General features: G+C 59.8%; 49 protein-coding genes, 1 tRNA gene and 1 other RNA gene. 19 read left to right on the top strand and 32 right to left on the bottom strand.

All coding sequences use genetic code 11. The annotated features are described in order from the left end of the window. Positions 1-177 precede the first annotated feature (177 nt). Positions 178-586: RNase P RNA component class A (rnpB, locus tag SFU85_07320), an RNA gene on the top strand. A 115-nt stretch (positions 587-701) separates the two neighbouring features. On the opposite strand, the gene SFU85_07315 is transcribed toward rnpB, so the two are convergent. After that, positions 702-1,892: a YncE family protein gene (locus SFU85_07315; GenBank protein MDX6766583.1), complete on the bottom strand. Its 1,191-nt coding sequence runs from the start codon at positions 1,890-1,892 to the stop codon at positions 702-704. A gap of 646 nt (positions 1,893-2,538) precedes the next feature. Further along, on the bottom strand, positions 2,539-3,945 hold the full coding sequence (locus SFU85_07310; protein MDX6766582.1) for a hypothetical protein: 1,407 nt from the start codon (positions 3,943-3,945) through the stop codon (positions 2,539-2,541). 139 nt (positions 3,946-4,084) lie between these two features. Between SFU85_07310 and plsY the strand changes: the two genes are divergently transcribed. The 7 genes from plsY (at position 4,085) to SFU85_07275 (ending at position 12,685) form a co-directional block, all read left to right on the top strand. After that, entirely contained in the window at positions 4,085-4,735 is a 651-nt protein-coding gene (gene plsY, locus SFU85_07305) for a glycerol-3-phosphate 1-O-acyltransferase PlsY (protein MDX6766581.1), read from the top strand. Beyond that, positions 4,732-5,622, top strand: a complete 891-nt coding sequence (locus tag SFU85_07300) for an NAD(P)H-dependent glycerol-3-phosphate dehydrogenase (GenBank protein MDX6766580.1) — start codon at positions 4,732-4,734, stop codon at positions 5,620-5,622. The genes plsY and SFU85_07300 overlap by 4 nt, the downstream gene beginning before the upstream one ends. A 61-nt stretch (positions 5,623-5,683) precedes the next feature. Beyond that, complete coding sequence (locus SFU85_07295) at positions 5,684-6,067, top strand: VOC family protein (GenBank protein MDX6766579.1); 384 nt, start codon at positions 5,684-5,686, stop codon at positions 6,065-6,067. 6 nt (positions 6,068-6,073) lie between these two features. Then, positions 6,074-6,757 (top strand): ribulose-phosphate 3-epimerase, encoded by a 684-nt coding sequence (gene rpe, locus SFU85_07290; protein MDX6766578.1) that lies wholly within the window; start codon positions 6,074-6,076, stop codon positions 6,755-6,757. Between the two features lie 50 nt (positions 6,758-6,807). Further along, positions 6,808-8,604, top strand: coding sequence for a translation elongation factor 4 (gene lepA / locus SFU85_07285; protein ID MDX6766577.1), 1,797 nt, complete (start codon positions 6,808-6,810; stop codon positions 8,602-8,604). Between the two features lie 38 nt (positions 8,605-8,642). Continuing rightward, positions 8,643-9,770, top strand: coding sequence for a signal peptidase I (lepB, locus tag SFU85_07280; protein MDX6766576.1), 1,128 nt, complete (start codon positions 8,643-8,645; stop codon positions 9,768-9,770). Between the two features lie 275 nt (positions 9,771-10,045). Next, positions 10,046-12,685: a glycoside hydrolase N-terminal domain-containing protein gene (locus SFU85_07275; GenBank protein MDX6766575.1), complete on the top strand. Its 2,640-nt coding sequence runs from the start codon at positions 10,046-10,048 to the stop codon at positions 12,683-12,685. A gap of 300 nt (positions 12,686-12,985) precedes the next feature. Here the strand turns inward: SFU85_07275 and SFU85_07270 are convergent, their stop codons facing one another. The 3 genes from SFU85_07270 to SFU85_07260 all read right to left on the bottom strand — a co-directional run bounded on the left by SFU85_07270 (position 12,986) and on the right by SFU85_07260 (position 17,844). Continuing rightward, a complete protein-coding gene (locus SFU85_07270; GenBank protein MDX6766574.1) occupies positions 12,986-15,304 on the bottom strand; it encodes a DUF5703 domain-containing protein in 2,319 nt (772 codons plus the stop codon). Between the two features lie 598 nt (positions 15,305-15,902). Beyond that, on the bottom strand, positions 15,903-16,862 hold the full coding sequence (locus tag SFU85_07265) for an autotransporter-associated beta strand repeat-containing protein (protein MDX6766573.1): 960 nt from the start codon (positions 16,860-16,862) through the stop codon (positions 15,903-15,905). Between the two features lie 280 nt (positions 16,863-17,142). Continuing rightward, positions 17,143-17,844: a type 1 glutamine amidotransferase gene (locus SFU85_07260; protein ID MDX6766572.1), complete on the bottom strand. Its 702-nt coding sequence runs from the start codon at positions 17,842-17,844 to the stop codon at positions 17,143-17,145. 198 nt (positions 17,845-18,042) lie between these two features. Between SFU85_07260 and SFU85_07255 the strand changes: the two genes are divergently transcribed. Continuing rightward, positions 18,043-19,509: a B12-binding domain-containing radical SAM protein gene (locus SFU85_07255; GenBank protein ID MDX6766571.1), complete on the top strand. Its 1,467-nt coding sequence runs from the start codon at positions 18,043-18,045 to the stop codon at positions 19,507-19,509. 35 nt (positions 19,510-19,544) lie between these two features. Here the strand turns inward: SFU85_07255 and SFU85_07250 are convergent, their stop codons facing one another. Then, a complete protein-coding gene (locus SFU85_07250; protein ID MDX6766570.1) occupies positions 19,545-20,009 on the bottom strand; it encodes a hypothetical protein in 465 nt (154 codons plus the stop codon). 246 nt (positions 20,010-20,255) lie between these two features. Between SFU85_07250 and SFU85_07245 the strand changes: the two genes are divergently transcribed. After that, complete coding sequence (locus SFU85_07245; protein ID MDX6766569.1) at positions 20,256-20,816, top strand: DUF4256 domain-containing protein; 561 nt, start codon at positions 20,256-20,258, stop codon at positions 20,814-20,816. A 26-nt stretch (positions 20,817-20,842) separates the two neighbouring features. On the opposite strand, the gene SFU85_07240 is transcribed toward SFU85_07245, so the two are convergent. The 3 genes from SFU85_07240 to SFU85_07230 are packed head-to-tail and all read right to left on the bottom strand — an operon-like array spanning position 20,843 to position 23,765. Continuing rightward, entirely contained in the window at positions 20,843-21,757 is a 915-nt protein-coding gene (locus SFU85_07240; protein ID MDX6766568.1) for a class I SAM-dependent methyltransferase, read from the bottom strand. 32 nt (positions 21,758-21,789) lie between these two features. Then, entirely contained in the window at positions 21,790-23,169 is a 1,380-nt protein-coding gene (locus SFU85_07235; protein ID MDX6766567.1) for an MATE family efflux transporter, read from the bottom strand. Next, positions 23,166-23,765 carry a hypothetical protein gene (locus SFU85_07230; GenBank protein ID MDX6766566.1) on the bottom strand — a complete coding sequence of 200 codons (600 nt, stop codon included), beginning with the start codon at positions 23,763-23,765 and terminating at the stop codon, positions 23,166-23,168. Before SFU85_07230 ends, SFU85_07235 begins: the two co-directional genes overlap by 4 nt. Positions 23,766-23,847: 82 nt before the next feature. Here SFU85_07230 and SFU85_07225 point away from each other — a divergent pair, with 82 nt between their 5' ends. After that, complete coding sequence (locus SFU85_07225; protein MDX6766565.1) at positions 23,848-24,231, top strand: helix-turn-helix domain-containing protein; 384 nt, start codon at positions 23,848-23,850, stop codon at positions 24,229-24,231. Between the two features lie 19 nt (positions 24,232-24,250). On the opposite strand, the gene SFU85_07220 is transcribed toward SFU85_07225, so the two are convergent. The 6 genes from SFU85_07220 to SFU85_07195 form a co-directional block, all read right to left on the bottom strand. Continuing rightward, the gene (locus SFU85_07220) at positions 24,251-24,487 is read right to left on the bottom strand and encodes a hypothetical protein (GenBank protein MDX6766564.1); all 237 of its coding nucleotides are present in this window, start codon (positions 24,485-24,487) and stop codon (positions 24,251-24,253) included. Further along, positions 24,484-25,095: a sigma-70 family RNA polymerase sigma factor gene (locus tag SFU85_07215; protein ID MDX6766563.1), complete on the bottom strand. Its 612-nt coding sequence runs from the start codon at positions 25,093-25,095 to the stop codon at positions 24,484-24,486. The genes SFU85_07220 and SFU85_07215 overlap by 4 nt, the downstream gene beginning before the upstream one ends. A gap of 55 nt (positions 25,096-25,150) precedes the next feature. Next, positions 25,151-25,582 carry a nuclear transport factor 2 family protein gene (locus SFU85_07210; GenBank protein MDX6766562.1) on the bottom strand — a complete coding sequence of 144 codons (432 nt, stop codon included), beginning with the start codon at positions 25,580-25,582 and terminating at the stop codon, positions 25,151-25,153. 81 nt (positions 25,583-25,663) lie between these two features. After that, complete coding sequence (locus SFU85_07205; GenBank protein MDX6766561.1) at positions 25,664-26,605, bottom strand: alpha/beta hydrolase; 942 nt, start codon at positions 26,603-26,605, stop codon at positions 25,664-25,666. Between the two features lie 71 nt (positions 26,606-26,676). Continuing rightward, positions 26,677-27,129 carry a YHS domain-containing (seleno)protein gene (locus tag SFU85_07200; GenBank protein MDX6766560.1) on the bottom strand — a complete coding sequence of 151 codons (453 nt, stop codon included), beginning with the start codon at positions 27,127-27,129 and terminating at the stop codon, positions 26,677-26,679. 392 nt (positions 27,130-27,521) lie between these two features. Continuing rightward, positions 27,522-29,222 carry a hypothetical protein gene (locus tag SFU85_07195; protein ID MDX6766559.1) on the bottom strand — a complete coding sequence of 567 codons (1,701 nt, stop codon included), beginning with the start codon at positions 29,220-29,222 and terminating at the stop codon, positions 27,522-27,524. Between the two features lie 297 nt (positions 29,223-29,519). Between SFU85_07195 and SFU85_07190 the strand changes: the two genes are divergently transcribed. Together SFU85_07190 and SFU85_07185 are read left to right on the top strand one after the other, a co-directional pair. After that, complete coding sequence (locus SFU85_07190) at positions 29,520-30,512, top strand: VPGUxxT family thioredoxin-like (seleno)protein, type 2 (GenBank protein MDX6766558.1); 993 nt, start codon at positions 29,520-29,522, stop codon at positions 30,510-30,512. A 54-nt stretch (positions 30,513-30,566) separates the two neighbouring features. Continuing rightward, positions 30,567-31,301, top strand: coding sequence for a TerC family protein (locus tag SFU85_07185; GenBank protein MDX6766557.1), 735 nt, complete (start codon positions 30,567-30,569; stop codon positions 31,299-31,301). A 51-nt stretch (positions 31,302-31,352) separates the two neighbouring features. On the opposite strand, the gene SFU85_07180 is transcribed toward SFU85_07185, so the two are convergent. From SFU85_07180 to SFU85_07130, 11 genes are all read right to left on the bottom strand, one after another. After that, positions 31,353-32,717: an FAD-linked oxidase C-terminal domain-containing protein gene (locus SFU85_07180; GenBank protein ID MDX6766556.1), complete on the bottom strand. Its 1,365-nt coding sequence runs from the start codon at positions 32,715-32,717 to the stop codon at positions 31,353-31,355. Positions 32,718-32,840: 123 nt separating this feature from the next. Then, positions 32,841-33,293 carry an SsrA-binding protein SmpB gene (gene smpB / locus SFU85_07175; GenBank protein MDX6766555.1) on the bottom strand — a complete coding sequence of 151 codons (453 nt, stop codon included), beginning with the start codon at positions 33,291-33,293 and terminating at the stop codon, positions 32,841-32,843. Positions 33,294-33,330: 37 nt separating this feature from the next. Continuing rightward, a complete protein-coding gene (locus SFU85_07170) occupies positions 33,331-33,549 on the bottom strand; it encodes a DNA-directed RNA polymerase subunit omega (GenBank protein ID MDX6766554.1) in 219 nt (72 codons plus the stop codon). Positions 33,550-33,963: 414 nt separating this feature from the next. Beyond that, positions 33,964-34,037 (bottom strand) — tRNA-Pro (locus SFU85_07165). Positions 34,038-34,109: 72 nt separating this feature from the next. After that, entirely contained in the window at positions 34,110-34,838 is a 729-nt protein-coding gene (locus SFU85_07160; GenBank protein ID MDX6766553.1) for a hypothetical protein, read from the bottom strand. A 13-nt stretch (positions 34,839-34,851) separates the two neighbouring features. Then, positions 34,852-36,441, bottom strand: coding sequence for a cryptochrome/photolyase family protein (locus SFU85_07155; protein ID MDX6766552.1), 1,590 nt, complete (start codon positions 36,439-36,441; stop codon positions 34,852-34,854). A 39-nt stretch (positions 36,442-36,480) separates the two neighbouring features. Further along, the gene (locus tag SFU85_07150) at positions 36,481-36,990 is read right to left on the bottom strand and encodes a DUF192 domain-containing protein (protein ID MDX6766551.1); all 510 of its coding nucleotides are present in this window, start codon (positions 36,988-36,990) and stop codon (positions 36,481-36,483) included. A gap of 11 nt (positions 36,991-37,001) precedes the next feature. After that, positions 37,002-37,466 (bottom strand): OsmC family protein, encoded by a 465-nt coding sequence (locus SFU85_07145; GenBank protein MDX6766550.1) that lies wholly within the window; start codon positions 37,464-37,466, stop codon positions 37,002-37,004. A gap of 43 nt (positions 37,467-37,509) precedes the next feature. Further along, positions 37,510-38,565 (bottom strand): sugar phosphate nucleotidyltransferase, encoded by a 1,056-nt coding sequence (locus SFU85_07140; protein MDX6766549.1) that lies wholly within the window; start codon positions 38,563-38,565, stop codon positions 37,510-37,512. A gap of 58 nt (positions 38,566-38,623) precedes the next feature. Then, positions 38,624-39,553 (bottom strand): hypothetical protein, encoded by a 930-nt coding sequence (locus SFU85_07135; GenBank protein MDX6766548.1) that lies wholly within the window; start codon positions 39,551-39,553, stop codon positions 38,624-38,626. A 20-nt stretch (positions 39,554-39,573) separates the two neighbouring features. Then, positions 39,574-39,696, bottom strand: a complete 123-nt coding sequence (locus tag SFU85_07130; GenBank protein MDX6766547.1) for a hypothetical protein — start codon at positions 39,694-39,696, stop codon at positions 39,574-39,576. 61 nt (positions 39,697-39,757) lie between these two features. Between SFU85_07130 and SFU85_07125 the strand changes: the two genes are divergently transcribed. Next, positions 39,758-40,774: an SAM-dependent methyltransferase gene (locus tag SFU85_07125; protein MDX6766546.1), complete on the top strand. Its 1,017-nt coding sequence runs from the start codon at positions 39,758-39,760 to the stop codon at positions 40,772-40,774. A gap of 70 nt (positions 40,775-40,844) precedes the next feature. On the opposite strand, the gene SFU85_07120 is transcribed toward SFU85_07125, so the two are convergent. The 5 genes from SFU85_07120 to SFU85_07100 form a co-directional block, all read right to left on the bottom strand. Next, positions 40,845-42,581, bottom strand: a complete 1,737-nt coding sequence (locus SFU85_07120; GenBank protein MDX6766545.1) for an NADPH-dependent assimilatory sulfite reductase hemoprotein subunit — start codon at positions 42,579-42,581, stop codon at positions 40,845-40,847. Between the two features lie 92 nt (positions 42,582-42,673). Continuing rightward, positions 42,674-42,940 carry a YhbY family RNA-binding protein gene (locus tag SFU85_07115; protein ID MDX6766544.1) on the bottom strand — a complete coding sequence of 89 codons (267 nt, stop codon included), beginning with the start codon at positions 42,938-42,940 and terminating at the stop codon, positions 42,674-42,676. Between the two features lie 57 nt (positions 42,941-42,997). Continuing rightward, positions 42,998-43,933, bottom strand: coding sequence for a DUF1460 domain-containing protein (locus tag SFU85_07110; GenBank protein MDX6766543.1), 936 nt, complete (start codon positions 43,931-43,933; stop codon positions 42,998-43,000). A gap of 59 nt (positions 43,934-43,992) precedes the next feature. Then, a complete protein-coding gene (locus SFU85_07105) occupies positions 43,993-44,187 on the bottom strand; it encodes a hypothetical protein (GenBank protein ID MDX6766542.1) in 195 nt (64 codons plus the stop codon). Between the two features lie 15 nt (positions 44,188-44,202). Further along, positions 44,203-45,948 carry a sodium:solute symporter family protein gene (locus SFU85_07100; GenBank protein MDX6766541.1) on the bottom strand — a complete coding sequence of 582 codons (1,746 nt, stop codon included), beginning with the start codon at positions 45,946-45,948 and terminating at the stop codon, positions 44,203-44,205. A 108-nt stretch (positions 45,949-46,056) separates the two neighbouring features. Here SFU85_07100 and SFU85_07095 point away from each other — a divergent pair, with 108 nt between their 5' ends. Further along, positions 46,057-46,812 (top strand): inositol monophosphatase family protein, encoded by a 756-nt coding sequence (locus SFU85_07095; protein ID MDX6766540.1) that lies wholly within the window; start codon positions 46,057-46,059, stop codon positions 46,810-46,812. 40 nt (positions 46,813-46,852) lie between these two features. Here the strand turns inward: SFU85_07095 and mscL are convergent, their stop codons facing one another. Continuing rightward, on the bottom strand, positions 46,853-47,314 hold the full coding sequence (gene mscL / locus SFU85_07090) for a large conductance mechanosensitive channel protein MscL (GenBank protein MDX6766539.1): 462 nt from the start codon (positions 47,312-47,314) through the stop codon (positions 46,853-46,855). A 113-nt stretch (positions 47,315-47,427) separates the two neighbouring features. Here mscL and SFU85_07085 point away from each other — a divergent pair, with 113 nt between their 5' ends. The 4 genes from SFU85_07085 (at position 47,428) to SFU85_07070 (ending at position 55,210) form a co-directional block, all read left to right on the top strand. Further along, positions 47,428-49,050 (top strand): PAS domain S-box protein, encoded by a 1,623-nt coding sequence (locus tag SFU85_07085; protein ID MDX6766538.1) that lies wholly within the window; start codon positions 47,428-47,430, stop codon positions 49,048-49,050. A gap of 352 nt (positions 49,051-49,402) precedes the next feature. Beyond that, a complete protein-coding gene (locus SFU85_07080; protein MDX6766537.1) occupies positions 49,403-51,214 on the top strand; it encodes a SulP family inorganic anion transporter in 1,812 nt (603 codons plus the stop codon). Positions 51,215-51,466: 252 nt separating this feature from the next. Then, positions 51,467-53,371, top strand: a complete 1,905-nt coding sequence (locus tag SFU85_07075) for a response regulator (GenBank protein ID MDX6766536.1) — start codon at positions 51,467-51,469, stop codon at positions 53,369-53,371. A gap of 129 nt (positions 53,372-53,500) precedes the next feature. Then, complete coding sequence (locus tag SFU85_07070) at positions 53,501-55,210, top strand: hypothetical protein (GenBank protein MDX6766535.1); 1,710 nt, start codon at positions 53,501-53,503, stop codon at positions 55,208-55,210. Positions 55,211-55,460: the final 250 nt, after the last annotated feature.

Here is a 55,460-nt window from a genome sequence, read left to right as displayed (position 1 = left end):
CCTCTGGGCTGGGGCCAAAAAGCCGCCCCGCTTTGTTGCTCGTCGGTCACGGGTATATTTCATACCTGCTCCCTCCTCGCGCCTCGCCGGACGGCTTTTTGATCCCCAGCGCGGGTCACGCGGGTTATCCGGATAGGCTCTAAGAGCTTGTCCCGGGGCAGGGATGTGATAGCGTCAACCTTGAGGCAGATGATCGCTGCGGCGACCGCAAGGAAGCCGGAGAGGAAAGTCCGAACACCCTCAGGCAGTCCACCGTGGAGAACACACGGGACGCCATCGGGTAACCGGTGGTGGACGGAGAGTGTCACAGAAAACAAACCGCCCATCCCACAAGGATGGGTAAGGGTGAAAAGGCGGGGTAAGAGCCCACCGCCCTCCGGGAGACCGGGGGGGCACGAAAAACCCTGGATGGTGCAAGGCCGAACAGGGGGGAGGTTGCCTGACCTTCCGCGCAAGCGGAATCCCCCCGGGTAGGCTGCACCCCGCGCAGGCGGGGTCCCGCCGGGCAACCGGCGGGGAGAGAAATGATCATCGAACCGCGTGTGAAACCGCGGGGAACAAAATTCGGCTTATCGCCTCAGTCCACGAAGGGCGGCCCGGAAACGGGCCGCCCTTCTCCGTTTGGGAACGGGGGGATATCCTCTTCCCGATCAAAAGGACTTTAATTTAGGGTTCGGCTAGGCTTAATTAATAGAAATAGGTCAGGGACTGACCTTGGTCACGCGGTAGAATTTGGCGCGGAAATCGCGAGGCTTGTCAAAGACGCTCATGCGCAATCCATTGCCGAGGATGGGAGAGCCCAAGTCCTGCCAACTAAGCGTGTCGTTAGCCAATTGTCTCCACTGAACTTGATAAAGCTGGCCGACCTCCGAATCCCAAGTGATTTCAACGGCCCTGAGTATTTCTGTGTTGAGTGGCACATCATTTTCGGACTGACCAATAAAAAATGCGCGAAGCAAATTCGGCGATTGGAACCTGATGTCGCCTGCAAAAAGAACACGGCTTTTCCGATCGGTTAAGAGACTGTATGCTTCACCCGTCAGTATGATGTTGGCTTTGAGGACATAAGTTGCCGCATCCCAAGCATCAATATGGCCGGATGTGTGGGTGGCAAAAAGAGTGGAGCCGTCGGCGCTATACGTAACAGATCTCGGATAGGCTCCTGTATTGAATGTGCCGAAGCTGGAGGTTGGATTTGTGGAGCTAAGTTTGTCTACGCTATAAGGCGCGCCCGAGGCAAATGTGATGAATTGGCCGTCGGCGCTGAGTGCAAAATCGGAGCCGTTGGAACCATAGGTGCCAGAACTTGAAACCGTTGCGGGCCATTGGGTGACGTCCAGTTTGTACCAAGTGGAGGGACTGAGGCCGCTTTGGTAATAGAAAAGTGTTTTTCGGTCAGGACTGAGGGCAATTTTACCTGAGTAGATAAATACTCCGGATGGTGCCCCACTGAGGACCGCTCCCGTTTCAGTGTTGTATGCCCTGATTTGATTTTCGCGTGTATAAACTATTTTATCTGAGCCGGCTGCCACATCATAACAATTTTGGGTGGTTGCGATGTAACCGAGTAGTGTGAATGTCTGTAGATCAATTTTGGCGATGCCTTGGGTGGTGGATCCTGAATTGGCTACAAAGAGCAAATTTCCATCTTGGGTGACATCCAGGGCAGCTGGATTGCTTCCGCAATAAATGGTGGCGATTACTTCAAGTGTATTTGTGTCAATTGCTGCCACACTGTTAGTTTCGGGAACCGTGCAATACATAATGTCTCGAATCGGATCCCGGACCATATCGCCGGCGGCAAAGTTGTAAGTTTTAAGCAAGGTGCCGTAAGAAGCTAATGCATGGAACAAAGGCAGGACGAGTAAAGCACACAGGATTGTTGGCCTCATGGACCGACGTTGCAGAAGCTTCCCGGATTTTCAAGTTGAAACAGGTGGAGGTGTTAGAAAAATCTTCATGCGGAATATGTTCATATCTGAATACAAAAATTCTCGGGATCCAATCTTCAAGCCGTATTTGTTTAGTCGCCCATTTGCTTCTGCATATTTTTGCATTTTCAGTGATATTCTCAAGTGATTGATCGACAAAAAGGTAATCAAAAAAAACAATTGCGTGTAATACAATCAAGGCATGGAATAGTAGTTCAATAGTTGAGTTCCAGCAGCGGAGCGCTGGGTGCCGCTTGGAGGGTTGTCCTCTCATAGTTTTATCGACCGGTGATTGATCGGGCCGGGGCGTGTAAGGATAAACTGAAAGCGGACAGCTGATGGCCGACAGCAAGGAAGAAGGATTTCTCTGTCTAATATGGAGGAAAGTGGAAAGCTGTAATTTCAAACCTCCCCGTGAGGGCGTTGCCCGACGGGGCCTTCGGGAAACTTGAACGGGGATGGAGAGAACGAGCACGAGAGCGAGTAAGAGGACGAGAGGAAATGGGGGAGGCGGTGGACGGACGACTGATTACGGTGGCCGAAAAGCTGAAAGCTGACGGCCGATAGCTGATAGCTAAAACCGACCGTTGATGACACGAGAGGGCTCTTACTCTTCTTGCCCGTAGGAACGCTCGACGCGTTCGGCGACGTCTTTGAACTGGGAGTCGACTTCGTAGATTTCCTTGAACTGCTCCAGGCCCTCGTCCTTCTTGCCGGATTCCTCCAGCACGCACCCGAGGTTGTAGACGATTTCTTTCTTGAGCCCGTCCATGCCGAGGATTTCCGACTTGGCGGTCTGGAACTGGCGGACGGCGAAGTCGAGCATTTTGCGCTTCCAGAAGGAGATACCGAGGAGGTTGTAGGCCTGGTGGCGGACGTTGGGTTGTTTGAGCGCGAGTTGGAGTTCGGGCTGGGCCTCTTTGTATTGCCCGGCGTGGACGAGGGCCCGGCCGAGTTCGAAGCGGAGGTTGAGGTCGTTGGGGTAGCGCTTGACCCGTTCCTGGGCGCTTTCCAACTCGAAGCCGGCACGTTGTTGCCGGAGGGCGTCCAATTCGGCCTGGATGGCGGGTTTCTCTTCCTCCTCGGCGGTGAGCAGACGGGCTTCCAGTTCCTTGACGACGACTTCCTGCTGGCGGACCCGGATCTTGTGGATGCGTTTTTCCAGTTCGGGGTCGGCCTGGTTGGAAAGGTGGAAGGCCCACTCGAAGAAGGTGAGGGCGTTGGCCAGGTCCTCGCGCCGGTCATAGAGATCGCCAATCTGTTTGACGATGTTCAGGTTGTTGGGGTTCTCGTTGTATTGGGGAATGAGCTCGGCCAGTTGGGCGTCGATGGCCTCGTCCGACTTGACCACGCGGGATTGTTGTTCGAGAAGTTTGGCCTGGTCGGCATCCTTGAGTTGGTTGCGGAAATCGCTTTCCTGGTCCCATCCGCCCTTGGAGGAGGCCTGCATGGCGCTGCAATCCTTGAGGCCTTTGAGGGCCTCGCCGTCGGTGGGGGCGATTTCGTTGGCCTTTTGATAGGTCACGAGGGCGCGGTCGATCATGCCGGCGCGGATGTAGGCCTGGCCGAGTTGTTTCAGGGCGGCCACGTCGTCGGGCTTGGCGTCGCGCAGGGTTTCGAAGGCCAGGATGGCGATGCCCGGGAAGCCCGCGGCATCGCCGGCTTCGGCCAGCAGCTGGTTGGCCTGGCCGTTGGTGGGTTCGATGGCGAGGGCTTCCTCGGCCACTTCGAGGGCCTCGAGGGGATTTTTTTTCAGGGCGTTGCGGCCCTTGATGAGCAGGGGTTGCATCTTGACCGCGCTCATGCCGCGGGCGAGGGAAGAGGCGCCGCGGAACTTGACCAAGGTGTTGGCGCGGAGCAGGCGGCGGACCTCGAGGTTGCCGGGGACGTCATGGACGAGCTGGCCAAGGAGGGAAATGGCGTAGTCGTGGTTGTTGCGATCGGAGGCCTCCTTGGCCTTGAGGAAAAGGGAGCGCTGTTCGGGAGAAAGAGTCTGGGCCGTTCCGGAAGACATGGAGGGGAAGGATAAAGAGGGCCGGGAAGGTGCAAAGTACATTTTTGTGGGAGGCAAGGAGCGAGAAAGAACAGGAAAGACCGATCTGTGGAACGAAAGTGCTTGCCCGGGCCGGGGGGGCTCCTTAAACCGGGTCGTCATGAACGCTTGGCTGACGTTGTTGGGAACGGGGATCGCTTCGTTCCTGGTGGGAGGCATTCCATTCGGCTATCTGGCGGGGAGGATGCGGGGGATTGATTTGCGGGTGGCCGGAAGTGGCAACATCGGCGCGACCAACGCCATCCGGGTGCTGGGCAAGGCCTGGGGCATTCCGGTGTTTCTCCTGGATGTGCTCAAGGCCTTCGTGCCGCTGGTGCTGGTACAGCATTGGGCCGGGAACCATCCCGACCTTTACCCGCTGGAGGCGCAGGTTGTGTTGATCATCGTGGCGATGGGTGCGGTGCTGGGACACAATTTTTGTCCCTATCTGGGTTTCAAAGGCGGGAAGGGGATGGCGACTTCGGCGGGCGTGTTGCTGGCCTTGCTTCCGTGGAGTTGTCTGGCCTGTTTCATCATGTTCTGGATTTTTTTCGGTCTGACGCGGTACGTTTCAGTGGCCTCGATCGCGGCCTCGGTGACCCTGCCCATCTCGGCCTTTCTCTTTTATCCGCACAAGGGTTGGTTCTGTGCCATGGCCCTGATTTTGGGAGTGATGGCGGTTTGGCGGCACCGGTCGAATATCCAGCGCCTGCGAAACGGGACGGAATTGCGCTTCGGGCAGAAGAAAGAAACGGCGGAGCCGGCACCATGAGGGTCACGATCATCGGCAAAGGGGCCTGGGGAAGTGCCTTCGGGAAACTGCTGGAGCGTAACGGGCATGAGGTGGGCTTTCTCGAGCGGGAACACACCAGTTGGCCTCCGGCTGGTCCGGGCGATCTGGTGGTTCTGGCGTTGCCTTGCCAGAGCCTGCGCGCGCGCTTGGGTTCCCTGCAGCATCCCGGTGTGCCGGTCATCAGCCTGATCAAAGGACTGGAAATTGCCACCCGGCTGCGCGTGAGCCAGATCGTGGAGCAAGTCTGGCCGGGCTCGCCTTTGGCCTCGGTTTCGGGACCGAGTTTTGCTTCGGAAGTCCAAACCGGGGCTCCGACCGCGGCGGTGGTGGCCTCGCTCGACCCGGCACTGGCCGCGCGGGTGCAGGAAATGGCCCACCAGACCACCTTCCGCCTCTACCGCAGCAACGATCTGGTCGGGGTGGAGCTCGGCGGGGCCCTGAAGAATGTCTACGCATTGGCGGGAGGGATGTGTGAGGGTTTGGGCATTGGCGAAAACGGCCTGGCCGGTCTCATGACCCGGAGCCTGGCCGAAATGGTGCGGGTGGTCGGGGTTTCCGGGGGCCGGATGGAGACGGTGTTCGGCCTCGGGGGCATGGGTGACCTGATCCTCACCGCCTACAGCGGACAAAGCCGCAATCACCAGGTGGGAGTCGCCCTGGGACGCGGCCGCGAATTGGGCGAGATTCTCGACCACTTGGGCGGCACGGCGGAAGGGGTGCCCACTTCCAAGGCCCTTTATGAAATTGTGACCGAACACCGGATCAAGGCCCCGATCGCGACCGAGATCTATCAGGTCTTGTACGGGGGCAAACGTGTGGCCGAGGGCATGCGTTCCCTGCTGACCCGTTCGGTCGACGAAGAATGACCGCGGGCAGGGGACCAAAAATCCCGCTTTTCAGAACCGGGCGTTGCGGTAGTTTTCCACGATGATCACCCGGCTTCTGCACACGCGCTATCGCGTCAACGACCTGGAAAAAACCGCCTCATTCTACAAGGATGTGCTTGGTTTGCAGGAACTTCGACGCCACAAATCGCCCCGGGGCTCGGAACTGGCCTTCTTCAAGGCCCCCGGGAGCGAGGAAGAAATCGAAATCTGTAGTTTTCCCTCCAGCGGACCGGTGCAGGTCCAGGCCGACCTGACGCATCTGGCCTTCGAGGTCGAGGACTTGGAAGCCTTCGCCCGGCACGCCACCGCCAAGGGCTACCCGCTCTCCGATGGTCCGACCCGGACAAGCTCCGGCAGCACCATTGCCTTCATCGATGCGCCCGAGGGTTACGAAATCGAATTGATCGAACGTCGCAAGTCCTGAATCCCCATGCAACGCCCCTTGATCGTCGCCCCTTCGATGCTCGCCGCCGACCTCGGTGCGATGGGCCCGGAAGCACGCCGTGCCGTCGAGGGCGGGGCGGATTGGCTGCATGTCGACATCATGGACGGGCATTTCGTGCCGAACATATCGTTCGGCGTGGACATGCTCCCCATGCTCCGGCGCTACAGTCCGGAAGTGCCGTTGGATGTGCACCTCATGATCTCGCAGCCGGACCGTTACGCCCGCGCCTTCATCGAGGCCGGGGCGGATGTGTTGACCGTGCACCTGGAATCCGACCACAACGTGACCAAGACCCTGAAAATGATCCGCGACATGGGCTGCAAGGCGGGACTGGCCATCAATCCCCTGACTTTGGTGGAACACACGTACCCCCTGCTGCCCTACATCGATCTGTTGCTTTGCATGACGGTCAACCCGGGTTTCGGTGGACAGACGTTCATCATCGAGGTTCTGGAAAAAGTGCGCTCGGCGCGCAAATACATTCTGGACCGCAACCTCAATGTCGACATCGAGGTCGACGGCGGGGTCAACCTCATCACGGCGGGTCCCTCCGTCACGGCTGGCGCCAATGTTTTGGTGGCGGGCACCGCGCTCTTCAAGCACGAGGACATGGGCGCGGCCATCCGTGAGTTCCGCTTCCGGGCCACCGAGGCCGGCTCGGCCGGTTGAAATCCACTTCGATCTTTTCTCCATTTGTTCAACTTCCCGAATCTCCCGACATGAATCCCCCCCTGACCCGTAATTTTTGCATCATCGCCCACATCGACCACGGCAAGACCTCGCTGTCCGACCGACTCCTGCTGCACACCAACACCATCTCCACCCGGGAGATCCAGGACCAGCATCTGGATTCGATGGACCTGGAACGGGAGCGGGGCATCACCATCAAGGCCCACCCGGTGACCATGTCCTACAAGTCGAAGGACGGAAACACCTACCGCCTCAATCTCATAGATACCCCCGGCCACGTCGACTTTTCCTACGAGGTCTCGCGCAGCCTGGCCGCCTGCGAGGGGGCGGTGTTGATCGTCGATGCCGCCCAGGGTGTCGAGGCCCAAACCGTGGCCAACCTCCACCTGGCCAACCAGCAGAAGCTGACCATCATCCCGGTCATCAACAAAATCGACCTGCCGAATTCCGACATCCCCACGGTCAAGAAGCAGATCGAGGACATCCTGGCCATCCCGGCGGACGAGGCCATCCTGGCCAGCGCCAAGCAGGGGATCGGCATCGAGGACATCCTGGAGGCCATCATCCAGCGCGTCCCTCCGCCCCCGGCCATGGAAGACGACCGCCTGCGCGTACTGGTGGTCGATTCGGTCTTTGATGGCTACCGCGGGGTCATCGCCTACATCCGGGTCTTCTCGGGCGAACTCCGTGCCGGGACCAACATCACGCTGATGCACACCAACCAGCGGTATGACGTCAAGGAAGTGGGTCTCTTCAATCCCAAGCCCGTCGTGACCGACGTCCTGCGCGCGGGCGATTCCGGCTATGTGGTGGCCAACATCAAGACCACGGCCGAATTGAAGATCGGCGACACCATCACCGGTTCGGCCCACCCGGTGGAAAAACCCCTGCCCGGATTCAAGGAAGTCCACCCCATGGTCTATTCCGGGGTCTATCCGATCAATACCGCCGACTTCGAAAAACTCAAATACGCCCTGGCCAAGCTCCAGCTCAACGATTCGGCCCTCATTTACACCAGCGAAAGCTCGGTCGCCCTTGGCTTCGGCTTCCGCTGCGGATTCCTCGGCCTCCTGCACATGGAAATCGTCATGGAACGCCTGCGCCGGGAGTACGACATGGACATCATCTCGACCTACCCGAGCGTGGTCTACCACGTGTTGAAGACCAACGGCGAGATGATCGAAGTGGACAACCCCTCGCAGCTCCCCGATCCCTCGGTCATCGAGGAAATCCGCGAGCCCATGGTCAAGGTCTTCCTGCTTTGCCCGACCGAGTGCATCGGCGACATCCTCCAATTGGTGCGGGAAAAGCGGGGGGATGTCGAACACACCGAAACCCTGGATTCGCGCCGGGTCATGCTGACCATCCCGATCCCGCTGAACGAGATCCTGGTGGATTTCAACGACAAGATCAAAACCATCACCCGGGGTTACGGCTCGATGGACTACGAGTTTTCGCCCTATAAGGCCGACGATCTGGTCAAATTGGACATCCTGGTCAACGGCGAGCCCATGGACGCCTTTTCCACCATCGTCCACCGGGACAAGGCGGCCTACCGCGGTCGGGTCCTCACGGCCAAGTTGAAGGAAGTGATCCCAGCCCAGCTCTTCAAGGTGGCCCTGCAAGCGGCGATCGGCGGGAAGATCGTCGCCCGTGAGGACGTCAAAGTGGTGGGCAAGAACGTCATCGCCAAGTGCTATGGCGGCGACATCACCCGCAAGCGCAAGCTTTTGGAGAAACAGAAGGAAGGGAAGAAGAAGATGAAGCAGTTCGGCAAGGTCAACATCCCGCAGGAAGCCTTCCTGAATGTGCTCAAGTCGTCCTGATCGAAGCGCTTCACCCCGAGCTGATTGGACCCGTTATTATGAGTTTCAAGAAACAAGCCAAAGAGCTTTTACACTTTCTCAGTAAAAAGGTGGCCTACAAGCGCGACCTGTTGAAGCCCAACAAGTTGGAGCAGGCGGAGGCCCTGCTGAAAGAACTCAAGGATCTGGCGGGAGTTTCGCGGCCCTCGCAGGCGGAGCAGACCCGCCTGGGCAAAATCTCCCGAGAAATCGAAGGCATCTTCCCCTCGCGTCCCGGCTGGGACGGCTGGGCCGAGAATGTCGAGGTGGTGTTCGTGGCGGTGGTCCTGGCCCTGGCCTTGCGGACGTATTTCCTCCAGCCGTTCAAGATCCCGACTGATTCGATGAAGCCGACGCTGTGGGGCATTTACACCCAGCCCGAGGCGGCTCCGGCGCCCAATCCCTTGGTTCAGGTGGCCGACTTTTTCATCCGCGGGCGGACCTGGCACACGGTGGTCGCGAGCGAGCGGGAGACGCTGCAGGGCTTGAATGAAGAAAAGCTGTTCGGCATCCCCTTCATCACCGTGACCCGCTTTGTCACGGACCGGGGTAGTCATCTGGTATGGGCCACCTATGATCAAGTACTCAAAGGCGCCCCCGAACTGCTCACCCGGCGCCAAGAGGGCCGCCTGACCTTTGAACCGGGCGAGGTGATCGCCCGTTTCAGCGTAGCCACCGGCGACCATGTTTTCGTCAACAAGTTCATCTACCATTTCCGCAAAGCCAGGGCCGGGGAGGTCTTCGTCTTCACCACGCACGACATCGATTACATCAGCCAAGGCAACCGCGCTTCCGGGATGGATTTCGACCAGTTCTACATCAAGCGGTGTGTCGGCGCCCCCGGTGACCGTCTCCAGGTCGACCCACCGCATCTGATCCGCAACGGCGAGATTATGCGCGCCAATCCCGTCTTCGACCGGATCTACAGCCTGAAGGACGGCTACCGGGGCTATGGTTTGATGGAACCGCACATGGCGGAAAAGGGACAGACCGTGCACCTGGGACCGGACCAGTATTGGGCCATGGGCGACAACAGCTACAACAGCTCGGACAGCCGTCGATGGGGCCATGTGCCGCGGGAGAACCTGGTTGGCACCGGTTTCATCGTCTATTGGCCCTTCACCCAAAGGTGGGGCCTGATTCGCTGAGGGTTGATGCCTTGGGTGAACTACGGGCTGGGGACGCCCGTTTCCCACGCAACCGCCACCATCTTCAAGCGTTCGATCAGCGTCAAATCGCAGTGGACCCAGGTGCCGACGGATTTGGACTTAACGCTACAGAAATGATAGGTATGTAGTTGACATAGTGGTGCTTCAGGCGCGCCGACTGATACGATGGTCCCGTCGGGTCCTCGGACCCGGGACCCCGGGGCATGAACTTACGCTACTTGCGGGCGGCGCGTGTTTTGTCATGATACGTCGGCATGCCCACCCTGCGTCTGGTTGTTGCCTTGCCCTTTTTACTTGCCCCTTGGCTCGCCGCAGCAACCACCGGCTCCACCATCCTCTGGTATGACCAGCCGGCACCGACCGGAACCCCGGATGGGGGGAGCGATGGCAAACGCACCTGGCCTATTTTTGAGCAACCCAACCCGAAGAATTGGGCGGGCGGATCTCCCTACATGACCGAGGCTTTGCCGGTCGGCAATGGCCGGGTCGGAGCCATGGTTTTCGGCGGCACCGCGCTGGAACGCCTGATGGTCAACGAAATCAGTTTGTGGACCGGCGATGAGAATCCGAGCGGGGTTTATGAGACCATGGGTGCTTATCAGCCCCTGGGGAATCTGTGGCTGACACAGCCCGGACATGAGGGAGCCGGCGAATACCGCAGGGATCTGGACCTGAAGGAAGCGATGGCGAGGGTGAGTTACCGGGCGAACGGGGTGCGCTACACCCGGGAATTGATCGCGAGCGCCCCGGCTCATGTCTTGGCGTGGCGATTGACCGCCGACCAACCGGGAAAACTCACGGGAAACCTCACCTGGCAGTCCGCCACCCCGGTGGAATCCTCGATCCAAGACCGGCGGATCATGGCGACCGGGCAACTGCCCAACGGACTGCGGTTCGCGACCGGACTGGAAATCGCGCCCGAGGGCGGGACTGTGGAGTCGGGGGACCAAGGGCTTTCTTTCCGGAACTGCGACAGCCTCGTGGTCTATATCACGGCGGCGACGGACTACGCCATGGATGTGAGCAAAGGCTACCGGAGCGGAAACGATCCCGCCCTCTCGGTGAGGAACACACTGAAGGCCGCCGTCGGAGAAGGATGGGATAAGGTGCGGGCGGCCCAGGCCCGGGATCATCAGGCCTTTTTCAACCGGGTGCGGCTGGATCTGGGTAGCGCCAATGGGGCCCAGAATACGATTCCGACGGACAAACGCCGCCGACAACCGGCACAGGCCGATCCGGAGATGGAGGCGCTCCTGTTCAACTATGGCCGTTATCTGCTGATCAGTTGTTCCCGCCCCGGGTCGTTGCCGGCCAATCTCCAGGGAATGTGGAATGATGTGCGGGTTGCCCCATGGTACAGCGATTACCACACGAACATCAACGTGCAGATGAACTACTGGCCGGCGGAAGCCACCCATCTCCCGGAAATCCACACGCCGCTCCTCGACCTCGTTCTCAGCCAGATCGAACCGTGGCGCAAGGCCACGGCCCTCTCCCCTGATTTCAAGCCGGTCGCCCCCAACACACCTAACGCCGGATGGGCTGTCCGCACTTCCCACAACATCTTCGGCGGCGGCGGCTGGAAATGGGACAAAACCGCCAATGTCTGGTATGCCCACCACTTCTGGGAGCATTACGCGTTCAATCAGGACAAGGAGTGGCTGCGCCGCGTTGGTTGGCCCGTGATGCGCGACCTCGCCGAGTTCTGGCTGGCACGCCTCAAGGCCCTCCCCGACGGCACCCTCGTGGTGCCCGATGGGTGGTCCCCCGAACAGGGCCCCACCGAGGATGGCGTTTCCTACAGCCAGCAGAAAATCTGGAACCACTTCACCAATTGCCTCGACGCCCTCGCCATCCTTGGCGGAGAGGAGGACCTCCGCCAGCGCCTCGCCGACGCCCGGGGCCGCCTGCTGCCCCCGGCGGTCGGCACGTGGGGCCAGCTTTTGGAATGGAGCACGGAAAAAGCCAGGCCCGTCTTCTCCGTCGATGCCCGCTGGGAAAAGTCCGCCGAACCCCTGGTCACGCGCTTCATCGAGGATGCCCGGAAAAATCCCGCTTCCGCCCAAGGACTCGTTTGGGAGCGACTCGGCAAAGACCGCACCGGACGGCTGACGGCCAATCCCCGGGACTTCGCCAGCTTGACCGATGGACTCAACGCCCTCGTCACCGGCCCCGCGCTGATCACGGAACCGGCTTTCGTCCCAATCGCCACCCCCTCCCTGCTCGAACTCCAGAACCGCGCCGACAAAATCCCCGGCATGCAATCGTGGCTGAATTGGAGCCTGCTGACCCGCGCCCTCGGTTTGGGCGGCCTCGTGTCCACCGAGGACACCCCGCTCAACACCCACCGGCACACGTCCCATCTGTTCGCTGTTTATCCCGGACGCCAAATCAGCCCGGAGCAGACCCCCGTACTGGCGGAAGCGGCCCGAATCTCGCTCATCGGCCGCAGCGACAGTGGCAACGTCAACGAATGGGCCTTCGCCTGGCGCACCAACCTCTACGCCCGTCTGCGGGATGGTGACAGTGCCCGCCGCCAAATCGCCGGCTTCATGCGCAGCACCTGTCCCAACCTCTTTGGCTACCATCCGCCGATGCAAATCGATGGGAACTTCGGCATCACCGCCGGAATCTCGGAAATGCTGCTGCAGTCACATGCCGGCGTGATTGATTTCCTGCCGGCGCTGCCGAAGGGCTGGCCGACCGGGTCGGTTGCCGGTCTCCGGGCGAGGGGCGGGGTCACCGTGGATCTCGAGTGGAAGGACGGCCAGTTGACCAAGGCCCGACTTCTTTGCCCTCGTGGCGGTCGTTTCAAGGTCCGGTCCGGCCGGGTCACCGCTGAAGTGGTGCTTGAACCGGACAAGCAGTTCGACTGGGTGCCATCCGGAAACTGACTAAACGGAGTAACCTTCGACCTGAATCAGAGTGCGGAGATCTCGACGCCCCCGTTTGACCATGCCGTTACCGCGTTTAAACCCGTGGGTGCACATCCATCCCGACCTTGGTGAGTTCTGCCTGGCAGATACAGGCCGAACCACCATCGGACACGCGGGGCAGTGACAACAGAGGCAGTCCCATTATGCGAACTGCGAAAACCAGGGCCAAAAACCAAGCGGATCAGGATCGAGAATGCTCCGGCGTGCGGGTGGTCGTCGACCCGGCGGAAATGTGGTTAGCGAGTGATGCCGGGCGGGTCACGGGGTGTTCTTCCCAATAGGGAGGACGGCGTTGACGCGCCTGATCGCGGGCGAGAACACCAAGTCCACCGGTCGGCCGTCCTTGATCCGGCCCTCGACGGTGGTTTTGCCCGCGGCATGCAGACGGAAGCGGGCGTTCCATTGGCTAGGCCAGGCCGGGGCGACATAGACCGAACTGCCGGAGGATTGCAACAGCATGAGCTGGAGGGCATGCATGCCATGACCTCCGTTGTCGAAGTCGGGCGCGTAGTCGTTGCCGATGTTCCAGAATGCCGGAAAGCGGCAACGCGGGTCTTTGTTCGTCAAAGCGAAAAGGGCCCCTTCAGCGGCCGACGCCGTGTCCCCGACGAGGGCGGCCTGGACGGGGTCTTGGTACCAACAACCGGCCCTTTTGAAGCGGCGGAGGCCGAAGTTGTAACGGCCGACCGCCTCTTTCTCCGCGCCCTGTCCCAGAGTGAACAGGCGGAAAGGGTAGATGGCGTAGAGTTCCGGATTCTCCTGGTTGTGTTCCTTCGGATCGATGGCGGACTCGTAGGGCAGTATGCGCGTGTTCGCGCCTTCCTTCCGCATGGGGATCGGGGGTAGGGCATCCCGCATGCTGCGCCACTGGCTTCTGGTTTTTTCCGGCAGACAGGTCGTGGGCAGGGCGATAAGGCGGGGCAGCAGGTAGTGGAGCCCGGCCACGTCGGTTACGGGGTTGCGGGTTTTCCAGAACATTTCCGCCGAATTCGCAGGTTCGATGCGGAGGCGTCCCTCCCCATCGCGGGGGAAATGCTCGCGGAAAAAGGCCAGCCCCAGATCCATCATCGGCACGAGGTATTCGCGTGCGAATTTTTCGTCCTGGGTGTGGTCGAAATAATCGAGCATGAGCGCACCGAGTTCGAGGACCGGTGTGTAGTAGTGGCGTGTGTGGTTGCCTTCCTGTTCCGGCAGCACTCTGGGGAGTCCTCCGGTGAAGGGGGAGGTTTCGGCCAGGTAAGCCCCGGCATGGCCGTAGTGGGCGCGGCAGTCCTTCTCGTTGCGGAAGAGAATGTCGCGGTACATGCGGAAGAAGGGTTGCATGAGGTCGAAATCCCCCGCCGCCATCATCGGCCAGTACATCGGCCGGGTGTTCTGAAACCAGTAATGTCCGCCCCATTGGCGGAAGTCGCCGTTGACCCCGCGTTCCTCGAATTCCCCCGACTTCAAATTCCGCACCTTGGTGGTGTTGTCGAAGTTGAACAACCCGCCGTTGAACTTGATGGGATAGCGCCCGCGTCCCTGGAAGGCCTGGATCTGGCGCGCGAGCAGATAGCCCTGCGTCAGACGACGGGCCGCCTCGTTTCCCTCGACCAAGATGTAGCTCCGGTTCCAGAACTGGTGCCACCATGCCACGTGGGCGGCCCAGTCCGTGGCCCAATCACGCGGGCGGGAGAGCGCGGCGCGTCCGGCGGCCAAGTGCTGCCATGCGGGAACCGATTCGGCCGGGAACGCCGCCGTGGCGATCATCAAACGCTGAACGGACGATGGTTCTGCGGACTCGAGAAGCGAAGGTCCGTTTGTGCGCATGTTCTGCCCGAACACCAGCGCGCCGAATGTCCAATCCTGGAGTTCCGGAATCCGGTAAGGATTCCGGTTTTGGTAACACCAGCCGATCTGGGAAGGCCCGGGTTCGAGCAGGGTGTCTTTCGAGAGAATCAGGCAGTCGTCCCCCTCGGCCGGCTGGAGCGTGTCGCTCCACAGAACTTTCTGGAACTTGAGTGTGCCACGCAGCTCCTCTTTGCGGTAAGTGTCGATTCCGGCCTGCAGGGAGAACGGTTTGGCGGCGTTGAATTCCAGGCGGATCAGGGAGGAATGGGCATCGACCCATGCCCTGAGTGTGGTTCCATCGGCCTGGACCGTGACGGAAGCGGTGGCGAGGTCGTATTCCTGGCGGAAGTGCTGTGGATTGCGGAAAGCCCCGTTGCCCAGTTTGATCCTGATCCTTCCCACCTTGGCCAGGCCGTAGTCGCCGCGATAAAGCACGACATTCTCCGTCCATGCGTCCCCACGGGCGATATAGAGCAGGACATCGCCGGTGGATTTCTCGACCCACAGGTTGATGCCGGTCTCACCATTGCCCAGCGGCATCGATCCCGCGGAATCGGCGCTGGGAGATTCCCAAACCACGTTGTATGGGGCCAGATCGGCGGGTCCGATGTCAGCGGATTGTGCCTTGGGGACCGCCACCAAGGCGCTGGCCGCGAGCAAACCAAGGCAGAGGGCGCGCCAGACTGGGGTTCGTCCGCAGTGGCGCGCGAATGCGCCACGGGGGGAGGTGAGCGGAAACGGATCCACGGAGTCCGGTTTATGGCCGAGCCTGTAGGCAGGCAATACCAATTGATCCGGACAGAGCGTCGCACTATAGGGGCCACCCTCATGCCGCCCATGGGAATCCTGGATGGGCGGGTCGGGATGCGGAGGGGCAGGGGATGCTTTGCCGCGGCTATGCGCAGACCAGTGAGATACGCGTGCGGCATCCTCCCGAGGGCACTTTTGAAATGACGCCAGAGAGTCGAGAAGCCTGACTTGATTCAGGATCGATTCGACAAGGGCTGGCTCCGGGGTTTGGTTCAGCGAAGTGTCCCGGCGGTGCGGCTTCCGACCGGCAGACCCATCAGGTTTGTCCGTGCCATTGCGGTGTCTGTCAGCCGATCCTTGTCCGCCCGGTAACCGCCTGTTAACGTGTCACTCGCTTCTAGACAGAAGCCGCTCCGGTATTCGCCGTCAAGAGGATCGATGAATTCGTCAGCACTCCTCCCGAGCTTTTTTTGGAACCGAACGTTTCGCCGGGCGTTGGCGCACCCTGGATCTGGATAGTCAGAGAGACCCCTCTCCACAAAAAAGAAGCCCGCCGGGTGGCGGGGCCTCAGGAGTTTAGGAAGTCAACGTGTGCTCAGGAATCCAATTTTTTTGCCCGGCGACGGAGACAGAGCAAGGCCGCCAGACCGCCGAGAACCATCGCATACGTCGAAGGCTCGGGGACGGCGGTGTAGTTCAGGTAAATGTCGTTCCCGCTCTGGCTCCAGGAGAAGCTGGACCCGGCGCGGATACTGGCCAAGGAATTGCTGCCACTGTCCAACGTGAGGGTGATGGTGTCAAAAATGCCCGATGACGCCAACGTCGGGGCATTGGCATTATCATAAACCAGCCACTGGCGGCTGCTATCCCAGAACGTGTCCGACCAGAGAACCGAGGAGCCTGATCCGTTGAAGACCAGCGCGGATGTCGCCCCGCTTTGGATGGTGAGTGTGCCACCGCTGACATCCACGCCATCGAAGCTAATGCCGCGTATGCCCAGCGAATTGTCGTTGGTATTCAGTTCCCAGGTGAAGCTGGATCCCGTGCTTTGGGTCAGGCCTGCGGCGTAGCTGGCCAGGCCGGGGCTGTTGCCGGGCGAAAGATTGCCTCCGCTGCCCACAGTGACCAAAGCGTTGATCGTGCCCGAACCGCCCAGGGTGGCGCCGGTGGCCACGGTCACACCGCTGGTTCCCGAGAGACTGCCATTGATCAGCAAGGTTCCTCCATTCACAGCGGTCGCGCCGGTATAGGTGTTGTTACCCGAGAGGATCTGGGTGCCATTACCAGTTTTGGTCAGCGTCATGCCGGTGGCACCGTTGGTGATGTTTCCGGAGTAGGTCTTGGTCGAGCCCGCGACGGTGTTGAGTGTAAGGCCGGTCACGAGGCTGTAGTTTCCGGTGATCACCGAGGAGAGATTCTTGCTGCCGCTCAGGCCACCGAAGGTGGGGGTCGTGACGCCAGCCGCCAGTGTGATATTGCCGCTTCCTGAGGTGTCGATTGCACTGTTTCGAATCGCGAGATTACTGCCCAAGGCGAGGGTTCCAGCCGAGATCAATGTGTCGCCTTGGAAGAAGGACCTCAAACCGGCCCGGCCCCGAACGCCTACGGGGGAGCCAGACGCCTAGCCCTCCCGCTGACCGTATCGCTCAGTCAATGCGATTTGGTATCAGCCTTTTTTTGTAGGGTGGCACTCCCCTGCCGTGATGGTTGTGGTCGGCGGCAAGGGACTGCCGCCCTACAGGTAGGAGTCTATTTATACCGGAAACGCACTAGAGAGAATGAGAACGATTACGAGAACGAGCGATTGATCAAACAATCATCAATCACTCCAATACTCAGCTCAATCCCTCCAGCCAGGGTTTGATCAGCATATCCATCGTCCGGTTGAGGGCGTGGAAACGTTCGGGATTGGCGGCGAAATGTTCGGGCAATTGGATGTAAGGCCCGGGCTGCCAGTCCTCGGAGTCATCTCCGCAGGCCAGGCCTTCGGCGTTCTCCCCGGTGAATTCGCAGTGGAACTGCAGGGCCAGGACACGTCCGCCCCAGGCGAAGGCTTGGTTCTGGCAGGCCGCCGAAGAGGCCAGCCGCACCGCGCCTTCCGGGAGTTCGAAGGTGTCGCCGTGCCAGTGGAACAGTTCCAAACGTTCCGGCCAATGCCTGCCGAGCGGGTGTTTCTCTGCTCCGGGGGCGCGTGTGATGTCGAACCAGCCGATTTCCTTGTGGGCATTGCGCACCACGCGGGCGCCCAGCACCCTGGCGATCAATTGCCCACCCAGGCAGATACCCAGCAGAGGAACTCCGCTGTCGACACATTGGCGGAGGAAGGCTTTTTCCGGGGCCAGCCAGGGCAGGCGGACTTCTTCGTCGACGTTCATCGGTCCGCCCAGGACCGCGACAAGATCCCAGTGGGCAGGGGGGAGTGCTGATTCGAGATAAACGTGGCAAATCTGGCAGGCGTAACCCTGACGTTGGAGGAAGGGCAGGAGGGCGCCCGGACCTTCAAAGGGGGCGTGTTGGAGGATCAGGGCATTTTTCATCTCATTCAGTCTACCCAAACGGCCCACTCCCGTCTAGAATGCGGCATGCATGAAATGGCCGAACAGGGGCTGAAACGGGCAGATTTTGATTTCCCGACACATGCGCGAAGAAAAATTCTCTGCGTCTTCCCCAAGTATAGCGCGTCATTCGGGACGTTCCAACATGCCTTTCCTCTCATCCCCGGTGTTCGTGCCTTCATGCCGCCCCAAGGATTGCTCCTCATGGCCGCCTTGCTGCCCAAGTCATGGGAGGTGAGGTTCGTTGATGAAAACATCCGCCCTGTGACCGGGGAGGAGTTCCGCTGGTGCGACGCGGTTTTTCTCTCCGGGATGCACATCCAGCGCCCGCACATCGACGACCTCAACCAACGGGCCCACGCCCACGACAAGTTGACCGTTTTGGGAGGCCCCTCGGTATCCTCAGCCCCGGAGTATTACCCAGACATCGATCTGATCCACTGCGGGGAGGCCGGTGACGGCACGATCCGGCTATTCCGCCGACTGGACGCCGGGGTGTCGCGCCCGGAATCCCAGGAAGTCTATCAAACCGTCCACAAGTTGGCCATGGCCGAGATGCCTTCGCCCGCCTACCACCTGGCCAACCTCCCGCAATACCTCCTCGGCAGCGTTCAATTCTCCAGTGGTTGTCCCTTCACCTGCGAGTTTTGCGACATCCCGGCGCTCTACGGACGCAACCCGCGACTGAAGCGACCCGAACAGATCATCGCCGAACTGGACCAGTTGGCCGACGGCGGCGTGGTCTCGGTGTATTTCGTCGACGACAATTTCATCGGCAACCCCAAGGCCACGGAGGAACTGATGCCCCACTTGGTGGCCTGGCAGAAGCGCCGGAGATACCAGGTGCGTCTGTCCTGCGAAGCCACCCTCAACATGTCCCGCTATCCCGACATCCTGTCGCAGATGCGGGAGGCTTTTTTCACCAATGTCTTTTTCGGCATCGAAACCCCCGATCCGGCCGCACTCAAGGCGATGAAGAAAGCACAGAATTTGAGATCGCCCATTGATGAGACCGTGGAGACCTTCAACCGCTACGGGATCGAGGTGGCCTCCGGGATCATCATGGGCCTGGACACCGATACCGACGAAACGGCCCAGGCCATCATCGACTTTGTCAGCCGCACCGGCATCCCCATCCTCACGGTCAACATCCTGTACGCCCTGCCCAAGACGGCCCTGCACGCGCGTCTGGCCCGGGCGGGCCGGTTGGTGTCGGACGAGGGCCGCGATTCCAACATCGCATTTCTGCGGCCCTATGAGCGGGTGGTGGAGGACTGGAGACGGGTCATCCGTCACATCTACGAGCCGGGGGAACTCTACCGCCGATATGAGGCCCAGGCCGAGATCACCTACCGCAACCGTTACGTGCCCCCGGTGGCCGACCAGCTGACCTGGGCCAACCTCAAGCGCTTCATCGGGGTTTCCTGGCGGATGCTTTGGATCGTCGGCGGCAGCGATTACCGCGAGCATTTCTGGGCCATGTTCTGGCGCCAACTTAGGCTGGGGAACATCGAGACAATCATCCAGGTGGGCATGGTCGCCCACCACCTCATCCTCTACGCCCGCGATTGCACCCGCGACCGGATGCAGGCCTCGAATTATTCGGCCAGGAATGTCGCCGCAGTCGGGGATGTGGCGAAGGTTTGAGCGGAGGCCGGAAATGCCGGCAACCCTGTCGGCACTTACTTGGCCAATTGTCGTACCAAAGCCATGGCGCGCCCGGTTTGATCCTCGTCGAGTGTGACGGGGCGCGACTTGATGATGTGAAGGAGGAATCCGGTGATGCGCTTGCGGAGCTTGGGGTCGAAATTTTTCTGGATCCACGAACGCGATGTGCCACCGGGTTTCAGACGCCCGTAGGTGAGGTGGGTGATGTATTGGTGGTGCCTGGCCTCGATTTCCTTCAAGGGGTCGATGGGTTCGGGGGGGAAGCCGTAGTCGCTGCACAGCACCTGGTTGTCAATCCGTTGCTCCGTTTGGAAAAACTCCACCAGCACGCGGGTATGGAGGAAATAAGCCTCGGTCAGTACGTTGTGCAGGAGGCTTTGCGGGCTGTCCATGGGCAGTGAAACGAGCATCTCGATCTCGTACAAGATCTCGTTGAAGACCTTCTGCTTCATTTCCGGGGTGGGTTCGCGAAAATCCATGGCTTTACGATGTGGTGGTTGGCCGATGGGTGACTTTATGCGCAGGCTGAAAAAATGCAACAAGGCTGCGGGTTGGCTCGGAACATGGTGTGGGTTTCTAGTGGAGGGCCCTCACTCTCGTCCTGCGTTGATTATCTGGCTATCAGCCGTTCACCCCATGGTTCATCTGCGGGAGGGGAGGGGGATGGCGACGATGGGTCGACAGCCCCTGAAAAAGGGGGTAAAAGTATTCCCTTAACCAGAATCATGACGAAAAAACATTTGTCCCCCCAGCAACGAGAAGAAGGCCTCGCCGTTCTGAAGAAAAGGTTCGAGCAGAATCCGGTCCGTCACCGGGGCCTTTGTTGGACCAAGGTGTTATCCAAATTGGATGCAAATCCGGAAAAACTTCGCTCACTTTTGGAGATGGAACGCACGGGCGGGGAGCCGGATGTCGTCGGCCAGGACAAGAAGACGGGCGAAATCCTTTTCTACGATTGTTCCGCTGAGACTCCCAAGGGCCGGGTCAGTGTGTGTTATGACCGGGAGGGGTTGGAATCGCGGAAAGAACACAAACCCAAGACCACTGCCATCGATATGGCCGGGGAAATGGGGATCGAACTTTTGACGGAAGAACAGTATTCGCATTTGCAAACGCTGGGTGAATTCGATCGCAAGACATCGAGCTGGATCGCAACCCCGCCGGAGATGCGGAGGCAGGGCGGAGCGCTCTATGCCGAACGCCGCTATGACCGGATTTTCGTCGGCCACAACGGAGCGCAGTCCTACTACGCCATACGGGGGTTTCGGAGCGTGCTGAGGGTTTGACCGCCAGGGATGTCCGAGTTTTCTCGTCAGTGGAGCTTCAGCCACAGCGTCACAGCACCCTCATTTTGGGGGAAATCAGGCAGGGCAGGTTCGTGATGGGTGGTGGCATGGGTTCTGGCCCGCTTGAGGGCGAATTTGGCCATGCGTTCCAAGGAGAATCGGTCGATTTTGGTGCAATTGGTCGAGACGAGGAGCCAGGCCCCGGGGGCAGCCAATTCGAGTGCACTCGCGATGAGGTCCTCCATCTGGTCTTCGACTTTCCATTTGCGGCCCCGGTTTCCAAGGGAGAAGGTCGGGGGATCGAGGATGATGAGGTCGAATTTTTCCCCCCGCTTGTCCAGCCGGGGCAGTACGTCCAGGACATCGTCGGCGATGAATCGGTGGCCGTCGAGGGATAGGCCGTTCAGCTCGAAATTGCCTTTTCCCCGGTCGAGGGATTTTTTTGACAGGTCGAGGCTGAGGGTTTCCGCTCCGGCCACGGCTGCCACTACGGAGAAGGAACAAGTGTAAGCGAATGTATTCAGGGTTTTTTTGCCTTTGATGCCGAGTTGGCGCACGAAGGCCCGGTTGGCACGCTGGTCGAGGAAAAGGCCCGCCGCGTAGCCCGCAGTGAAATCGATGCCATAGCGAACCCCGTTTTCCATGACCACCGTTTCCGGGGAGAGCGCGGCATCGCCTTCCAGCAAAACGGGGGATTGTCGATCGGCGTTCTGTTTGGGCAGGAAGCGGGCGAAGATCCGGTCCGGCTGAAAAAGTGATTTGCCGGGCCAGTCCTTGAGGCCGGACAGGCAAAGTTCGAGGGACTCCTGCGTTTTGTGCGAAATCAGTATGTCCCGGCCGAGCCGCTCAATCCAAGCATCACGGGAAGAAAAGAGCCGGTGGGAGTTGGTTCCGGCCGATTGGAATTCTTCTAAGAGTTCTGCAGAAATCCATTTGTTCATCGCTGCCAGTCAAGGGACGAAAGGAGATATGATCAATCCGATCGTTGGGGAGGGTCGGTGAGGAGCCGGACAGTGCGCCATCCCCAGAAGAGGGCGGAGAGGGCGGCGCTCCAGGTCACGAAGCAAAAACCCCACCAGACACCGTTCAATCCCCACCCCAAAGTGAAGACGAGGAGATTCATGATCACAATGGGTCCGATGACCTGCCGGCAAAGACCCAGCCAGAGACCATAACCAGGTCGTTTCAAACCCTGCATCATAAAGACCGTGACAAAAAGAATGGGGTAGGCGGCGAGGGTGAATGCGGCGGCCCACAAGTAGTCGGCACCATGGGCGACGACGATGGCGTCGTCTGTGAAGAGTCGCATGACTGTTCTGCCGTAGAATCCAAGCAGCAGGCCGCCCCCCGTCATCAGGACGACTCCGAGCAGAATGTGCAGGTTCCATGCTTCACGCACCCGGCGAGGCAGGCCTGCCCCGCGGTTCTGGGCGGTGATGCTGAGCATGGCGGTGCTGATTCCAATCACCGGCATGAGGATAAGTTGTTCGATACGGGTGGCGATGCCGGTGGCGGCCACGGCTTCCCGGCCGAATTGCTTCACGAACCATGTGATGACAAAAACGCCCAAGGCGATGGTCATCATATTGAGAGCCGCGGGTATGGATTGGGCGGCAATTTGTCGGAGGGTATCGGCCCGGGGCTGGAAGAGGCCAAGGGTCATGTTGGAAAAGACTTCGGTGTGAACCACCCTGGTCCAGAGGTAGGCGCATCCTGCCATCTGGACGATGACCGTTGCCAGGGCGATACCCCTGGCACCAAGGGCGGGGAATCCAAATAGACCCCACATGAACACCGGGTTGAGCGCGGCATTGGCCAGAAAACCCGTGATGAGGAAGTTGCGATAAGATCGTGTATCGCCTTGGGCCGAAAGGGCACTGTTGAATGCCATGGTGAGGATGAAGAAGACGGATCCGGCGAGGATTCCATTCATGTAGCTGAGCGTTGTATCGAGATAGGTGTCGTGAGCACCCAACAACTGGAAGATCCACGGAGCACTGAGCAGTCCCACCACAGTGAGCAGCCCGCCTGCCGCGAAGGCAACGAGCAGGGACTGGGCAAATATCCGGCGGGCGGCTGGAGGGTTGCCCGCACCGAGCTCATGGGCCAGGAGTGCCGTCGATCCCTGGCCGAGACCGCTGCCCACTGCAATCAGCAGGAAAAAAAGAGGAAAGGAAAGTGACAGGGCGGCCAGGGCTTCCGTTCCCAATAGGCCTGCACAGTAGGTGTCGGTAACATTGAACAGGGTGTTGAAGAGCATCCCGACGCTTGCAGGTAGGGCGATCCTCCAGGTCAGATACAGAATCGGATCCGAGGTCAGAGAAAGGGCGCCCGTCCTGGGATGGTTTTTCATCGGGGACCGGCTTTTGCGGCAAGTCCTGCGATGATCCGTTCGATCTGCACCCGGTGTATCCCCATGTGACCTCCTGCCAGGGCATACCATTCGAAAGCATCCATCGGTCCAAACCACGGATGGGCAAAACGCAAGGGGGTCTTCAAATCGGCAACGAAATCCGCGGCTTCAAGGACCGCCTCACAAGAGGCCTCGTACGGGGCCTCGACCGATGAATCAGCAGCGGGACTGGGTTTGACATCGGCGGTGCTGGCCCTGCCCTCCGGGATGCTTCCACTGCCCAGGGAGCTGATGATGCGGGCAATGGATCCGTTGACTATCCGCAAGTGGTCGAGGGTCATCCAGAGAGACCAGTGGCGGCTGCTGTCCTCCATGCCAAAGGCGCGTGTGATCAGCACCTTCCGGCCTCGGGCGATGGGCGGACAGGTGTCGAGGTGTTGGTGGATTCTAGCGCGTTCAATTTGAAATGTGCGTTTGAAGGACTCGGGGTTTCCGGCGAGCGTGCGGGACTTGAACAACATGCGGCCAAAGAGGAGTTCAAGGGGCGGCAAGCCGGCGCCCGGGGCGGCCAAGCTGGGGGTTTGGGTTGTTTCCATGGACGAAAGCTGTCTAAATACTTTTATAATGCAAGCAAAATACTTGTGGATAACAAGTAATCAGGGCGCTAAAGTCGGATCTATGCCTGGGACAAAAGATATTGGGAGGAGAAGAAAACAGGAGAAGATCCGCCGTTCACCCTGTCCGGTGGCTTGTGCGCTGGATCTGCTGGGGGACCGCTGGACGCTTTTGGTGGTCCGCGATCTCTTTCTGGGACGTTCCCGCTTCAAGGATTTTCTGGTTTCGCCCGAAGGGATACCGACCAACATCCTCAGCGACCGGCTGGCGCGGTTGCTTGAGCACGGGGTGGTGGAGCAGATTCCGGCAGCAGATGGAACCAAGCGTCTGGCCTACCGTCTGACCCGCAAGGGAAAGTCCCTGGCGCCCCTGTTGCAGGGCTTGAAGGACTGGGGTTTGAAGTGGGAGAAGGGCACCCGGGTCGCACTGCAAGCGCATCCCAGCTGAAAGGACATGCTTCCAGCCATCAAGCATCAGCCCGCAGAATTTTCTCCAACGCTTCCAGCTCCTCGCGGCATTCGGGGCACAGGGTCAGATGATGGCGCACCTTTTCGAGGGCTTCTCCAGTGGGTTGCCCGGCCAGCTGTTTCTCGGCGAATTCGCCGATGTGGTGCCTGCATTCACTGCAGTTGAATTCGAGCTCGCGGGTGTCGGCAATCATGCGGACGAAGCCCTTGATCTGGTCGGTGGTCAGTGGTTTCATGTGGCGAAGACGGTTCGGATGAGTTCGGAGGACAGTCCTTCATTCTCCAAGTGCAGTTTCAATGCGCGCCTGGCATCGTGAAGCATTTTGTAGGCGGCGTTGCGGTTCGTGCCCAGGAGACTAACGATCTGGTCGAAGGGCAGGCCCTGCAATTCACCCATGATTGCCGCCCGTTGTTTTGGCGAGAGCTTGTGCTCGACCGCCTGACGGAGAACACGCAGCAAGCGGATTTTTTCGTCCTCCAAGCCGAGGAGGTGGTCGGGCATGACGGCGGGTTCGTGCATCTGACGGCCCTCCTCTGTGAGGGAATCCAGGGAGACATCCTGCCAGCGTTTCCGGCGGAGTTCGGTGAAGGCCGTGTTGATGGCGATGGTGTGGGCCCAGGTGGTGAATTTGCTCCGGCCGGAAAACTGGAGCCTGCGGTCGAGGATGCGCAGCAGAGCTTCCTGGGTGAAGTCTTCCAATTGGGCCTCGCTGACATCCTTCCGGTCACGCAATGCGATGCGAAGCCCTTGGAGTACGATACTTCTGAGTTCGGCCACAGCGTCGGGGTGGCTTGCCGAGGAGGGGTCGAGGGCCTCCACCCAGTGGGTCTCGTTTTCGACCATGTGCGGCAAGTTAACCACCCGGCAATGATTGGCCAGCAGAATAGTCCCGGCGTTTTCACAGGGCACGTTCCCAGCGGAATTTCCGTTCGCCTTCATCTATGCGGAGATCGTTGATGCTGGCGAAGCGGCGCTTCATGTAGCCGAGATCGTCGAACTCCCAGTTTTCGTTTCCGTAAGACCGGAACCATTGGCCGGTCGCGTCATGGAATTCGTATTCAAATCGCACGGCAATGCGGTGGCCGTGGAAGGCCCAGAGTTCTTTTTTGAGCCGGTAGTCGAGTTCCCGTTCCCATTTTACTCGGAGGAATGCCACCACGGCGGCTCGGCCGTTGAGGAATTGGTCGCGGTTGCGCCATTCCGTGTCCTCGGTGTAGGCCAGGGAGACCCTCCGGGGATCGCGGGAGTTCCAGGCATCCTCGGCAGCCTGGACCTTGAGTCGTGCCGTTTCTTCGGTGAACGGGGGGAGAGGAGGGCGTGGGCTCATCATCGTGATTCGGTTCGGGTGTTCCTTTTTGAAGCGGGCCCCGGTGCGTATGGTCAAACGACACCGGGGGCTTCGTGGTCGGGATTATTGTACTTTTCGCTGGAGAAAACCCAGGATGTGGTCCGCGATTACTGCGCCATCTTCCTCGAGGGCGAAGTGGCCGGTGTCGAGGAGGTGGATTTCGGCGTCGGGCACATCCCGTTTGAAGGCCAGGGCTCCCGCCGGGGCGAAGATGGGGTCGTTTTTGCCCCAGACCGCGAGCACCGGGGGTTGGGCTTTCCGGAGAGCCGCATGCCACTTTTCGTATTGCTTCAGGTTGTTCCGGTAGTCGTAGAACAATGCGAGTTGGATTTCGGCGTTTCCCGGACGATCTAGGATCGACTGGTCATGGGTCCAGGCATCGGGGCTGATGTGCTTGGCGTCGCGGTAACCGGCGCTGTATTGGAACCGCGTGGTGGCCGCTGTGAGCAGGCCCCTGACCTTGGCCTCGGTGGTGGCATTGCGGTCTTTCCAATAGGGTTCCAGATTCTCCGCCCAAAAGGGACTCAGGCCTTCGCTGTAGGCGTTGCCATTCTGGCTGATGATGGCCGTGATGCGTTCCGGATGTTTGGTGAACAAGCGGAAGCCGACTGGAGAGCCGTAGTCCTGGATGTAGATGCTGTAGCGGGCGATCTTCAGCGAATCGAGGAGGTGGTCGGTCACTTCGGCCAAATGGTCGAAGGTGTAGGCAAACGCATCCACGGAGGGCTGGTCGGACTGGCCAAAGCCCGGGTAATCCGGGGCGATGACGTGGTATTTTTCCGCCAGCAGCGGAATGAGATTGCGGTACATATGCGAGGAGGAGGGGAACCCGTGCAAGAGCACCACGGTGGGGCGGGAGGGATCACCCGCCTCGCGGTAGAACAGGTTGAGGTTGTCGACCTTGGCCGTGTGATACTTGACCACAGGCAAGGCTGAAAGTCCGGAGGGTTGGGCGAGGATGATGCCCAGCAGGGCCAGGACCAGGATAAAGGGATTTTTGTTCATGATATTTCTCGTTGTTTGGGTTCGCGTGCGGGGGATGGAACTTCCGGACGCTCACCAATTGGATGGGGTCGTTAATTGCTGTTCTTGGCGGCGAGTTCGGGCCAGTTCTTGTCGGCTTTGGCGACATTGCCGGCAAAGTCGGCGTTGAATTTTTTGAGGATTTCCTGGTTCAGGTTCAGGTACAACTTTCCCTCACGCACCTGCCAGGTGCTGATGTCGACCGGGAAGAGGCGTCCAAGACCGACACCGAAGGAACAATAGCCGCCGTGCTGGGGGGCGTACTTGGCCGGGTTGGCGTTGAAGAGATTCTTGTGTTCTTCACTGGCAAAGAACCAGGTGGCCCCCTGGTATTCAGCCGAGATAAAGGGCGACCCATTCACCGCCTTGGCGTCGGTGAAGAAGGCGACCGTGTCATAGCCATTGACGGCGATGTGGCTGGCACCGGAGACGTTGACGGCGTTGCCAGCAATGGCGGAGGAGGCGAGCAGCAGGAACGCCGCGAGGGACTGGAGTTTGGTTTTCATTTGAGTATGGTTTTTTGGTATTGTTGTTTTGTTTTTTTGGTTTGGGCCGGTTCGTCCGGTTATCATTCTGATGCGGTGAGCGGGCGCTTTCTTACCCCGGACCAACGGATTTTTTGCCAAAGCGCGGCCACACGCTGTGACAGCGTGAATCCCGGCGTGGCGTATGGAGAGGAGGGTAGCGGCCTTCCGAGCGGAAGGCCGGGAGGTCAGAGACTAGAGTACTTCCGGTTTAACTGGAGGCATTCTGTTGTGCGGGGGTGGAGCGGGACCTCCGGACCTGCTGCTTCTTCGTGGAGAGAAAAAAGGCAAGCGTGCCCGGAGGTCCCCCTCCACCCTGGAAAATCGCACGGTTTCCACCAAAGCTAGAATGGCTCTAGGGCACGGAGCGTCGTTCAGAGATCTTCGGCTTTATGGTTCTTTTTCTTGTTTTTGTGTTTGGCCGGGGAGCCTTCGGAAAACTGAGAGGGCTGCACCGGAACAGGGGTCTGGATTTGGGGCTGGGGTTGGATCTGGGCCGGCGGCGAGGAAGAGGACTCGAACGGCGATTGGGTTTTGGAGGAACGGCGTTCTTTTCCTGAAGATTCAACAGGCTGGAGGGTCTGTGGGGCAATCGGGTCCATCGCGCGCTTTTTTTCGCTTTTCTGATTCGACTTGTCCTTTTCACGATTGGCCTTCGGCTCGTATCCGGTGGTGGCGTTATTCGATGGATTCGACGAATTTGCTGGCGAGGGATTCCTGCCTTTTTCTTTTTTGACAGGTTCTCCGTTTGACAGAATGGGGGCTTCTTCCAGTTGGATTTTCTTCACTTTGGCGGGCTTGACCGGAACATTCTCCGCGGAACGTTCGGCATTTTCCTCGCGCATCTTCTTTTGTTCCTTGGCTTGTTCCTTGGCTTGACGTTTTAGGGAATCGCGCTGGGAGTCATCGAGTTTGATCCACTTTGGATTTTCCTTCTGGCCTTGGTCATTGAGGGAGGCCGGTTGGGTCTGCATCTGGCTGACCGGGGCGGCCATGAGCATGGCCTTTCGGTCTTTTTTACCGGGCTCGGCAATGAAGACGTTTTCTTGGCCGGCGATGTAACGGTCCGGAGGGCGCTGGGAAGGGTTGTTGCGACGTTGTTCGTCACGGTCGCGTTCGCGCTGTTCCCAACGGGAGTCGCGCCTGTTTTCCCAACGTCGATGCGCGAAGATGGGTTCGCAGCTGCGGTGGGTGTTGAACCAGGCGAAGGACGTGTAGTAGCCCCCGCTGCGGAAGGAGACATCGTAGTAGTTCCCAAAATAGTAGTGGTGGTAACGGGGGCGGATGAAAAGGCAGTCGGAGAGAAAAGAAAGCTGGATGACTACCGAAGGGCTGTAGCGCCGAACAGGCTGGTTGTAGACGATGATGGGGGCGGGACTCCAGTAGACCGGAGCAAAGACGATGCCGCGTCTTACCAACGGATAGTCCCAATAGCCGTCAACGAAAACATAGCCACCGGGTGTCCAGGCGTAGGAGGCGGGAATCCAGCAGTAATCGGCACGGCCGAGGGACCAGTAGCCCGGGCGCCAGACGTAGCGGGACTGCCAGATCCAGCTACCGGGTATCCTGACATGATCCTCCGAGGGTGCGGAAACCTGTGGTCCGTAATCGAGGTTTGAGGGGGGGGGTGGCAGAGCGCGGCGTTCCTCGACCGCCACGGTGTCGGCGGCCCAGTACCCGGAAATCCATTGATGGCCACCGCTAACCGGGTGCCATTGGCCGGGAACCCAGTGGCGGCCGGGCGGGGTGTCACGCCAGACTCCACTGACCCAGAGGTAGCGGTTGTTTTCGTCGTCCCAAGCCCAGTAGCCGGGAATCCAGAGGACATTATTACCTTCAGGTTTGACCTCCGGGGGGATTTCTTCCACGGGCTCCGGGGGGGCGGTGGGGATGACCGGGCCGGCCTCGGGATTGAGCTGGACGGTTTCGGCAAATGCCTCGTGGAGTGGTCCTTTGGCGAGGACTTCCGGATCTTCATCGGCCAGGGCGGATGCCGCGAAGCTGAGAAACAGGGCAAGGGGCAGGGTTCGAGACAAGAAAAAACCGGCACAGGGCCGGCGATGGGTGTTGGGCATAGGGGTGGTTTCATCAAGTATGACGGCTGGTTCCTTGACCTGATTCATTGGACGACTTTACTGCTCTTGAAGAGCCCGCGTCAGTTGATCACCCTAGAAGTGAGGGGAAGAACATCCAGATACACGATCAAGATGCCGAGTGGCCATATAGAGCCGCTGTTGTCGTCGGCCCGTAGGGGAAGGCGTAAGTCAACAGCCGTAGGGATTTGCAGATCAACCGGAGCCCTGCCTTTGCCGGCAGGTTCTTTTGAAACAGAGGGGCGGGAATAGGGCACATCTCGCCAGACTCCCATGCGCATGAACATGATGAACAAGAGGGTGAAAAGCCTGATGATGATTCTGGGATCGCTTGGGTATGTCCTTTGCCTGGGCGGCGTGTCCGCCGAGGAAGCGGCCCGGCCGGAGGCCGTGGGCAAAGTGGCCTGGTTGCGTGATCTGCCCCGGGCGCTGGCATTGTCGAAAAAAACGGGCAAACCGGTTTTCTTGCTTTTCCAGGAAGTGCCGGGTTGCGCCGGTTGCCGGCAATTCGGACGCGATGTGTTGTCCGACCCCGAAGTGGTGCGGGCGGTGGAGCAGCATTTTGTCCCCCTGCTCATCCCCAACAACCAACCGGGAGGGGATGCCGAGGTGTTGCGCCGATACGACGAGCCTTCGTGGAACTACCAAGTGGTGAGGTTCATCGACGCGGAGGGCCGCGATCTCATCCCGCGCAAGGACCGGGTCTGGACCACGCCCGAACTGGCGACGCGGATGGTGGCCAGCCTGGAAAAAGCGGGCCGGGATGCGGATGACGGGCTGCGACGCCTGGCCGGGCTGCGTTTGTCTGGGAAAGCAGGAAAAACAGAAAAAGCGACCCCAGATCGCGGTAGGGAACGCGTGGCCTTCGCCCAAGCCTGTTTCTGGACCGGAGAGATGCGCCTGGGACAGATTGAAGGAGTGGTGCGCACCGAAGCGGGTTTTTTCCAGGGACGGGAAGTGACCCTGGTTGAGTACCAGCCGGATGCGATTTCCTTGGGCGATTTGGTTCGTGAGGCCTTGGCACGCCAGTGTGCCGAAAGCATCTTTGTGGCATCGGAGTCGCAAAAAAAAGCGGCCCTGGAAGCTGCGGAAGGGCGGTCAGTGGGACTTCTCGATGCCAGTTACCTGCGCGCTCCGGAGAGCGACCAAAAAAAACAAATCCAGGGAACGTCTGCGGAGGGGAGGGTTCTCACAGCCGATCAGGCGACCAAGGTCAATGCCTTCATCCGCAGCGATCCGGCACGGGCTGCTGCCTATCTTCCCATCAAATGAAGCCAGTGCTTGTTTTCGATTGCCGTCGCACCCTTTGGACGATAGGAAGGCGGCATGGAATGGCTCTCGGACCCGCAGATTTGGATCAGTTTGACGACACTTACCGTGATGGAAATCGTCCTCGGGGTGGACAACATCATTTTCATCAGTATTTTGGCCGGGAAGTTGCCGCCTGAGCAGCAAGCAAAGGCCCGCCAGCTTGGCCTGGCCCTGGCCCTGGTCACACGGATACTCCTGCTTTGCGGGATTTCCTGGATGGCGAGGCTGGTTTCACCGCTCTTTGCGGTCATGGGGCATGATTTTTCGGGACGAGACCTGATCCTGCTCGGTGGAGGACTTTTTTTGATGGCCAAGAGCACCCATGAGATCCACGACAAGCTGGAGGGGGTGGATGGAGAGAAAAGCGCCCGGGTGGCTTCGTCGTTTGCCGGGGTGATCGTGCAAATCATCCTGCTGGATATTGTTTTTTCGCTCGATTCCGTCATCACGGCGGTCGGGATGACCAACAACCTGCCTGTGATGATCGTCGCGGTCATCCTGGCCATGGGGGTGATGCTGCTTTGCGCCGGTTCCATCGGTGATTTTGTCCATCGTCACCCAACCATCAAAATGCTGGCGCTTAGCTTTCTTCTGCTGATTGGTGTCATGCTGGTGGCCGAGGGCATGCACCAACATATTCCCAAGGGTTACATTTACTTTGCCATGGCGTTTTCCGTTGGCGTGGAAATGTTGAACTTGAGGTTGCGGGCCAAATCCCGGCCGGTGGAACTCAACCAGCCCTACCGCTAAAAGTTTTCTGGTTCCAGTCCCCGTTCTGGGGAGTGCCTGGCGGGCGTGGATTCAGCCGAGAAACTTGCCGGGATTGAGGATGTTCAGCGGGTCGAGGGCCTGTTTGACCAATTGGTGGAGTTTCCGGCTTCCAGCGGTGGTGGCCAGGTTCCACCAAGGTTTGCGGGCCAATCCGGTACCATGTTCGCCGGTGATGGTTCCACCCATCTCCAGCACACGTCGGAACAATTCATCCTGGGCCAGTCGCACCCGGGGGGCATGTTCCTCCCCCTTGGCGAACATGAGGTTGACGTGGATGTTGCCGTCACCGGCATGACCAAAGGCCGAAGTCTCGACCCGGTACTTCTTTTTCAATTGTTCGGAGAGTTTGAAGACTTGGACGAGTTTGCCCCGGGGGACAACGATGTCCTGGTTGATCTTGTGCAGCCCGGTGGCTTTGAGGCTGTAGGAGAAATCACGTCGCATACCCCAGAGACGGTCCTGGGCTGCGGTGGTGGTGGCGCGGAAAACACGGAGCGCCCCGCAGGATTCCAGAATCACCGCCAGGTCGCGGGATTCACCGCGGACCGAAGCAGATTGGCCGTCGACCTCCAGCAGGAGGAAGGCATTACCGGGCGGGGTGCCGGGGCTGTATTTCCGCGCGGACGCGAGGGTGAAGGCATCGGCGACCTCCATGGCCGAAGGGAGGAAGCCGCGGGCCAGGACGGCCTGCACGGCGGCGGCGGCGGCTCTGGCATGGGGGAAGGTGCCCACGACGACGGCACGGGCCGGGGGCAGGGGGATGAGGCGAAGGGTGGCGAGGGTGGTGATGCCGAGCATGCCTTCCGACCCGGTGAAGAGGTCGGTGAGATTGAAGCCGAGTTTGTTCTTATGGGTGCGCCCGCCGGTGGTGACGACCGTCCCGTCGGCGAGGACGATTTCCAGGCCCATCACGTAGTTGCGGGTGACGCCGTATTTGACGCAACGGGGCCCACCTGCGTTGGTGGCGATGTTGCCGCCGATCGTGCTCTCGTTGAGGCTGGCCGGATCGGGTGGATAGAAGAGACCGCGCGCTTCCACCCTGCGTTGGAGTTCGCCGGTGATGACACCGGGTTCGACCACGGCAACGAAATCCTCACGGGAGATTTCCCGGATGCGGTTCATCCGGGCGAGCGAAAGGGCGACGCCGCCACGCACCGGGACGCAGCTGCCGACATAGCCGCGGCCGGCACCGCGTGCGGTGACGGGTATGCGATGGCGGTGGCAGAAGGTGAGGAGGCGTGAAACTTCGGCGGTGGTGGAGGGAAGGGCCACAGCCTCCGGGGGGTGGCTGGCGTGCCAGGCATCACCCGCATGGGCGGCCAACGTCTCCGGGTCGGTCTGGAGGATGCGCCGGCCGAAGAGTTTCCGGAGTTTGGGAAGCCAAGGTGTTTTCAAGGAAGCCATTTTGGCTCAGGAGCGGGCCGGGGCAAAAGTTTTAAAACAATCTTTTCCCATCTCTGGACGGGCGCATTCCTGTAGGAATAGACGAAAGGCAGAAGACCAGTGGGATGAAGAAGATCACCGCCGTCTCTGGAGGGTTTGACGGATTTCCCGGTCGGTGTCGCGCTTCTTGACGTCCTGGCGCTTGTCGCGGGCGTTCTTGCCCTTGCAGAGGCCGAGGAGGATCTTGAAACGCTGCTTGTCGTTGAAATAGCCCTTGAGCGGGATCAGGGTTTTTCCGGCGGTGGCGACTTCCTCATGCAGGCGGCGGATTTCCGATTTGTGGACGAGGAGTCGGCGCAGGCGCTTGGGCTCGTGGTTTTCCCGGTTGCCCTTTTCGTAGGGAGCGATGTGGAACTGGTGCAGCCACATCTGGCCGTTTTCGATGCGGGCGAAGGCTTCGTCGAGACTGGCCTGGCTGGTGCGGAGGGATTTGACCTCGGTGCCCTGGAGTTCGATGCCAGCCTCGAGGGTTTCCAGGACGGCGTAATCGCGCCCGGCCTTGCGGTTTTGGACTTCCAGGCCGCTCATGGCAGGCCTTTACGGGGGAACGGCGTAAAGGCGGGGTTCAATCCGCCGCGGCCGGTTCCTCGTCGAGGGGGCGGTAGCTGAGCTTGCCGTCGGCGATTTCCTTCAGGGCGACATCCATGAAGGTCATGCGGGGGCTGACGGGGATGAGTGGGCGGAAGCCCTGGCCCAATTGGCGGACCCGCTTGGAGACCATGTTGATGAGGATCTGCGGGTTTTCGATTTTGGAGAGGGCGTCGGTGACCAATTGCTGCTTCATAATGGGAATGGGAAAGCTTTCCAGAATGCCGGTGAAGGAGGGGGGCGGCAAGTTTTATTTTTCTGAGTGCAGATGATGGATTCGAAATAGGGAATGGGGAATGTTCGCTTAGAGAAGATTTCCTTATCAGCGCCGGGATTGATCCCCGCGAGGAACGCGGGGCTGTGCAGGATGGCCCTTTGGGCAATGAGAAACGGTCACTTCGTGAATGGCGCTGAACCCAAGGGTTCAAATCGATGGACAACGTTCGCCTCGCGAAATGCTCCTTATCGGAGCGCCGGAATTGATCCCCGTGAGGAACGCGGGGCTGTGCGAGATGGCCCTTCGGGCGATGGAATAAAGTCCTTACGGACGCAGCGCTGAACCTGAAGGTTCTAATCGATGGACAACGTTCGCCTCGCGAAATACTCTTTATCGGAGCGCCGGGATTTGAACCCGGGGCCTCTTGGTCCCAAACCAAGCGCGCTACCAAACTGCGCTACGCTCCGTCGCAGAAAATCACTATGCTGCGAATACCCATGGCGGCAAGCTAATCCACCGGCATGCCCCCATGCCAAAGATCAGGTTCCGGCCAGTTTGGCCTCGCCCATGCGCTTGAATTTCAGCCCCAAGGGCAGATCGTCGTTGATGGTGCGCGTCCATAGTTCAACCGATTTGGGCAGGGGGCCCTTGCGGGTGATGGTGGCTTTGAGTTCCGTTGGTACCGGTTCTTTGTCGAGGAGAAGATACGAAGAAGGACGGATCAGGGTCACCCGGATCACCAAAACGCCGTCCTCATTGACTTCGGATTCGCTCAGTACCCGGTAGTCCGCACTATTCGTGGGCACGGACAGGTCCACGCGCACGGATTCGCCGTCTCCGGTGCGTTCGACCGATTGGGCCATGCCCAGGTCAAAGCCCTGCCTGATGGGGAATTTTTGTTCCACTTGTCCAGTGAGGCTCCTGACTTTATCTGCGAATTTTGTGACCTGCTCCAAGTGGCCCTGCGGAATCAGGGCGCGGACGCGGGCATCCTCCTGCGTGCGCCAATTCATCAACACTTCGGGTTCATCGATGCGGACGCCGAAAAAGGTCAGGGTCCCGGGAAAATCCTCGAGGGTGATGCCTCCCGCGAGTTCCCGGCGCTCCGCAATGATCTTGTTCAGGGCCAGGCTGGCCTCGGCGGAAGGAGAGGCACCGGGGCAATAAAGGTAGTCTTCCGCCTGGAGGGGAATGGCCCGCGCCGTGAGCGTGGCCGTCGCCAAGCCGGCCAACATCAGAAGAGAGATGCGCACAAGGGCGTTCATCATGTTGCATCATAGATTAGGTTCTCTTCCGATTCCTGTCCAGCTTCTGGAGCCTGTCGGCGGGCGTTGATTCGGTGATGTTCCAACCATTGAGAATGCTGGCGGCTTCGGTGCGGATGGCTTTCCGTTCTGCGGCGGATTTTTTACGGAGGGTGTTCACGATCATGGCCACCCTTGGGTTGCTGGCGAAACGGGTCTCGTGACGGTCGAAAAAGTTCCAATACAGGATATTGAAAGGACAGGCCTTGGGTCCGCTGCGCAGCTTGGGATCGAAACGACAATTCCGGCAATAATCACTCATGCGCTGGATGTAACCGGATCCGGCGGCGTAGGGCTTGGTCGCGAAGCGGCCGCCGTCGGCGTAAAGCACCATCCCGAGGACGTTGGGTTGCATGACCCAGTCGTACGCATCGACATACATTTCCATGTACCAACGGAGTACCGCCTGGGGGTCGTAGCCTCCGAGAAGAAAAAAATTCCCCAGGACCATCAGGCGCTGGATATGGTGGTTGTAGCCGGTTGCCCGGGCCTGGTTGACGCACTCTCCGACGCAGTTCATGGGTGATTGGCCTTTTTCGAGCCAGTCGGGCAGGGGTCGGCTGGCCTCGAGGGCGTTGTTGGATGCGTAGCCGGGCATGTGGAGCCAGTAGACGCCGTTGATGAATTCGCGCCAGCCGACGATTTGACGGACAAAGCCCTCCACCGAAGCGATGGGTGCCTTTCCGCTCCGCCAGGCCGCCACGGCGCGTTCGATGCATTCCATTGGCCTTAACAATCCAGTGTTGAGCATGGGGGTAAGCACGGAATGGAAGAGATGCGGTTGTCCCGAGGCCATGGTGTCCTCGAAAGGACCGAATGATGACAGGCGTCGTTGGATGAAATCATCCAGCCAGGCCAATGATTCCCGGCGCGTGACCGGCAGCCAGAACGTGGCGGGGTCGCCGGGGTGGCCGGGAAAATGCGCCGCCACTTGTTCCATGACAGTCCGGGTGACGGCGTCGGGTCGTATCGCGGGAAGTGGCGGCACGGGCGGGGCGGATTTGTCAAAGGCGCCAAAGGTTTCGCGGTTGTCGGCATCGAAGCTCCAGCTGCCGCCCTCCGGGCCGCCATCCTGGTCCAGCAGAATGCCGAGGCGTTCGCGTTGTCGGCGATAGTGGTCGGCCATGAGCAGGTGTTTCCTGCCACCAGCCCAGGCGGCAAAATCCGACCTTTTGGTCAGGAATTGGTTGGTCGGGATGCGGTGGATGGGGAGGCCGAGCTTGCGAGCCAGGGGGGCCAAGGCTTGGTCCATGGTCCATTCAGATGGCTCCATGACGTGGATGGCCTGCAGGTGGTGGCGGGCCAGGATTTCTTTCCATGCCCCGAGATAATCCGATGAAGGGCCTTCACCCAACGCATGGTAGCAGACCTTTCGTCCACTTTTCTTCCATTCAGCGGCCAAATGGCGCATGGCACTGTAGATCAGAACCAGCTTGTGCGTGTGGTAGCGCAGGTGGCCGCCGCGGGCCTTGGATTCAATGAAGACGAAGAGGTCGTCCGGCCGGGCCAGTTTCAGGGCCGGGTGGTCGTGCTGGAGTTGGTCTCCGAGTATCCAATAGGCGTCCATACGACATCCTATGGGCAATTGGCCAGTTTGCTTGGCTGATTATTGGGGGGAGGAGGGTATTTTTTCCAGCCCCTTGACGATATCGCCCGGCGTGATGCGGTGACGGCGGAACCAGCCCTGGTTGACCTCAAGGGCGTAACAAATCTCGGCACTCAGACTGGGGATCGGGGTTTCGTCGAAAGGTTGCATGTCATAGATTTCCACGATGGCTCCCCGGGCGTCGAGGTAGGCGATGCTCAAGGGGATGCGGGTGTTGCGCATCCAGAACGAGGCCCGGCGCGGTCTGTCAAAGACGAACAGCATGGCATGGTCGCCGGGAAGGGAGTCGCGGTCCATCAGGCCATGTTCTTGCTCGGGGGGCGTGAGAGCCAATTCGGTTTTCAGGGTTTGGTCGACGATGGTCAAGTCGATGGTGCGCAGGGGCGTGGTCGCAGCCTGGGATGAAGGTTGGGACGGAGAGCCGCAGGCGGCCAGGCCCAGAACAAGAATGACCGCCAGGACCGCTTGCCGAAGTGCGGAGGGCCACTTGTACGACGATGAGGCAACCATGGGGACTTTCCTCACGCCACAGGTTCGATGAGGATTTCCGTTTTGACCGAGTTGGCGATGAAGCAGAAGTCGTGCGCCTTGTGGTGGAGCTGCCCGCTCTCCTCCGGAGTGGGGGCCTTGTCGCCACCGTAAGCGATGCGGGGTCTTAGGGTCACCGTCTTCAGCCAGGGGATGCCCTTCTCGTTTTTGGCCATCGCGCCCACCGCTTCATCCTCATAACGGTCGACCACGAAGCCGGCCTTGGCGGCGACGTGGAGGAAAGTGAGCATGTGGCAGCTGGATAGGGCGGCGATGTAGGCTTCCTCAGGGTCGATGAAAGCGGGGTCGGTCCAGGGCGGGGGGATGACGCTTGGGGCCGCCGTGGCCTCGACGTGCGCGCCCCCGTCGAAGGCCCAGGTGTGGTTGCGGGAATACTTGGATTGGAGGAAGCCCTCGTCCTTTCGGACCCAGAGGATGGTGGCGCGGTGTTCGGACATGATTCCATCCAAGCAGGAAGCCCTGGAAGGGCAAGGACAGGCGTCAATGGAGTCCGGGCGGGAGGAGGGGCAGGAGCTTCTTGATTTCCTGGGCCTGGCTGCGATGGCAGACGAGCAGGGCGTCGGGTGTGTCCACCACCACCAGATCCTCCACGCCGCAAAGCGCCACAGGCTTGTGGGGAGAATAGACAAGGTTGTTGCGCGCGGCATGGGCGGCGAGGACACCCCGGTGGGCATTGCCGGCGGCGTCGACGGGGAAATGACCGGCCAAGGCGGGCCAGGAACCGATGTCGTCCCAAGGGAAGGAGGCGGCCACGGAGAGGACCGAGGCGGCCTTTTCCATGATGGCGTAATCGACCGAGATCTTGGGCAGGCCGCTGAAATGCTCCGCCAAGTAGGCCTCGGAGCCCGCGGGACCCGGATAGGCTTTGATGAAGGCGGCCAGTTCCGGAACCAGGCGTTCCGCCTCCCGCAGAAAAACCGAGGCCCGCCAGGCGAAGATCCCTGCGTTCCAGGCGTGGCGGCCGGACGTGAGGTAGCTTTGGGCCCGGGCCGTGTCGGGCTTTTCCACGAATCGCACCACCCGGCGCGCCCGGTCACCGGTTTCCGGAAGGAAATCGCCCAACTCCAGGTAACCGAAACCGGTGGCGGCAAAAGTCGGGGGAATGCCCAGGGTGACAAGCGCGTCGTGATCGCGGGCCAAGCGCACCGCCAGTTCCAGGTCGGCGCGGTAGAGGGCGTCGTCACCGATCCAAGGGTCGGCGGGCAGGAGCACGGCCACGGATTCGGGACCGGAGTGATAGGCGATGGCGGTGGCCAAAGCGGCGGCGGGGGCGGTGTCGCGCTTGGCCGGCTCCAGCACCAGATTGACCGTGGCGTCCTGGGGGAGCGAGGTGCGGAGGGTGTCGCCAAGCTGGGTGTTGGCCAGGAGGGTGAGCTGCCCCGGTCCGGCCAGGGGCAGGGTGCGTTGGATGGCCAGTTCAAGCAGGGTGCCCTGGTCCAGCAGGGGGAGGATTTGCTTCGGGCGGAGTTGGCGGCTGAGCGGCCAGAATCGTTCGCCGCTGCCTCCCGCCATGATGAAAAAATGGGCCGGGTTCACAGAGAGAGCCTAAATCAGCGCGCGACCGTAAGCCAGAGATTTGCGGTAAGGTCCAGGGTCACCATCCGGAGGCCCGGAGGGTGCAGGTGGCGGATTCAGTCGCGCCGGGTACGAGCAAGCGCAGGCCCTGCCCGTGATGGATGGCGTTGGGCAGGCCCAGCCAGGGTTCGACGCAATAAAAGGGCGATTCCGGTTTCTCGGTCCAGGTGGTCACGGTGTGCCAGGGCACGCCATCAGGTGGGAAAAGGAAATCAATCGTCCGGCCGTCGGGATGTTGGAGTTGCAAGCGGCCCGGGGCATCGAGGATGTGGAAGCAATCCAGTAGGGATGCGTCATCCAAGGAGAAGCGGCTCAGGCTGGTGCCATTGGATGCAATGCTTCCATCCGAGGCTTGGCGGGCTTGATGGGCCGGGGGCAGGAGAAGCGACCATTGGCTCCGCTCTTCAGCGGGGAGGGCGAAGTAAAAATGATGGCCCGCCTGGTAGGGCATCGGCGCTTGGCTGCGGTTTTCGGTCTCGAAGCGCACGGTCAGACTGTTCCTATCAAGCACATGCACGACACGAAAGCGGAAGTCGAAGGGATACCAGGCACGGGTCTGGTCGGTCGGAGCTATCTCCATGGCCAGTTCCACCGGGCCCTCCTCATCGTTGGGGGAAGTGGGTGTCCGGGGTACGACTGCGGTGAAGACGGCGTTCCGGGCGAAACCATGCATGGGCATGTCGCGGACCGTGCCTGATCCGTCACGCCAGCGTCCGACCACCCCATCCACGAAATGCCGGGCGATGAAGGGAAAGAGGAGGGGATTGCCGCCGCGGATCTTCGCTGGATTGGACCAGTCGGCTTGATCCGGCCAGTGGAGGAGGCGGCGACCACCGATTTCCCAGAAGAGGAGCCGACCCCCGGCCTGTGGGGCAATGACCGCCCGAGCATTGCCGTTGCGCAATTCCCAGACTGGTTGCCCTTGGAATACCGCTCGGGTGGCAGGCATGTGAACAGCCCGGATGCGCTTTACTGATTACAGACCAAGACGATGGTTGCGATGATCAGGACGGCAATGAACGCGGTGCCGATACCGAGGAGGGCCTCGAACTTCATCTTCTGGCAATCGCAGGATTCTTCTTGATGGGACATATCCTCGAGATAGCAGCGCACCGGTTCTTGGCAAGCGCGCGGGCAGGGGTAGTTTTTTGCCATGGAGGACACCGGCCGGGTCGTGACGTGGGAAGAATGGATGAACGAAGCCCTCCATGCCCCCGGGGCAGGCTACTATGCTCGGCACATAGGCTCGGTGGGAGAACGCGGGGATTTTTCCACCTCGGCCACGCTTGATCGGACACTGGCCCGGGGGATTGCCTGCTGGTTGCGGGCGCGTGCCGCGCTGCTCAAGCCCCAAGGAAGGATTGCGGTGATTGAGGTCGGACCCGGGGATGGCGCATTGGCCAGGGGGATTTTGCGCGCGCTTCCCTGGTGGTTCCGCTGGCGGGTCGACCTCCATTTGGTGGAAACGTCGGATTCGCTGCGGAAGGTGCAGCAAACAACCCTGCGCGGTCGAAGGGTCCGTTGGCATACCAACATGGCCGATGCTCTGGCCCAAACAGGAGGCAGGGCCCTGATTTACAGCAATGAACTCGTGGATGCCTTCCCCTGCCGGTCTTTCATCCTGCGTGCGGGAACTTGGTTGGAAATCGCAGTGGCGGAATCACCGTCCGGCAACATCCGGGAATGCGAAAGCGGCCCGGGCTCCGATGTGCCCTGTGGGGGTGGGGCCTGGCTGTCCGGATTGCGTGAGGGCCAGCGGATCGAGATCCACCAGGCTTACCAGCGCTGGCTGGCAGAGTGGGCGAGCCTTTGGCTCAAGGGGGCGATGTTGACCGTGGACTACGGTTACACTGTGGAGCCTCCACCCCGGCTGCCGCTCTCGGGGACACTCCGTGCCTATTTCCGGCAGATGCGCTTGGAGGGCGAGGAAATGTTGCGCCGCAAGGGCCGGCAAGACCTGACGGCGGATGTGAATTTCAGCGACCTGGCGCGTTGGGGTGCAGCGCTTGGTTGGGTCACGACCGACTTGCGACCGCAGGCGGATTGGCTGCAACGATGGGTCCCGGGCCAGGGCGGACGGCTGGCCGACCCGGTGGATGCGGGCGGGGCCTTCCTCGTCCTGGAGCAGAGACCGGCGGCATCTGCCCAAACAAGCAGTTCTTTGCCTTAGCAGAACAGAGCGGCGTCTATCGAAGCGTTCAAGCAACGAGGAAGGGATTCCCCGTCTACAAGAAGACTCTTCAGGTTTCGAGGGGGGCGGCGGAGACAGCTTTGGCGGCCCGCTCGGCGAATTCGACGTGGAATTGGTCGGGGTGGGGTGCGGCGCCCAGGGTATGGGTGCGTCCGAGGTAGTCGGTGAAACTTTCACCCTTCTTCCGGCCGTCTTTATAGTCCTTGAGGTGGGTGCGGAGGATTTCCGGGATCTGGTCCTCGGTGATGCTCTTGGCTTCAAGTCCGGCCAATCGGTCGCCGCGGCTGGAGCCGCCGAGGTAGAAGGCGTATTTCTTCGGGGCACGGCCGACGAAGCCGAAGTCGGCATTGTAGGGGCGTCCACAGCCGTTCGGGCAACCGGTCATGCGGATGAGGATTGGTTCCTTTTCCAGGCCAAGTTCGCGCAGGATGGCATCGATCTTGTCCATGATGCCGCCCAGAACGCGTTCGCTTTCGGCCAGGCCGAGGCCGCACGTCGGAAGGGAGACGCAGGCGTGGGACGTCTTGCGGGCTTCGGTCAGGGTATCAGGAACGGGGATGTGGAATTTGCGCAGGATGGCATCGACGCCGGCTTTTTGGTCGGGGGCGATGTCGTGGAAGAGGAGGTTGGCGTTGGGGGTCAGGCGGACAGGCAGATGGTAGGTTTGGGCAATTTCACGGAATGCCGAGCGGTATTGGATCTGGTCGGTGTCCTTGATCCGGCCCTGTTCAACCCAGATGCCGACAAACCATTTGCCGTCGCCCTGTTCGTGCCAGCCAAGGAAGTCGCCGACGGTGGTGAAGGTGTAGGGCTTGAAAGGCTCGGTCGGGATGCCGGGGAGGCGGGCGAGGACTTCGGCTTTGAACCAGTCGAGGCCGCGTTTTTCGATGAGGTATTTGAGACGGGCCTGTTTGCGGTCCTCGCGGTTGCCATTGTCCCGTTGCACGGTGACGATGGCAATGGCGGCGGCGACGGCGTGTTCCTTGGCCACGTAAAAGAGGGGCTTTCCGAGGACGGGGTAGGTTTGGGTTTGGCCGTGCGACATACCGAAGCCGCCTCCGACGGTGAGATTGTAGCCGGTGACGCGGCCATCCACGACATGGGCGATGTATCCGATGTCCTGGGTGAAGACGTCGGCGTCATTCACAGGGGGGACGGCGATGCCGATCTTGAATTTGCGCGGGAGGTAGTGCTTGCCGTAGATGGGTTCGGCTTTGTCCTCCTGGTTGAGTTCAAGCTTCTGTCCGTCGAGCCAGATTTCGCTGAAGGCGGTGCTGGCGGGCATGAACGTTTCGCTGAGATCTCGACCGAGTTGTTGGACATCGTCGTAGACCGGGGTCTTGAAGGGGGCGGCGGCGGCCATGGTGTTGCGGACGACATCGCCACAGGCACCCCAAGTGGTGAGTTTGGCGCGGACGATGCGGGCGATGCAGTCCTTGAGGGATCCCTTGAGGACGCCGTGCATCTGGAAGCCTTGGCGGTTGGTGATGCGGATGGTGCCGTTGCCGAGGTCGTCGGCCATCCGGTCATGCATCAAATATTGTTCGGCGTTGATGGCGCCGCCGGGGATCTTGCTTCGGACCATGAAGCTCCAGGCTTTGTCGAGACCCTGGGCCTTGCGCGGGTTGCGCAGGTCGCGGTCATCCTGCTGATAGGTGCCATGGAACTTGAGCAGTTGATATTCCTCATCGGAAAAGTGGGTGGCTTCGCTCTGGAGGGTCTGGACGATGGTGCCACGAAGCGAGCGGCTCTGATCTTTGATGGTTTCGACACTGGCGTTGGACATGGTGGTGAGCTTTCCTTTTTTAATCCGATTAAGTAGATAAACTTAGTAGAGATTCGCTTTGGGTCAATGGAAAAGGGGTTCGAAATGGGGTTTCAAGGACGGTAGAGGACGGCGTTGTGGCCGATGACTTGGATGAGTTCGGCGTTGAGTTTCTCGGCTAATGATAGGGCAAGTTCTTGTTTTTGTTCCTTGAGGCCGTCGAAGCGGACTTTGACCAAGTGATGGTGTTGAAGTGCGGTCTCGACGTTGGCCAGGACGGGATCGATGCCGTGCTGACCGACTCGCACACTGGCCGCAAGAGTCTGGGCACGACTGCGGAGGCCTCGGCGTTCAAGACCGGTCTGGGTGTATTGGGTCACAGATGACTGAACCTATCGCGAAACGGGGGCGAATCCAAAGGAATTATTGGGGTGGATCTATTTCAGAGGACGCCAGACGGTGATGCCGGCCTGGCCATAGTTGCCGGCCAGATAGTCGGAAAGGCGGTCATCAATGAGGACTTTGCGCTTCTCGCGGGTCGAGCTGGCGTGCATGAAGCGGAGGACGCCTTTTTTGTCACGCAAAGCCAGGCCGACGTGCGAGGTGGAGAGGCGTCCGCCATCGCGGCTGACGATGCCAATGATGTCGCCGTTCTGGAGTTTGGACTCCATGGCCGCGACTTTGCCCTTGGAGATGTAGAGGGTTTTGAGTTTTTGGATGCGGCTTTCCTCGCGTGTGATGGCGGGGACGAGCGAGGGGGTGGCGCGCAGGTAGCGGTAGCCACGCCAGAGGATGGTCATCTCCCGGCAGACGTTCTCATATTCCACCCCGCCGAGATCACCGGTGATGTCCTGGACGAGACCGCGGCGGTGGTTGTCCGCGCCCCAATCCTCGAGGTAATGGAGGCGGGAGAGGTAGGCCCCGGTGCATCGGCCATCGCGGTAACGGTCAAGTTCGATGAAGTGGAGGAGATTGTCAGGGGTGCGGCTTTTCTCCGGGAGGTCGAGAAGGCGGGCCAAGGCGAGCGCAGTTTCGAAGAAGGTCCAGCAGTCGAGGCCGCTGAAATTGACCGAGGCCGCCTCGATTTTATCGTCGATTTCCAGAGTGTGGCTGAGATAGGGGGTGCCGGTGAGGGCGCGGCCGATGGTGGCGGTGCGTTCGCCAATCGGAAGAGTCTCCCATTTTTCGTCTTGGGCGCGTTTCAGGAGGCCCTCGAAACGGGAGAGTCCGACGAAGACGGTTTCGAAGGGGAGCGCGGGTTGGGAATGGGGCGCGAATTCGGGTTGAACAGAGGGGGGCGACGGAGAGGGAGCTGTGGGGGGTGCGGGGCTGGTGGTGGCCAGCAGTATGAAGAGACCGAGGACTGGGAACATGGGGGGCGAAGCTACCGCAGATGGAGGGGAGAGGAAAATGACAAAACCGGGGGATGTGATCACTCTTTGCGGCGCAGGGCGGGGAGGGCCATGGCGAGGCCGAAGACAATCTGGAAGAGACCCCAACCCAGATTGAGGTTGAGCCCGAGGGATTTGGTGGTCCAGGCCGGGTCACCCCACAATCCGGCTCCGGTGAGGATGAGACCGAAAATGAGGAACATGAGGCCCAGGGGTATGCGGAGGTCGAAGTTCATGGCGTATGGAGTTTGTCAGGCAAAGAGGATGTTGAGGAGAAGGGTGAGGGCAAGGATGGCCAATCCGAGAACAACCGGCCGTTTGTACCAAGGTTCGGCCGCGGCGTCTGGTTTGGGGGTGAGGGAGTAGACGAGCCCGGCGAGTTCGGCGTCGGATTTGGTGCGGGGGGTGACGAAGGAAACGGCGAGCGTGAGGAGGAAGCAGGCAGTCCAGGCGGTGGTGGCCATCCAAAAGTTTTGGCCCATTTCGCTGGCGAAGAGGATTTTCGGGGCGATCCAGGCGCCCTTGATGCCGGGGGATCCATGGGCGGCGAGGGAAAGGCCGTGGAAGATCGCGGCGGCGGCGGTGCCGCCGACAAGGCCGAAGAAGGCGCCGTGGCCGGTGGTGCGCTTCCAGAACATGCCGAGGAGGAAAGTGGCGAAGAGGGGGGCGTTGACGAAGGCAAAAACCAGCTGGAGCATGTCCATGATGTTGTTGAACTGGGAGGCCAGAAAGGCGGCTCCGATGCTGGCGAGGATGCCGAAGACCGTGGCCCAGCGTCCCATCCAGAGATAGTGGGTGTCGGATTGGTTGGGGGCGATGTAGCTTTGGTAGATGTCGTAGGTCCAGACGGTATTGAAAGCGGTGACGTTTCCGGCCATACCGGCCATGAAGGAGGCCATGAGGGCGGTGAACCCGATCCCCAACAAGCCGGTGGGGAAATACTGGGCGAGCATGGCGGGAATGACCATGTTGTAGTCGGGGGTGCCGTCGGCTCCGGTGGGGAGGAACGTGCCCCCGGTTTGGTGATGGAGGGCGATGGCGATTATGCCGGGGAGGATGACGAGGGCGGGGAAGAGCATTTTCGGCAGTGCGGCAATGAGTGGGGTGCGGCGGGCGGCGGCCATGGAGTCGGCGGCCATGGCGCGTTGCACGACGAGGAAGTCCGTGCACCAGTAGCCAAAGGAGAGCACGAATCCGAGGCCCATGACGAGACCGAACCAGCCGATGCCCATGGGATTTTCCGCGGGCCCGCTGAGGTGGATCCATGAGTGCGTCCAGGTTCCGGCTTCGAAGCCTTTTTCCACAGCGACCGGGACGAGTTTTTCTTTCAAGGCGGTCCAACCGCCAATGTCCTTGAGGCCGAGGAAGACGAGTGGCGTGAAGCCGATGACAATCATGAAGAATTGAAGTACCTCGTTGTAGATGGCCGAGGTGAGGCCGCCGAGGAAGATGTAGACGAGGACAATGGAGGCCGCAACGGCCACGCAGGTCCAATAGTTCCAGTGGACCAGCACTTCGAGGAGCTTGGCCAGAGCGTGCAGCGAGATGCCTGAGGAAAAGATGGTCATCAAGGCAAAGGAAATGGCATTGAAGCCCCGGGTTTTTTCGTCGAAGCGGAGTTTGAGGTATTCCGGAACAGAGCGGGCCTTGGAACCGTAGTAAAAGGGCATCATGAAGATGGCGAGGAAGACCATGGCAGGGATGGCCCCGACCCAGTAGAAATGGCTGGTCATGATGCCGTACTTGGCCCCGGACGCCGCCATGCCGATGACCTCCTGGGCCCCGAGGTTGGCGGAGAGGAAGGCCAGGCCGGTGACCCAGGCGGGGATGGATTTGCCCGAGGTGAGGAAGGCGGCTCCGCCCTTCATTCCGCGTTTGAGGGCAAAGCCGATTCCGAGGACGAAAAGGAAGTAGATCGAGAGGATGGAATAGTCGATGGGGCTTAAGTGAAGTTCGATCGCGGAAGCCGTGCTAGCGGCGGAAGATGTCAAAGCCATCATTTGGGTTTAGGGCGATGGTCCAAGCGGTCAAGCATGGGTTGGAAAAGATGGCGAGGAACGGGCTTTTCGGCTTGGGATTCACGCGCGGGACGGCATCGTTGCGCGATGAGTGATTTCAGACGGATGTTTGGAGTGGCGGAATCGGCGGCCCGAGAAGCCGGGCAGTTGATTCGGAGCCAGTGCGGAAGTGATGTCGTGGTGAATGAATCCCATCATCATGATTTGAAGATCCAATTGGATGTGGAAACGCAGCAGCTTTTGGAAAAGCGCATTCTGGAGGCATTTCCTAATCATGCGATTTTGGGGGAAGAGGGTGGATCCGGCAGCGGGGGATCAGGTGCGGAATGGATTCTCGATCCGATCGATGGCACGGTGAATCTGGCCTACGGATTGCCCCATTTCTGTGTGTCCATAGCCTTCCGACAGGAGGGGGTGACGCAGGTGGGGGTTGTGTATGATCCGATGCGGGACGAATGTTTTTCGGCCACCAAGGGTGGCGGGGCGATGTGCAATGGGCGGGCAATCCGGGCCAGCCGGAGGGAGAGGCTGGACGAGGGGATTCTGGCCCTGGGTTTTTCCAAGAGTGCGGAGAGCGTGGAGAAATGCCTGGAGTTGTACCAGTTTTATGGCCGCCGGGCACGCAAGCTGCGTGCGATGGGGTCCGCGGCGCTCGATATGGCCTACATAGCCGCAGGGCGGATGGATGCCTACATAGAGCAGGGAATCAAGATTTGGGACATCGCAGCCGGGCAGTTATTGCTGGAGGAGGCCGGCGGCAGGGTCGTTCTGACCCCGCGGGACGAACCGCATCATTACCACATCAAGGCTTGGAACGGGGTCATGGATCTGCCCATGACCTGAACCGATGATCGACGGCCGAATGGCAGTACTCGGCCCAGCGTTACTTTTTCAATAGATCGCGGATTTCCTCCAAGAGAAGCTCTTGGCGAGGGGGCGCCGGGGGAGCGGGATCCGGTGCGGAGGTGGGTGCCGGACGGCGCAGGGTGTTGACCGACTTGATCAAGACGAAGACCCCGAGCATGAGGAAGAAGAAAGTCACAAGACTATTGAGGAAATTGCCGTAGGGCAGCACGGCGCCAAGGTCGCGGGCCTGGGCAAGTGTGGGCAGGGCGGTGCCCTGGTCGACGGCCAACTTCACCGCTTCCACGCCCTTGGGCGTGAGTGGTAGATAGAGATTCTCGAAATTGACCCTCCCAACGCCAAGTGAGGCGAGTGGCATGATCAGGTCCTTGACCATGGAATCGACGACCGGGCCGAAGGCACCGCCGACAATGACGCCGATGGCGAGATCAAAGGCATTGCCCTTCGTGATGAACTCCTTGAATTCCTTGATGATTTGCATGGTGGATTTCTGGCAGCTTCCGGAGGAAGATCAAGCCCGGGAGCACCTGTGTGTCAAATTCCTTGACGCATTCCACTGGTAATTGGCACGGAAAAGGCGTTTAATTGCAATCTGTGTCAAGGCCCGAAGATACCGAAAGCGTTTCGCTGTCCGACATCAGCCTGGAACAGCTCAAGACCAAGTATCTCCAACTGCGTTTGCAGCACAATGAGCTGTTGGCCTATCGCGATCAGCAGGACAAGGGCATCGCGCTCTACCACCTGATCACCGAAAACATCGCCGACCTTTTGGCGGTGATCGACCCCTCGGGCAAGCGGATTTGGAACAACAAGGCCTATTTTGAAACGCTGGGTTATCGTCCAGAATCTTTGACCAACACCAATTCGTTCATGGAAATCCACCCCGATGACCGGGAAAAGGTGGAACAGATTTTCCGCGAATCCGTGCAGACCGGTGTCGGCCGCAAGGTGGAGTACCGCATGAAGCACCAAGACGGCCGCTGGGTCGAGTTGGAATCCCGGTCGACGGTCGTGCGGAACGAGGGGGGGGAGGTGGAATGCATCGTTTTGGTGGCCCGGGACATTGGCGACCGCAAACGGATGGAAGAAGAATTGCTCCAGTCACAACGGATGCAATCGGTGGCGACTGTATCCGAAAAGGTGAGCGAGAACTTCAATGCCCGGATCGATGCGATTCTGGACAAAGTGAACCTGGCCCGTCAGTTGCTGAAGCCGGGAAGTCCGGAGGCCAAGCTGTTGGCAGATGCCACCGACGAAGGGGACAAGGCACACAATCTCGTCGGACAGCTCATGTCCCTGGGCACCAGCAACGTGAAATCCACAGAGATGGTGTGTCTGCAGGACCTGCTGCGCGACAGCCTGGGCCGGTGCGTGCCGTCCGGGGGGTTGGCGCGCCCAGAAATTTACATGCCCGAGCGGGACATGCTGGTCGGCGGATCGAGGGAAGTCTTGGCGGCAGCGATCGATCAAATACTGACCAATTCGGTCGAGGCCATGGACAAACGCGGGATCATCCGGATCGACCTGGTGAACGAACGCATGGACAAGAGCGGCGCTTTGCTCAAACCGGGACAGTACGCGGTGATTCGCATCCGCGACCAGGGCACCGGCATCCGCGAGGAACACATCAGCCACATCTTTGAGCCCTATTTCACCACCAAGCAAGGGCATCAGGGGCTGGGTCTGTCGAGTGCGTTGGCCGCGATCAGCGAGCACCACGGAACCCTGCGCATCCACTCCAAGCCGGGCACCGGTGCCGAGGCGGTGATTCATCTGCCCGTGGTGACCACGGAAGAGCCGACGAAAAAGCTTCCGCGCACCGACACCCGGGCAGAAAAACGCGCCCGCATCCTCATCATGGATGACGAAAAATTCGTGCGGGAATTCGCGACGGCCCTGTTGGTCCAGCTGGGATATGAGGCAGTGGCGACCAGCAATGGCGACGAACTGGTTGAGGAGTTCCGCGCCTCCTGCCGGATCAAGAGGCCCTATCATGTTATCATCACCGATTTGATCGTGCCGAACGGGGTTGGGGGAGAAATGATTTGTGAGCGGGTCAAGAAACTGGACCCCCAGGTCCGGGTGATCGTCTCGAGCGGCTTCACCAACCACCACGCGATCCAGAATTTCCGTGATTATGGATTCGATGCCTCACTTTCCAAGCCCTACCGAGCGGAAAGCCTCCGCAAACTGCTGGATGAGCTGCTGCCGAGTTAGATGGATGGGTTTGGCCGGATGGTGCCTGGTCGGCCTGCAAATGCTGAGCGGGTGCCGTCGGGATCATTCAATACATGAAACTGAACGGACCGAGCTGGCTTCGCCGCCCACCGTTACCGGGCAGGGAAATGGAACCGGAAACCTCCGCGAAAAGCCCGATCCTTCGGGCGAGTGGCTGTCTCCGGGGGCCGGACCGCGGGAGATCGGGGCATTTTTGGACCAGCACCTCCAGCCGGTTGGCCCGGCGATCGAAGCTGCTCCGGTCCAGCCGCCGGCCCAGCCACCGACTGAGCCCTGATGTTTCCGGCTTTGCCCTTTCCAGGGCGGAGGGGTGGGGCATATTGGGAGAAGCATGAGGAAGATTTCGGATTGGCCTGCCCGCCTTTGGCTGATGGGCCGTTCGCTGGCAGCCAAGAGCAACCTGCGGGTTTTCCCATTGAGAGAGTCGCTGCGGGGCTACCACCGTCTCCTCTTCCTGCGTGACCTGCGGGCCGGATGTAATGTGGCTTTGCTCGACTTCCCCCAAGGGATCGCTTACGCGATGATTGCCGGCCTTCCCGCCCAATATGGGATCTTCACGAGCGCTGTGGCATCCCTGGTTGGACCTTTTTTCTCCAGTTCGCGATATGTCATGCTTGGGCCCACCAATGCCACTGCGGTTTTGGTACTGAGTGGATTGATGGTGCTGCCCGCCGGGGTCGATCACATGGTCGTGATGCCTGTTTTCCTTCTCTTGGTCGGGCTGTTTCTGGTGGTGGGGGCTTTCTGCCGCGTGGCCGGTTTGGTGCAGTATGTCTCCCAGACCGTGGTCACCGCCTATATCACCGGCGCAGCGGCACTGATCATCGTCAACCAAATCCATGCGGTGTTGGGTTTTGATACCGGAGATGCGGCCAGTTTCTTCGCCGTCCTCCAACTGACGATCGCCCGGATCGGAGACACCCAATGGCAAAGTCTTTTTCTGGGGGCCACCACCGCGCTGTTTTATCTGGCTTTCCAGCAGCGGGTCAAAAAAGTCCCCGCTGTGGCCGCGACCCTCCTGGTCATGTCTGTTCTGGGATCGTACCTGCAAATAATCGGCTGGAATCTGGAATTCATCGCATCGCCTGTCGGGCCCGGTTGGATCATCCACCTGCCCTGGGCGGATTTTCGTACCCTCAGCCAACTGGCCAGTGCCGCTCTGGCCGTGGCCTTCCTCAGTTTGGTGGAAACCAGCTCGATCGCCAAATCTCTGGCCAACCGTTCCGGCGACCGGATGGACGCCAACCAGCAGATGCTGGGTTTGGGTTTGGCCAACACGGCCAGCGCTTTTCTCGGAGGCATGCCGGCTTCCGGTTCCCTGACACGATCCGTGTTGAATTGGTCGAGTCATGCCGCCAGTCCGGTTTCGAGCTGGATCAGCGGTCTCTTGGTTGCGGCCGGGGCCCTGTTGTTGAGTGGATGGCTGCACCATATCCCACGTCCGGTGCTGGGCGTTTTGGTCATCATGGTGGGCGTTTCCCTGATCAATGGAAAACAGATCCGCATCGCGTTGAATTCCACCGGCTCCGACCGGATCACTTTCCTCGTGACCCTGGGCAGCGCCCTGTTTTTCACCCTCGACTTCGCCATCTACCTGGGAGTCGCGGTCTCGATCATCCTCTTTCTGCGCAAGGCCTCTTCACCACAACTGGTCGAATACAGTTTCAACGACCAGGGCAACTTGTATGAAATCGCGGACAAGTCGACCCGCGCCCACCCTCGCATTTCGATTGTGCATGTGGAAGGGGATCTTTTCTTCGGCGCGGCGGAGCTGTTCCGCGACCAGGTGCGGTTTGTCAGCGAGGATCCGGACCTGAAAGTGATCATTCTGCGGCTCAAGAACGCACACCACCTTGATGCGACGAGTGTGAGTGCATTGGAGGAGTTGATCCGTTACCTGCGCGAACAGGGCCGGCACCTGATTGTGAGCGGGGCGCGCAAGGAAGTGTACCGCGTCTTCCTGCGCTCGGGATTGATCGAGGTGTTGGGACGTGAAAATTTCTTCATGGGATCGCCCGACAACCCGAATGTTTCCACCCGCAACGCTTTGCGGCGGGCGCAAGAACTTCTGGGGGACGTCAAGGCCGAGGTGAAGATCTATTACGATCCCGACAAACACCCCAACAACCTGATGAATCCATAGTCCTGAAGCCTCCTAGTCAATTAGAGCGGCTAATCAAGTTTTATTAGCGGCACTCATGAGGGTTCAGTCTGTTGGCGGCAGGCAATCCTCAGAATAAGCCTTGCCTGCCACTAAAAAGGGATATATTTTTTAGTTAGGCTAATTGACCATCATTGGGTCAGCTTATTGGGTTAGATTATGCCATTTCTAGATTTCCTTTTTGATACCTCAAGTTTTCCTCCGAGATGGGAGTGTGGCAATTGGACGCCGCTGATGGGGTGGTTCTACATCATTGCCGACCTCTTGATTGCCACGGCCTATTTTGCCATACCGGCTTCGATTTTCATTTTTTACTGGCGCAGGCGTGAGGCGTTGTATTTTCCAAAATTGTATTGGTTGTTTGCCGCCTTCATTTTGAGCTGCGGTGTCGGGCATTTGATCAATGCGACTTTATTCTGGCATCCATGGTATCGTTTATCGGGCTTGGCCAATGCCGTGACGGCGGCGGTTTCGTGGGGGACGGTTTTTGCTTTGGTGCGCTACCTGCCCCAGGCGGTGAAAATGCCGGGAGCGCTGGAATTGGCACGTCAGTTGCAAGCGCAGGTAGATGAGCAACGGGAGACAGAGAAAAAGCTTCGCTTGAGTGAGACGCTCTTCCGCACTCTGGCCGATCATCTGCCATTGATCATTTTCGCCGCAGACGCCAAGGGCCGGGTGGATTTTTTGAATCAGTCATTCTACCGTTTCGCTGGTGACTCGGCTCAGGCACCACCCGATGCCCTGCTGCGAAGGGCGATCCACCAGGAGGACCTGGACCATCTGGTGCGGCTGTGGAGGGAAGGTCATTTCGGCGGCTCCCACATGGAGGGCGAATGCCGCCTGATGAACCTATCAGGTGAATTCCGCCCTTTCATGTTCAAGGCGGTTTCTGTGGAAGTAGGCGCCATCCGTTGGGTTGGATTTGCCGTTGACATCTCACGCCAGAAAGAGGAAGCCGACCAGCAGTTGGTTCTTGAGCGTCAGATCCAGGAGACCCAGAAGCTGGAGAGTCTGGGTGTACTGGCAGGTGGGATTGCCCATGATTTCAACAACCTGTTGACCGGTATGCTGGGCAGCGCGGCCATGGCCCAGATGGATCTGCCCGAGGGGCATCCTGCCCAAGTCCATCTCAAGCAGATTGAAACGACTTCTCTGCGTGCGGCGGATCTTTGCCGCCAGATGCTGGCCTACTCGGGCAAGGGGCGCTTCGTCATCACTCAAATCGACATGAGCAAACTGATCGAGGAAACGACCTACCTCATCCAGTCTTCGATCAGCAAAAAAGCGGTTATTCGTTTCAATCTCGGACATGATCTGCCCCCCTGTGAAGGGGACGCCTCCCAATTGCGCCAGGTGGTGATGAATCTGGTCATCAACGCTTCCGATGCCATTGGGGACCGCTCCGGGTTCATAACCCTGAACACGGGAGTGACCCGCGTTGACACCGACTACTTGGCAAACACGTTCGGGGCCCCCGGTCTTGCAGCGGGCGACTATGTTTTTATCGAGGTCAGCGACACGGGTTGTGGGATGTCCCAGGATATCCTCTCGCGGATCTTTGACCCATTTTTTACTACGAAGTTTTCCGGCCGAGGACTTGGACTGGCTGCGGTTTTGGGAATCATCAAAGGCCACAAGGGCGCGATCCGGGTTTACAGTGAGGCAGGGCGGGGCACGACCTTCAAGATGTTGATCCCGACCTGTACACCGAAATTGGATCAGCAGAACAGCGTCCAGGAGCCGTTGCCGGTTTGGAGTGGCGAGGGGAAGGTGCTTTTGGTGGATGATGAAGAGACTATCCGGAGCATGGTTGGACGGCTTTTTGAAAGGTGGGGTTTTACCTGCCTGATGGCCATCGATGGTCGGGATGCGGTGGAGAAGTTCCGGATCCATGGCGCGTCGATCCGTTTGGTGCTGATGGACCTGACCATGCCGCATATGGACGGAGAAGAAGCGTTCCGGTCCATGCGGACGTTGAACCCGGGGGTGGCCGTCATTCTGATGAGTGGTTACAACGAGCAGGAAGCGATCAATCGATTCACAGGTAAAGGGTTGGCGGGGTTTGTTCAAAAGCCGTTCCTACCCAAACAGCTTGAAGAAATCGTGCGAAAGGTCCTGGCCGACAGGTCCGGAGGATGATTCAGGTGGTTTGCTGCTGGATGCGCATCAAATTGTCTTCCAAATGACGAATGTGACGTTTGGGTGGACCGCTTCGATCAATGGCGGAATCGCTTCCATTCCCCGCGGAACCTTTTAGGATCAGGGGGCATGAGCGATGAATCCGCCCCCGTATCCGATCTGAGCAGCCTGGAAATGGATCTGGCCCGCAGTTTCCTGCCTTCCTGGGCCAAAGAAGAAGATACCACCGAACGACTGGCCAGACTGGCCGAGCGCGAGGAGCCACGCGGGCGAGGGGATCGCGGACGCGATGGCTTTCGTTCCGACCGCGATGGCCGGGGCGCTCGTTCCCAGCGCCGCCCCGATAGCGGACGGGGAACGTCCGGACCAGCGCGTCGGGATGATTCCCGCAAGCCGGGCGCTCAACCACAGGGTGCAGGGCCGAGGCGCGGGGATTCCGGGGCCCGTGGTTCCCGTCCGGAACGCTCCGGAGCGCCGCGGGGTGGAGATCGTCGTTTTGATCGTGGGGAGCGTGACCGCGCGCCGCAGGCCCCCGTCCTCGAGGGTTGGACGGTGCAATTTCTTCCCGAGTCGCATGGAGTCGAAGGGATTGCGCGCCAGATGAAGACGGACCTCAAGGCTTACCCGCTTTTTGATCTGGCCTGGCTGGTCTTGGAGAAGCCCGACCGCTACCGGGTGGAGTTCCGCCGTGCGTCCCCGGAATCGCCTGCCGTTTATCAGGTCAAAATCGACGGCAGTCTCTGGACCGGTGAGCGTGAAGCGGTGGCCCATGTCCTGGCACACCACTTGGAAACGTTTTACCGCCGGGAACGGGTGGCGGTGGAGCCGCCCAAGGGAAATTTTTCATTTGTCGCCGTTTGTGGCATGAGCGGCACGGTGTTGGGTCCACCCAATTACCACGATTATCAGGCCAAGATGCTCCGCTTGTACAATGAACGGTTTGCCAACATGCCCTTCGAGACTTTCAAGGCGCGCATCCGGGTGGAACGGGAAGAAGCCCTGGTGCAGAAGTGGAAAGAAGAGCAAAGCAGCCGCGACGAATTCTACTCTTTGGAAATTCCCGAGGGCGGGGAGGCACGCAAGTTAGCCACCTTGGCCGATGTGGAACAGGATTTCCGTGAACATCATCTCAAAGCTTCGGTTGTGGCCATTCGCGAGAAGGCGATCGTTCCAGGGCCGGTGGCGCTGGGACGCTCGGCTGCACTGGTGGTGGAGCTGGCGCGTCGCACATTGGAAGAATTACGCCGCTTCCCGTTGTCCCTGGCCCACACGCTGGGTCGGCAGTTGACCTCGAAGGGCCTCCATATCTTCAAGGCCCACCAGAAGATCACCTACATTTCCATGGTCCGTCCCCGTTACCTCGAGCGTGAGAACATGCCGGTGGCGGACGGAATCAAGGGGATCCTATCGTATTTGGAAGCCCATGCGCAAACGCCCCGGGCCGAGCAGTGGAAGGACTTGGTGGCCGAACGCCTCGCCGCCTCGGGCGGAACGGATGCGGAGGCAGAATCGGCCATGGCGACCGACCTCATGTGGCTGCTGCGCGAGGGACATGTCATAGACTTTGCCCGCAAGGGATTTGAGGCCGCTCGACGTCCGCAGGTGCCGCCGCCCGCCAAACAATCCAAGGTGGCCAAGAAAGACAAGAAAACCCCGATCATCAATCCAGACGCAGTTGGGCCTGAAATTGCGGAAGTGATCCCGGAGGAACCTGTGACGGAAGTCGCAACACGACCCGGGGCTGATTTGGCTGAGGGTGGTGGCTCTGAGGACGTGTCGGAAACGATGACGGAGGTTGAGCCGCCCACCGAAGTTCAAGATTCTGCCCCGGCAGCCTGATCCGATCGGAGATGAGCCCCCGGCCTTTAGTCTAGAGCATTTTGCCGTTAATCAGCCGCTCGTTCTCATTCTCGTGCACTGTGAAGGGGAGGGAGCGAGCATGAGAGCAAGTTAGAGCACTTTCCACTTAATTAGCTTCGTAGTTGGCATGAGAGAAGAAGTTGGCACAGTGCTCCGGGGTGAAGGATTCGATGGCTTCTTTGAGGGCTGAGATCAGCTCCTTCCAAGTTCTGGCCGATGCTTTGCGCAG

It is taken from the genome of Candidatus Methylacidiphilales bacterium (assembly GCA_033875315.1).
Taxonomy (GTDB): Bacteria; Verrucomicrobiota; Verrucomicrobiia; order Methylacidiphilales; family CAZTYG01; genus JANRJG01.
Note: the sequence above shows the minus strand (reverse complement) of the source record. Positions and strands in the feature narration are given on the sequence as shown.

Bases quoted from the DNA above. Each gene is read 5' to 3' on its own strand.
- SFU85_07095 (MDX6766540.1), top strand. From the start codon at position 46,057: ATGAGTGATTTCAGACGGATGTTTGGAGTGGCGGAATCGGCGGCCCGA.
- SFU85_07100 (MDX6766541.1), bottom strand. From the start codon at position 45,948: ATGGCTTTGACATCTTCCGCCGCTAGCACGGCTTCCGCGATCGAACTT.
- SFU85_07255 (MDX6766571.1), top strand. From the start codon at position 18,043: ATGCCGCCCCAAGGATTGCTCCTCATGGCCGCCTTGCTGCCCAAGTCA.
- SFU85_07225 (MDX6766565.1), top strand. From the start codon at position 23,848: ATGCCTGGGACAAAAGATATTGGGAGGAGAAGAAAACAGGAGAAGATC.
- SFU85_07105 (MDX6766542.1), bottom strand. From the start codon at position 44,187: ATGAACTTCGACCTCCGCATACCCCTGGGCCTCATGTTCCTCATTTTC.
- SFU85_07185 (MDX6766557.1), top strand. From the start codon at position 30,567: ATGGAATGGCTCTCGGACCCGCAGATTTGGATCAGTTTGACGACACTT.
- SFU85_07170 (MDX6766554.1), bottom strand. From the start codon at position 33,549: ATGAAGCAGCAATTGGTCACCGACGCCCTCTCCAAAATCGAAAACCCG.
- SFU85_07315 (MDX6766583.1), bottom strand. From the start codon at position 1,892: ATGAGGCCAACAATCCTGTGTGCTTTACTCGTCCTGCCTTTGTTCCAT.
- SFU85_07135 (MDX6766548.1), bottom strand. From the start codon at position 39,553: ATGCCTGCCACCCGAGCGGTATTCCAAGGGCAACCAGTCTGGGAATTG.
- SFU85_07205 (MDX6766561.1), bottom strand. From the start codon at position 26,605: ATGAACAAAAATCCCTTTATCCTGGTCCTGGCCCTGCTGGGCATCATC.
- SFU85_07120 (MDX6766545.1), bottom strand. From the start codon at position 42,581: ATGTCCAACGCCAGTGTCGAAACCATCAAAGATCAGAGCCGCTCGCTT.
- SFU85_07080 (MDX6766537.1), top strand. From the start codon at position 49,403: ATGAGGAAGATTTCGGATTGGCCTGCCCGCCTTTGGCTGATGGGCCGT.
- SFU85_07215 (MDX6766563.1), bottom strand. From the start codon at position 25,095: ATGGTCGAAAACGAGACCCACTGGGTGGAGGCCCTCGACCCCTCCTCG.
- SFU85_07150 (MDX6766551.1), bottom strand. From the start codon at position 36,990: ATGGTTGCCTCATCGTCGTACAAGTGGCCCTCCGCACTTCGGCAAGCG.
- rpe (MDX6766578.1), top strand. From the start codon at position 6,074: ATGCAACGCCCCTTGATCGTCGCCCCTTCGATGCTCGCCGCCGACCTC.
- SFU85_07110 (MDX6766543.1), bottom strand. From the start codon at position 43,933: ATGTTCCCAGTCCTCGGTCTCTTCATACTGCTGGCCACCACCAGCCCC.
- SFU85_07295 (MDX6766579.1), top strand. From the start codon at position 5,684: ATGATCACCCGGCTTCTGCACACGCGCTATCGCGTCAACGACCTGGAA.
- SFU85_07125 (MDX6766546.1), top strand. From the start codon at position 39,758: ATGGAGGACACCGGCCGGGTCGTGACGTGGGAAGAATGGATGAACGAA.
- smpB (MDX6766555.1), bottom strand. From the start codon at position 33,293: ATGAGCGGCCTGGAAGTCCAAAACCGCAAGGCCGGGCGCGATTACGCC.
- SFU85_07245 (MDX6766569.1), top strand. From the start codon at position 20,256: ATGACGAAAAAACATTTGTCCCCCCAGCAACGAGAAGAAGGCCTCGCC.
- mscL (MDX6766539.1), bottom strand. From the start codon at position 47,314: ATGCAAATCATCAAGGAATTCAAGGAGTTCATCACGAAGGGCAATGCC.
- SFU85_07190 (MDX6766558.1), top strand. From the start codon at position 29,520: ATGAACATGATGAACAAGAGGGTGAAAAGCCTGATGATGATTCTGGGA.
- SFU85_07235 (MDX6766567.1), bottom strand. From the start codon at position 23,169: ATGAAAAACCATCCCAGGACGGGCGCCCTTTCTCTGACCTCGGATCCG.
- SFU85_07145 (MDX6766550.1), bottom strand. From the start codon at position 37,466: ATGTCCGAACACCGCGCCACCATCCTCTGGGTCCGAAAGGACGAGGGC.
- SFU85_07220 (MDX6766564.1), bottom strand. From the start codon at position 24,487: ATGAAACCACTGACCACCGACCAGATCAAGGGCTTCGTCCGCATGATT.
- lepB (MDX6766576.1), top strand. From the start codon at position 8,643: ATGAGTTTCAAGAAACAAGCCAAAGAGCTTTTACACTTTCTCAGTAAA.
- lepA (MDX6766577.1), top strand. From the start codon at position 6,808: ATGAATCCCCCCCTGACCCGTAATTTTTGCATCATCGCCCACATCGAC.
- SFU85_07070 (MDX6766535.1), top strand. From the start codon at position 53,501: ATGAGCGATGAATCCGCCCCCGTATCCGATCTGAGCAGCCTGGAAATG.
- SFU85_07300 (MDX6766580.1), top strand. From the start codon at position 4,732: ATGAGGGTCACGATCATCGGCAAAGGGGCCTGGGGAAGTGCCTTCGGG.
- SFU85_07075 (MDX6766536.1), top strand. From the start codon at position 51,467: ATGGGGTGGTTCTACATCATTGCCGACCTCTTGATTGCCACGGCCTAT.
- SFU85_07160 (MDX6766553.1), bottom strand. From the start codon at position 34,838: ATGATGAACGCCCTTGTGCGCATCTCTCTTCTGATGTTGGCCGGCTTG.
- SFU85_07200 (MDX6766560.1), bottom strand. From the start codon at position 27,129: ATGAAAACCAAACTCCAGTCCCTCGCGGCGTTCCTGCTGCTCGCCTCC.
- SFU85_07195 (MDX6766559.1), bottom strand. From the start codon at position 29,222: ATGCCCAACACCCATCGCCGGCCCTGTGCCGGTTTTTTCTTGTCTCGA.
- SFU85_07210 (MDX6766562.1), bottom strand. From the start codon at position 25,582: ATGATGAGCCCACGCCCTCCTCTCCCCCCGTTCACCGAAGAAACGGCA.
- plsY (MDX6766581.1), top strand. From the start codon at position 4,085: ATGAACGCTTGGCTGACGTTGTTGGGAACGGGGATCGCTTCGTTCCTG.
- SFU85_07250 (MDX6766570.1), bottom strand. From the start codon at position 20,009: ATGGATTTTCGCGAACCCACCCCGGAAATGAAGCAGAAGGTCTTCAAC.
- SFU85_07130 (MDX6766547.1), bottom strand. From the start codon at position 39,696: ATGTCCCATCAAGAAGAATCCTGCGATTGCCAGAAGATGAAGTTCGAG.
- SFU85_07260 (MDX6766572.1), bottom strand. From the start codon at position 17,844: ATGAAAAATGCCCTGATCCTCCAACACGCCCCCTTTGAAGGTCCGGGC.
- SFU85_07155 (MDX6766552.1), bottom strand. From the start codon at position 36,441: ATGGACGCCTATTGGATACTCGGAGACCAACTCCAGCACGACCACCCG.
- SFU85_07240 (MDX6766568.1), bottom strand. From the start codon at position 21,757: ATGAACAAATGGATTTCTGCAGAACTCTTAGAAGAATTCCAATCGGCC.
- SFU85_07310 (MDX6766582.1), bottom strand. From the start codon at position 3,945: ATGTCTTCCGGAACGGCCCAGACTCTTTCTCCCGAACAGCGCTCCCTT.
- SFU85_07230 (MDX6766566.1), bottom strand. From the start codon at position 23,765: ATGGAAACAACCCAAACCCCCAGCTTGGCCGCCCCGGGCGCCGGCTTG.
- SFU85_07275 (MDX6766575.1), top strand. From the start codon at position 10,046: ATGCCCACCCTGCGTCTGGTTGTTGCCTTGCCCTTTTTACTTGCCCCT.